Origin of the sequence: Acinetobacter sp. YH12249 (assembly GCF_013417475.1) — a bacterium.
In the GTDB taxonomy this organism is placed as follows: Bacteria; Pseudomonadota; Gammaproteobacteria; order Pseudomonadales; family Moraxellaceae; genus Acinetobacter.
The window spans coordinates 1-57,671 of sequence record NZ_VPDX01000010.1 but is presented as its reverse complement, the minus strand read 5'-3'; the positions used below and the strand labels follow the sequence as shown (position 1 = coordinate 57,671).

At 44.0% G+C, this 57,671-nt stretch carries 50 protein-coding genes, 7 tRNA genes and 2 pseudogenes (1 of these 59 running past the window's edge); 26 read left to right on the top strand and 33 right to left on the bottom strand.

All coding sequences use genetic code 11. From position 1 onward, the window contains the following. The 8 genes from FTV25_RS07700 to FTV25_RS07665 all read right to left on the bottom strand — a co-directional run. Nucleotides 1-269: the 5' end (the start) of a hypothetical protein gene (locus FTV25_RS07700; protein WP_180002735.1), read on the bottom strand. It extends 583 nt beyond the left edge of the window; the window shows 269 of its 852 coding nt (coding positions 1-269); its start codon is at nt 267-269; its stop codon lies off the left edge, out of view. Nucleotides 270-281: 12 nt separating this feature from the next. After that, nucleotides 282-1,361 carry a 3-dehydroquinate synthase gene (aroB, locus tag FTV25_RS07695; RefSeq protein ID WP_180002737.1) on the bottom strand — a complete coding sequence of 360 codons (1,080 nt, stop codon included), beginning with the start codon at nt 1,359-1,361 and terminating at the stop codon, nt 282-284. A gap of 28 nt (nt 1,362-1,389) precedes the next feature. Next, a complete protein-coding gene (aroK, locus tag FTV25_RS07690) occupies nt 1,390-1,926 on the bottom strand; it encodes a shikimate kinase AroK (protein ID WP_005233593.1) in 537 nt (178 codons plus the stop codon). Between the two features lie 36 nt (nt 1,927-1,962). Next, the gene (gene pilQ, locus FTV25_RS07685) at nt 1,963-4,083 is read right to left on the bottom strand and encodes a type IV pilus secretin PilQ family protein (protein ID WP_180002738.1); all 2,121 of its coding nucleotides are present in this window, start codon (nt 4,081-4,083) and stop codon (nt 1,963-1,965) included. Between the two features lie 61 nt (nt 4,084-4,144). Beyond that, on the bottom strand, nt 4,145-4,672 hold the full coding sequence (locus FTV25_RS07680; RefSeq protein WP_034169727.1) for a pilus assembly protein PilP: 528 nt from the start codon (nt 4,670-4,672) through the stop codon (nt 4,145-4,147). Continuing rightward, entirely contained in the window at nt 4,672-5,388 is a 717-nt protein-coding gene (locus tag FTV25_RS07675) for a type 4a pilus biogenesis protein PilO (protein WP_180002740.1), read from the bottom strand. The genes FTV25_RS07680 and FTV25_RS07675 overlap by 1 nt, the downstream gene beginning before the upstream one ends. Continuing rightward, the gene (locus FTV25_RS07670) at nt 5,385-6,023 is read right to left on the bottom strand and encodes a PilN domain-containing protein (RefSeq protein ID WP_179992180.1); all 639 of its coding nucleotides are present in this window, start codon (nt 6,021-6,023) and stop codon (nt 5,385-5,387) included. The genes FTV25_RS07675 and FTV25_RS07670 overlap by 4 nt, the downstream gene beginning before the upstream one ends. Continuing rightward, nucleotides 6,023-7,081 (bottom strand): pilus assembly protein PilM, encoded by a 1,059-nt coding sequence (locus FTV25_RS07665; protein ID WP_180002742.1) that lies wholly within the window; start codon nt 7,079-7,081, stop codon nt 6,023-6,025. Before FTV25_RS07665 ends, FTV25_RS07670 begins: the two co-directional genes overlap by 1 nt. A gap of 166 nt (nt 7,082-7,247) precedes the next feature. Here FTV25_RS07665 and ponA point away from each other — a divergent pair, with 166 nt between their 5' ends. Next, entirely contained in the window at nt 7,248-9,776 is a 2,529-nt protein-coding gene (ponA, locus tag FTV25_RS07660) for a penicillin-binding protein PBP1a (protein ID WP_180002744.1), read from the top strand. 58 nt (nt 9,777-9,834) lie between these two features. On the opposite strand, the gene FTV25_RS07655 is transcribed toward ponA, so the two are convergent. From FTV25_RS07655 to FTV25_RS07615, 9 genes are all read right to left on the bottom strand, one after another. After that, the gene (locus tag FTV25_RS07655; RefSeq protein ID WP_180002746.1) at nt 9,835-10,638 is read right to left on the bottom strand and encodes a putative RNA methyltransferase; all 804 of its coding nucleotides are present in this window, start codon (nt 10,636-10,638) and stop codon (nt 9,835-9,837) included. 58 nt (nt 10,639-10,696) lie between these two features. Continuing rightward, nucleotides 10,697-11,815: a phospho-N-acetylmuramoyl-pentapeptide-transferase gene (mraY, locus tag FTV25_RS07650; RefSeq protein WP_159122695.1), complete on the bottom strand. Its 1,119-nt coding sequence runs from the start codon at nt 11,813-11,815 to the stop codon at nt 10,697-10,699. Beyond that, a complete protein-coding gene (gene murF, locus FTV25_RS07645; protein ID WP_180002748.1) occupies nt 11,816-13,219 on the bottom strand; it encodes a UDP-N-acetylmuramoyl-tripeptide--D-alanyl-D-alanine ligase in 1,404 nt (467 codons plus the stop codon). Nucleotides 13,220-13,227: 8 nt separating this feature from the next. Continuing rightward, complete coding sequence (locus tag FTV25_RS07640) at nt 13,228-14,724, bottom strand: UDP-N-acetylmuramoyl-L-alanyl-D-glutamate--2,6-diaminopimelate ligase (RefSeq protein WP_180002750.1); 1,497 nt, start codon at nt 14,722-14,724, stop codon at nt 13,228-13,230. 11 nt (nt 14,725-14,735) lie between these two features. Next, on the bottom strand, nt 14,736-16,559 hold the full coding sequence (ftsI, locus tag FTV25_RS07635; RefSeq protein WP_180002752.1) for a penicillin-binding protein PBP3: 1,824 nt from the start codon (nt 16,557-16,559) through the stop codon (nt 14,736-14,738). A 15-nt stretch (nt 16,560-16,574) separates the two neighbouring features. Beyond that, nucleotides 16,575-16,907, bottom strand: a complete 333-nt coding sequence (gene ftsL, locus FTV25_RS07630; protein WP_004787146.1) for a cell division protein FtsL — start codon at nt 16,905-16,907, stop codon at nt 16,575-16,577. 10 nt (nt 16,908-16,917) lie between these two features. Continuing rightward, the gene (gene rsmH, locus FTV25_RS07625; RefSeq protein ID WP_034702209.1) at nt 16,918-17,829 is read right to left on the bottom strand and encodes a 16S rRNA (cytosine(1402)-N(4))-methyltransferase RsmH; all 912 of its coding nucleotides are present in this window, start codon (nt 17,827-17,829) and stop codon (nt 16,918-16,920) included. Nucleotides 17,830-18,019: 190 nt separating this feature from the next. Then, nucleotides 18,020-19,039 carry a sulfate ABC transporter substrate-binding protein gene (locus FTV25_RS07620; protein ID WP_004787154.1) on the bottom strand — a complete coding sequence of 340 codons (1,020 nt, stop codon included), beginning with the start codon at nt 19,037-19,039 and terminating at the stop codon, nt 18,020-18,022. A 242-nt stretch (nt 19,040-19,281) separates the two neighbouring features. After that, nucleotides 19,282-20,286 (bottom strand): sulfate ABC transporter substrate-binding protein, encoded by a 1,005-nt coding sequence (locus tag FTV25_RS07615; protein ID WP_180002754.1) that lies wholly within the window; start codon nt 20,284-20,286, stop codon nt 19,282-19,284. A gap of 390 nt (nt 20,287-20,676) precedes the next feature. Here FTV25_RS07615 and FTV25_RS07610 point away from each other — a divergent pair, with 390 nt between their 5' ends. The 6 genes from FTV25_RS07610 to FTV25_RS07585 all read left to right on the top strand — a co-directional run bounded on the left by FTV25_RS07610 (nt 20,677) and on the right by FTV25_RS07585 (nt 24,089). Then, nucleotides 20,677-20,982 carry a hypothetical protein gene (locus FTV25_RS07610; protein ID WP_159122701.1) on the top strand — a complete coding sequence of 102 codons (306 nt, stop codon included), beginning with the start codon at nt 20,677-20,679 and terminating at the stop codon, nt 20,980-20,982. 139 nt (nt 20,983-21,121) lie between these two features. Continuing rightward, nucleotides 21,122-22,630, top strand: coding sequence for a glutamate--tRNA ligase (gene gltX, locus FTV25_RS07605; RefSeq protein ID WP_180002756.1), 1,509 nt, complete (start codon nt 21,122-21,124; stop codon nt 22,628-22,630). Between the two features lie 57 nt (nt 22,631-22,687). Then, nucleotides 22,688-22,763, top strand: a tRNA-Ala gene (locus FTV25_RS07600). A gap of 36 nt (nt 22,764-22,799) precedes the next feature. Next, nucleotides 22,800-22,875: transfer RNA gene (locus FTV25_RS07595), tRNA-Glu, on the top strand. 143 nt (nt 22,876-23,018) lie between these two features. After that, complete coding sequence (locus tag FTV25_RS07590) at nt 23,019-23,360, top strand: hypothetical protein (RefSeq protein WP_004787163.1); 342 nt, start codon at nt 23,019-23,021, stop codon at nt 23,358-23,360. A gap of 318 nt (nt 23,361-23,678) precedes the next feature. Further along, nucleotides 23,679-24,089 carry an SEL1-like repeat protein gene (locus FTV25_RS07585; protein WP_180002758.1) on the top strand — a complete coding sequence of 137 codons (411 nt, stop codon included), beginning with the start codon at nt 23,679-23,681 and terminating at the stop codon, nt 24,087-24,089. A gap of 42 nt (nt 24,090-24,131) precedes the next feature. On the opposite strand, the gene ettA is transcribed toward FTV25_RS07585, so the two are convergent. After that, entirely contained in the window at nt 24,132-25,793 is a 1,662-nt protein-coding gene (gene ettA / locus FTV25_RS07580) for an energy-dependent translational throttle protein EttA (RefSeq protein ID WP_005233568.1), read from the bottom strand. 319 nt (nt 25,794-26,112) lie between these two features. Here ettA and FTV25_RS07575 point away from each other — a divergent pair, with 319 nt between their 5' ends. The 11 genes from FTV25_RS07575 to FTV25_RS07525 all read left to right on the top strand — a co-directional run bounded on the left by FTV25_RS07575 (nt 26,113) and on the right by FTV25_RS07525 (nt 39,180). Next, nucleotides 26,113-27,390: an O-acetylhomoserine aminocarboxypropyltransferase/cysteine synthase family protein gene (locus tag FTV25_RS07575; protein ID WP_180002760.1), complete on the top strand. Its 1,278-nt coding sequence runs from the start codon at nt 26,113-26,115 to the stop codon at nt 27,388-27,390. A 296-nt stretch (nt 27,391-27,686) separates the two neighbouring features. Further along, nucleotides 27,687-28,574: an SDR family NAD(P)-dependent oxidoreductase gene (locus tag FTV25_RS07570; protein WP_166136366.1), complete on the top strand. Its 888-nt coding sequence runs from the start codon at nt 27,687-27,689 to the stop codon at nt 28,572-28,574. A gap of 215 nt (nt 28,575-28,789) precedes the next feature. Next, on the top strand, nt 28,790-29,572 hold the full coding sequence (gene hisIE, locus FTV25_RS07565) for a bifunctional phosphoribosyl-AMP cyclohydrolase/phosphoribosyl-ATP diphosphatase HisIE (protein WP_180002762.1): 783 nt from the start codon (nt 28,790-28,792) through the stop codon (nt 29,570-29,572). 19 nt (nt 29,573-29,591) lie between these two features. Further along, nucleotides 29,592-31,094, top strand: a complete 1,503-nt coding sequence (locus FTV25_RS07560; protein ID WP_180002764.1) for an AAA family ATPase — start codon at nt 29,592-29,594, stop codon at nt 31,092-31,094. Between the two features lie 39 nt (nt 31,095-31,133). Then, nucleotides 31,134-32,528: an AAA family ATPase gene (locus FTV25_RS07555; RefSeq protein WP_180002766.1), complete on the top strand. Its 1,395-nt coding sequence runs from the start codon at nt 31,134-31,136 to the stop codon at nt 32,526-32,528. A gap of 437 nt (nt 32,529-32,965) precedes the next feature. After that, complete coding sequence (locus FTV25_RS07550) at nt 32,966-35,803, top strand: monovalent cation/H+ antiporter subunit A (protein WP_180002768.1); 2,838 nt, start codon at nt 32,966-32,968, stop codon at nt 35,801-35,803. Nucleotides 35,804-35,807: 4 nt separating this feature from the next. Next, on the top strand, nt 35,808-36,173 hold the full coding sequence (locus FTV25_RS07545) for a Na+/H+ antiporter subunit C (RefSeq protein WP_180002770.1): 366 nt from the start codon (nt 35,808-35,810) through the stop codon (nt 36,171-36,173). Further along, nucleotides 36,173-37,981 carry a monovalent cation/H+ antiporter subunit D gene (locus FTV25_RS07540; RefSeq protein ID WP_180002772.1) on the top strand — a complete coding sequence of 603 codons (1,809 nt, stop codon included), beginning with the start codon at nt 36,173-36,175 and terminating at the stop codon, nt 37,979-37,981. The genes FTV25_RS07545 and FTV25_RS07540 overlap by 1 nt, the downstream gene beginning before the upstream one ends. Beyond that, nucleotides 37,981-38,499: a Na+/H+ antiporter subunit E gene (locus FTV25_RS07535; protein WP_034169751.1), complete on the top strand. Its 519-nt coding sequence runs from the start codon at nt 37,981-37,983 to the stop codon at nt 38,497-38,499. The genes FTV25_RS07540 and FTV25_RS07535 overlap by 1 nt, the downstream gene beginning before the upstream one ends. Beyond that, nucleotides 38,496-38,771: a monovalent cation/H+ antiporter subunit F gene (locus FTV25_RS07530; protein ID WP_004787192.1), complete on the top strand. Its 276-nt coding sequence runs from the start codon at nt 38,496-38,498 to the stop codon at nt 38,769-38,771. Before FTV25_RS07535 ends, FTV25_RS07530 begins: the two co-directional genes overlap by 4 nt. Before the next feature lie 10 nt (nt 38,772-38,781). Next, the gene (locus FTV25_RS07525; protein ID WP_005233541.1) at nt 38,782-39,180 is read left to right on the top strand and encodes a Na+/H+ antiporter subunit G; all 399 of its coding nucleotides are present in this window, start codon (nt 38,782-38,784) and stop codon (nt 39,178-39,180) included. A 79-nt stretch (nt 39,181-39,259) separates the two neighbouring features. On the opposite strand, the gene FTV25_RS07520 is transcribed toward FTV25_RS07525, so the two are convergent. The 11 genes from FTV25_RS07520 to tpiA all read right to left on the bottom strand — a co-directional run bounded on the left by FTV25_RS07520 (nt 39,260) and on the right by tpiA (nt 46,528). Further along, on the bottom strand, nt 39,260-39,664 hold the full coding sequence (locus FTV25_RS07520) for a ribosome-binding factor A (RefSeq protein WP_004810065.1): 405 nt from the start codon (nt 39,662-39,664) through the stop codon (nt 39,260-39,262). After that, entirely contained in the window at nt 39,664-42,375 is a 2,712-nt protein-coding gene (gene infB, locus FTV25_RS07515; RefSeq protein WP_159122710.1) for a translation initiation factor IF-2, read from the bottom strand. The genes FTV25_RS07520 and infB overlap by 1 nt, the downstream gene beginning before the upstream one ends. Nucleotides 42,376-42,385: 10 nt before the next feature. Further along, nucleotides 42,386-43,870, bottom strand: a complete 1,485-nt coding sequence (gene nusA, locus FTV25_RS07510; protein ID WP_004787201.1) for a transcription termination factor NusA — start codon at nt 43,868-43,870, stop codon at nt 42,386-42,388. Between the two features lie 35 nt (nt 43,871-43,905). Next, a complete protein-coding gene (gene rimP, locus FTV25_RS07505) occupies nt 43,906-44,430 on the bottom strand; it encodes a ribosome maturation factor RimP (RefSeq protein WP_179992192.1) in 525 nt (174 codons plus the stop codon). 224 nt (nt 44,431-44,654) lie between these two features. Continuing rightward, nucleotides 44,655-44,731 (bottom strand) — tRNA-Met (locus FTV25_RS07500). An 88-nt stretch (nt 44,732-44,819) separates the two neighbouring features. Then, nucleotides 44,820-44,896: transfer RNA gene (locus FTV25_RS07495), tRNA-Met, on the bottom strand. Nucleotides 44,897-44,967: 71 nt separating this feature from the next. Continuing rightward, a tRNA-Met gene (locus FTV25_RS07490) sits at nt 44,968-45,044 on the bottom strand. A gap of 81 nt (nt 45,045-45,125) precedes the next feature. Continuing rightward, nucleotides 45,126-45,202 (bottom strand) — tRNA-Met (locus FTV25_RS07485). A gap of 53 nt (nt 45,203-45,255) precedes the next feature. Then, nucleotides 45,256-45,340: transfer RNA gene (locus tag FTV25_RS07480), tRNA-Leu, on the bottom strand. A 53-nt stretch (nt 45,341-45,393) separates the two neighbouring features. Beyond that, the gene (gene secG, locus FTV25_RS07475) at nt 45,394-45,723 is read right to left on the bottom strand and encodes a preprotein translocase subunit SecG (RefSeq protein ID WP_159122712.1); all 330 of its coding nucleotides are present in this window, start codon (nt 45,721-45,723) and stop codon (nt 45,394-45,396) included. A 13-nt stretch (nt 45,724-45,736) separates the two neighbouring features. Next, the gene (gene tpiA / locus FTV25_RS07470; protein ID WP_159122713.1) at nt 45,737-46,528 is read right to left on the bottom strand and encodes a triose-phosphate isomerase; all 792 of its coding nucleotides are present in this window, start codon (nt 46,526-46,528) and stop codon (nt 45,737-45,739) included. A 278-nt stretch (nt 46,529-46,806) separates the two neighbouring features. Between tpiA and pilB the strand changes: the two genes are divergently transcribed. Genes pilB through coaE form a run of 4 tightly spaced genes read left to right on the top strand, consistent with a single transcriptional unit; the run spans nt 46,807 to nt 51,243 of the window. Continuing rightward, entirely contained in the window at nt 46,807-48,516 is a 1,710-nt protein-coding gene (pilB, locus tag FTV25_RS07465; RefSeq protein WP_180002775.1) for a type IV-A pilus assembly ATPase PilB, read from the top strand. Nucleotides 48,517-48,546: 30 nt separating this feature from the next. Further along, a complete protein-coding gene (locus FTV25_RS07460) occupies nt 48,547-49,776 on the top strand; it encodes a type II secretion system F family protein (protein WP_004787210.1) in 1,230 nt (409 codons plus the stop codon). Beyond that, nucleotides 49,776-50,636, top strand: a complete 861-nt coding sequence (locus FTV25_RS07455; protein ID WP_180002777.1) for an A24 family peptidase — start codon at nt 49,776-49,778, stop codon at nt 50,634-50,636. The genes FTV25_RS07460 and FTV25_RS07455 overlap by 1 nt, the downstream gene beginning before the upstream one ends. A 1-nt stretch (nt 50,637) precedes the next feature. Further along, the gene (gene coaE, locus FTV25_RS07450) at nt 50,638-51,243 is read left to right on the top strand and encodes a dephospho-CoA kinase (RefSeq protein ID WP_180002779.1); all 606 of its coding nucleotides are present in this window, start codon (nt 50,638-50,640) and stop codon (nt 51,241-51,243) included. A gap of 38 nt (nt 51,244-51,281) precedes the next feature. Here the strand turns inward: coaE and FTV25_RS07445 are convergent, their stop codons facing one another. From FTV25_RS07445 to FTV25_RS07435, 3 genes are all read right to left on the bottom strand, one after another. Then, nucleotides 51,282-52,199 (bottom strand): DMT family transporter, encoded by a 918-nt coding sequence (locus tag FTV25_RS07445; RefSeq protein ID WP_180002781.1) that lies wholly within the window; start codon nt 52,197-52,199, stop codon nt 51,282-51,284. A 43-nt stretch (nt 52,200-52,242) separates the two neighbouring features. Beyond that, nucleotides 52,243-52,992: a 23S rRNA (guanosine(2251)-2'-O)-methyltransferase RlmB gene (gene rlmB / locus FTV25_RS07440; protein ID WP_005233526.1), complete on the bottom strand. Its 750-nt coding sequence runs from the start codon at nt 52,990-52,992 to the stop codon at nt 52,243-52,245. A 142-nt stretch (nt 52,993-53,134) separates the two neighbouring features. Beyond that, entirely contained in the window at nt 53,135-53,458 is a 324-nt protein-coding gene (locus tag FTV25_RS07435) for a pyrimidine/purine nucleoside phosphorylase (RefSeq protein ID WP_004787221.1), read from the bottom strand. A 437-nt stretch (nt 53,459-53,895) separates the two neighbouring features. Here FTV25_RS07435 and recN point away from each other — a divergent pair, with 437 nt between their 5' ends. From recN to ruvX, 4 genes and pseudogenes are all read left to right on the top strand, one after another. Further along, complete coding sequence (recN, locus tag FTV25_RS07430; RefSeq protein ID WP_180002783.1) at nt 53,896-55,557, top strand: DNA repair protein RecN; 1,662 nt, start codon at nt 53,896-53,898, stop codon at nt 55,555-55,557. A 217-nt stretch (nt 55,558-55,774) separates the two neighbouring features. Further along, a pseudogene (locus FTV25_RS07425) lies at nt 55,775-56,071 on the top strand (IS982 family transposase); the annotation flags it as partial. A gap of 415 nt (nt 56,072-56,486) precedes the next feature. Continuing rightward, a complete protein-coding gene (locus FTV25_RS07420) occupies nt 56,487-57,041 on the top strand; it encodes a YqgE/AlgH family protein (protein WP_004787233.1) in 555 nt (184 codons plus the stop codon). Continuing rightward, nucleotides 57,034-57,477 (top strand): Holliday junction resolvase RuvX, encoded by a 444-nt coding sequence (ruvX, locus tag FTV25_RS07415; protein WP_034705889.1) that lies wholly within the window; start codon nt 57,034-57,036, stop codon nt 57,475-57,477. Before FTV25_RS07420 ends, ruvX begins: the two co-directional genes overlap by 8 nt. A gap of 84 nt (nt 57,478-57,561) precedes the next feature. On the opposite strand, the pseudogene FTV25_RS07410 reads toward ruvX, so the two are convergent. Beyond that, a pseudogene (locus FTV25_RS07410) lies at nt 57,562-57,671 on the bottom strand (IS982 family transposase); the annotation flags it as partial.

Genomic DNA, 57,671 nt, shown 5'->3' with positions numbered 1-57,671 from the left:
TCAGGCTCATGACTAACATTGACAACAAGCCGAGTATTGAGAGCAAGAGGCTTAACCTCATCAGAAAGTGCACCAAGATGGGTCATTGAGGCCACTTTTTCTGGTTGAATCTGTAATTCAACTTCCGTTTCCGGCTTCTTCTCTACTTCTACAACTTCATCTGTATCGGTAATAGCCCAAAAAACCAAGGCAGCAAATAGACAGCATACGCCACAGACCAGCCAGAAATAATGCTGAATCTTTTGCCAAGGGGTACGTAATGCTGTCATAAAAATTTAAACCTATGCCTGATGAGCTAAAATCGCCTGTTGCATCAACTCGACATCAAAGTCTCGAGTAATGACCGCTTTTCCAAGTTGCTGCAATAATACAAGACGAAGCTGCCCATTTAAAACTTTCTTGTCGTGAGCCATATAAGCCAGGAAATCGTCAAGTGGGATTTTAGGACAAACAATAGGTAATTGCGCACGAGAAATGATTTTTTTTGTACGCTCAAGGTCTTCTAATGAAATCCAACCCATGCGATGGGATAAATCTGCTGCCATCACCATACCGGTTGCTACCGCTTCTCCATGCAGCCATTCACCGTAGCCCAGATAAGACTCGATCGCATGACCAAATGTATGACCGAGATTAAGTAAAGCACGCTCACCCTGCTCTTTTTCATCATTCGCTACAATACGGGCTTTATGCGCACAAGAACGATAAACCGCTTCGGCCAGCAATTGCTCATCACGGGCAATAAGACCTACCATATTGGCTTCTAGCCAGACCAGAAACTCTTCATCTCCGAGCAAAGCATATTTAATCACTTCAGCCAAACCGGCAGATAGCTCACGATCCGGCAAAGTTGCAAGTTGTGACATATCTGCCAGCACCACTTGTGGCTGCTGGAAAGCACCAATCATATTTTTACCCAGTGGATGATTAATGCCGGTTTTACCCCCCACACTGGAATCCACTTGAGAGAGTAACGTCGTTGGCACCTGAATAAAATATACTCCACGCTGGAAACAGGCAGAAGCAAAGCCGGCCATATCTCCAATAACACCACCACCGAGTGCCAGAACCGTACTGTCTCGGTTAAAGCCTGCCTCAAGCAATGCATCAAAAATTAGGTTTAGATGCTCAATATTTTTGTATTTCTCACCATCCGGCAAAATACAGGTCGCCACAGTTTTACCCAAATTTTCCAATGCAGCCTTATAGCGATCCAGATAGAGTGGTGCCACCGTATCATTACTGACAACCATCACCTGTTTGCCATGAATATAAGGCTCAAGCAATTCCTGAGGATTCAAGTTACTGCCAATAAAAATGGGATAACGACGTTCACCGAGTTCGACATATAAGGTTTTCATGAGAGGATAACCACTTTTTCAACTGAACTTATTTTTTTGGAAGGATGAGATTCAGAATACGCTGCGCCAGATCTCGTGCAGCTCCCTGATTGGTCTCAATAATGTAATGTGCGACTTCCCGGTATAACGGATCCCGCACTGCAAGCAGATCTCTGAGTTTCTGTTCAGGATTTTCGACTTGTAACAAGGGGCGGTTTTTGTCGCGATAGGTTCGCTGAAGCTGAATTTCAACTGGAGTATAAAGATAAACAACGATGCCTCGCTGCTTTAAATAATCTCGATTAGGAGCCTGAGTAATTGCGCCACCACCAGTCGCAAGTACCAGCTGTGGTCGTGAGGTTAACTCATCAATGACAACAGTTTCACGATGACGAAAACCCTTTTCACCCTCTTTTTCGAAGATCCAGGGAATCGTAGCCCCTGTTTTCCGCTCAATTTCATGATCGCTGTCCAGAAATTCTCGTCCTAACAGTTCTGCTAAATGTCGTCCTACTGTTGTTTTACCGGCCCCCATCGGCCCTACCAAATAGATATTTGGCAGGGTTTCAAACTCTTTGCTTGGCAAGGAGTCACCTATTCATTTTGTTAAATTCAAAATATATTAATGATTTCTTGAAACACTGTCATTAACAATTCGAGGTGTAACAAAAATCAGTAACTCACGCTTGTTATCCGCTTTTACATCTTTACGGAATAAACGACCTAAATAAGGTAAATCGCCCAAGAAAGGAACTTTAGTTTGTGCATTTCGAGTTTCTTGCTCAAAAATACCCCCTAACACTACTGTTTCACCATTATCAACCAGCACATTAGTATTAATCTGGTTTTTATTAATGGTTAACTGTCCAGTTGGGGTCGGATTTCCTGGTGAGTCACTGGTAATATTCAATTCCATCTGCACCTTACCATCTGGAGTAATACTTGGTGTAACGTCCAGACTTAAAGTTGCATCAATAAATGATGTAGTCGACACTGCATTAGCACCACCACCTTCTGCAGACTGATATGGAATTTGCGAACCGGAGGCAACGGTTGCTTTTTGTTTGTCAGCAGTGAGCACTTTTGGCGTAGAAATCACTTCACCATAACCATCTGCCTGTAGCGCAGAAAGTTCAAGATCCAGCATAAAATCAGAAAGGCTAATTAAGCCAAAAGCAATACGGCTTGCACCTTGACTGGTTACCCCTAAATCTACATTTAGGTTATCCGGACGCTGAATATCATAGGTAAATCCACCTAACTCATTTACTTCTGGCTCTCGGAGATCCCAAAGAGTCGTATCACTACCACCAACAAGAAGGTGATTATTATTGGTAATCCCTTGAGATAGGATTCCCCACTTCACTCCCATTTCTTTGGTAAAGTCAGTGGTTGCACGAACGATACGCGCCTCAACCATGACCTGCTTCACTTGGACATCAAGCAGATCCACCATATTGCGAATTTTATCAATGAAAGGCTGGGTATCATTCACAATAATGGTATTGGTACGAGCATCAATAGAGATAGAACCACGTGAACTTAGTAAACTTTCTCTATCATCACCGTTACTTGTGCTATTCGAGCTCCCTGATCCTGATGCACTCTTATTTTGAGTAATCAGTTTTTCAATATCTGCTGCTTTTGCATAACTGAGCTGCATATATTCAGTTTGAATTGGTGCAAGCTTAACACTCTGTGCTAGTGCTTTCGCTTCTTCTTCTTCGGCCTTAATTAGTTCTGCCACCGGTGCAATCCAGATCACATTACCATTACGGCGTTTATCCAGATTTTTAGTTTTTAACACAATATCTAAAGCCTGATCCCAAGGCACTTCTTTGAGGCGTAAGGTAATATTACCTTGTACGCTATCTGCAGCAACCATATTGATATCGGTAAAATCGGCTAATAACTGTAGAACTCGACGGACTTCAATATCTTGGAAATCGAGGGAAATTTTCTTGCCTGTATAAGCGACTGATTTAGGACGTAAAGGCCCTTTAACTTCTGGACGCTTCAAACTAATCGTCAGCTTATTATCAGTTTGAAAAGCCATATATTCATAGCTTTCCGCAGATTGAATGGTAATTACACCTGAGCCATTCTGATTGACTGCGTCTACACTCGAAACTGGTGTAGCAAAATCATTCACATTTAAGCGACGGGTCAAATGTGCCGGAATCTTGGAGCCCAGAGTCCGCACAATCACTTTGGTTCCCTGCTGCTGTACATCGACTGGTGTGTTCTGACCTGCCAGATCAATTACCACCAGTCCTTCACCTTGCGCACCCCGCTGGAAACCAATATTAGTAATCCCCTGAGCGACCTGTTGTTGTACAGGCTGAGCAATAGCGACTGGAGTAGCAGAATTAATTTTTAAAATAAAGGTATTGCCTTCCACACGCGTCGTAAATGCACCTGCATTAGCGAGATTCACCGTCAGTCGAGAACGCTGTGCATCTGAGCTAACATCCACTGAACTGGCTTCAGCAGTTGCGACTGGAATACTAGACTGTTTTAGATTTTGTTGGGCCTCATTAAAATCCAGAATCAGGCGTGATGGAGATTCAAGCTGATAAGCTTGAGGCTGAGGTGGCAAGCCATTAAACATCACCCGGATTTCAGTTCCCTGTCCAGGAATTTGCATTGGCACTACATTGGTCATTGAAACTTGCGCACTCGCTGCTTGCATCACAGCAATCGCGACAGCCCCCATAGAAAACTGACGAAACACATGATTCATTGTATTAGCATCCCCAAAAATAAATTCTTTAATACTCTTATTCATTTTTATTCCTTAAAACTTATGGCGCTGGCCCAATCAAAACCAGACTTCGTGGTCGTTCCACATATCCCTCACGGCCATCTGGAATAATCTCAATCAAGTCAATCTGTGTCGGCGTAATTCTCGTTACACGACCATGATTAAGTCCCATATAGCTGCCACGTTGTATCCGTTCAATTTCCCCATCAGGCGTTTGAATTAGAGCCAGAATCTGCCCCGCCTGATTCCGCATACTGCCTTTCATGCTTAAGGTCTCTAGTGGATAACTCTCTAAAGGCTGTAATTGGCGTGACAAGTTCGGATAAACTCGCTTACCTGCCATAATTTTCAATTCAGCCGCTAAAGAGCTCGGCAGAAAAGGACTTTTCAGCTGATGAGCTGCATAATTAAACATTTCTGTCGGAATAAAATCTGGTGCCGGCTCAATCGGTAATGGCGGTTGATTGCGAATATTGGCCATTTCCTGATTGACTGCATCAATTCTTGATTCGCAGCCCACCAATAAAAATCCGAGCGTTAAAGCTGAAGTAATTTTAATGATATTCATTACTGAGCTCCCTGCATATCAGTTGTAGCCGGAGTAGATGAAGCATCTGCATTACCTACATACCGATAGGTTTTTGCTTTTACCACATAATCAATGACAGGAATTTCAGATTTCTTTTCTTTATTTTCAGTTCCTGTAATGATGAAGTCATGCAGTGTAACGATGCGCGAAAGCCCTGCAATACTGCTCACAAAAGAACCAAAGGCATGATAATCCCCAGTGGCTTCAATCGCGATTGGCTGTTCAATAAAGAATTCCTGCTTGATTTCAGGTTCAAGACGAATATTCTTAAATTTCAGTCCAGAGTTCACTCCACTCAGGTTAATATCTTCCACCAGACCTGGAATTTCAGTTTCTTTCGGCAATTGTTCCAATTGCTGATTAAAACGTGCTTCCATCTCCTGCAACTGAATCTGATACTGCTGTAAATTACGCAGCTTGGATTCCTTTTCCCGGAATTCATTTAACAGGTTTTGTTCTTGAGCACTGGCTTGTGAAATTGCTTCTATCTTGCCGCGAATAAACCCGAAATACCCCAGCATAAAAACCAGAATAACAATAAAGATCCAGCAGGTAATTTTGACTGATAATGGCCAGCTACCATAATTATTTGGATCTAGTGTATTGAATTGTTGAAAGAATTTCTCAACTGTCATTTTTTTTCTAGGAACAGCCACTACGTCTTGGCTTAATTCATCGAATCCGTCATTACTCATGATGATGCCTCCGCTGTAGTTGTGGCTGGTGTTTGTCCTTCTTTAAGTGTTGGCTCAGCGATTTGATCCAGATCAACCGTGACCGTAAAGCTGCCATAAGATTCTTCTACTCGAGGAATCACTGAGGATGGCGCTTTATCTTTTGGCTCTTCAGCAACCAGAAAAGCATTCATAAATGCATTACGATACCAGGTGGAAGCTTCCAGATTACGTAGCAATTCAGCCACTGTATTCGGACTTTCTGCCTTACCTTCAATGGTGAATTTATCGCCGGTACGCTGAAATTTTGTAATGTACATATTGCCTGGTGTGACCCGTACAATTTCATCAATCAGGTGAACTGCAATCGGCCGTTGAGTCTGTAAACCCTGAATCAGCTTCATACGTTCAACAATTGCATTACGCTGGTCTTGTAAACCATCCAATGCTTTCAGCTGTACATCCAGATTCTGGTTAGTACTGACCACCAGCTGGTTGGCCTGTTCCTGATCCTGAAGTTTTTGATCGTAATAGAACCAGGTTGAACCTGCTGCTGCCAATCCTAGAAAAAGTGCCCCTGCGCAAATCGCTACAAATTCATTATTTCTTTTAATTCTTAGCTCATCGCGCCAAGGGAGTAAGTTAATCTTTGCCATTAATCAAAACTCCTCAATGCCAAACCACATGCAACCATGAGTGAGGACGCGTCATTTTCAATTTTTTTAATATCAATTTGAGGAGAAAAGCCCATTTGCAGGAATGGATTGGCAATCGTGACCCGGTAGCCGAGTTTTTGCTGTAATAGTTTTGCCAGACCTGGAATATTGGCATTCCCCCCTGCCAATAAAATATGGTCAATCTCGTTAAACTGAGATGAAGAGAAGAAGAACTGTAATGAACGCGCTGCCTGCTGCACGACTGCATCCAGGAAAGGTTCCAGCACTTCGATGTCATAATCATCCGGTAAGGCACGGGTTTTTTTAGCACGCCCTGCTTCCTCAAAAGACAATCCATAACGGTTCTGGATTTCCTGAGTCAGCTGTTTGCCACCAAAAACCTGCTCACGGGTATAAATGATCTTGTTATTTTGCATGACGGATAAGGTCGTCATACTATGACCAATATCCAGGATCCCGACAGTATTTACCCCCATCGGTAAGGTATCCGAAAACACCTTGAATGCATTTTCTAATGCAAAACTTTCGACATCTGCAATTTTTGGATTGAGGTTGGCAATTTGCAGTACTTCAGAACGCGCTTCAACATTTTCGATTCGGGTCGCTACCAACAGGACATTGACCCGGTTCGGATTGGTTAAACGGTCTGGCAGAACTTCAAAGTCCAGACTGGCTTCATCAAGTGGGAAAGGAATATATTGTTCGGCATCTTCACGAATCTGAATTTCACGTTCATCATCCGACATATCGGCATCCATTTCGATGATCTTGGTGATGACCATAGAAGTTGGAATCGCAAAGGCTGACTGACTGGACTGGGTATTGGCCAAATTAATCGCACGCCCCAACGCATCACCCACCGCTTCTGGATTTAAAATATTTTTTTCAACGACACTACTTTCTGGTAATGGGACCAAAGCATAACTTTCTACCCAGTACCGACCGTTCTTTACAGAGAGCTCTAAAACTTTAACAGAAGTCGAACTAATATCGACTCCTATTAACCCCTTATTTGGCTTACGATATAACCTGCGCACAATACAATTCCTATTATTTTTTTATCCCCAATAAAAACAAACTCACCAATCTGTGCCGGCCTATAATTTTATACAGATACAATAACTCATCTAACAATATGTATATCTAAAGGATATACTGACCGGTAATTAGTTTGCCATTAGCTCTTATTAAAACTTACTTGTTATGAAAAAGCTATCTTGTTCAGGCCTTGTTCATCCATTTTTTTTGATCATTATCATTATTTTGATCTCAATTCCGATGGGTTTCTATGGCATGTATCTCTATATTGCCCCATCTTTGCCTGAAATGTCTACGCTTAAAAAGGCACCTTTATTAAAGCCTTTACAAGTTTTTAGCTCAGATAATGAGCTCATTGCAGAGTATGGTGGCAAGCTTTCTGTTCCTGTGAATTATGAACAGATTCCGAAAGAATTTATTCACGCCTTCCTCGCTGCAGAAGATTCCAGTTTCTTCGAACACAGCGGGATCAGCTTTAAAGGCTTAGGACGTGCAGTCAGTGAAACTATTACCGGCTCTGATGTACAGACTGGTGGTTCGACCATTACCATGCAGGTCGCCAAAAACTACTATTTAAGTCCCGAACGTACTTTAAAGCGTAAGCTGACTGAAATTTTCCTGGCACGTAAAATAGAACAGAATTTAAGTAAAGAAGAAATTCTGACTTTATATGTCAATAAAATTTTCCTAGGGAAAAACGCTTATGGCATCGCGGCAGCAGCGAAAATCTATTACAACAAAAGTTTAGATGAGCTTTCGATTGCGCAAATGGCAATGATCGCCGGTCTTCCTAAAGCGCCTTCTCGTTATAATCCGGTGGCCAATCCTAAGCGTGCACTGGAACGCCGCAACTGGATTTTAGGTCGTATGCTGCAATTGGGGTATCTGAATCAAAGCCAATATCAGGAAGCCATTGCTGAACCGATTAACCTGGATATGCCTGACCGCAGTACGCGTAACAAATTTCCCTACGTCGGTGAAATGGTTCGCTCCGAACTAGTAGAAAATTTTGGTGAACAGGCCATAGATTCAGGTTATAAAGTCTACACGACGATCCATAGTGAACGTCAGGCTTATGCTGAACAGGCAGTACAGGATGGTTTAGAGGCCTATGATCGTCGTCATGGCTGGCGAGGTGCTGAGGCTCATGATCAGCCCCTGCAAAATTTCCGTGTCTATGCCAACACTTACCCTGCTGAAGTGACCAAGGTCAATAATAATAGCTTTGAAGCGTTGATGCAGGATGGTACAACCGTAACTGTGCCTTGGTCAGGCATGTCCTGGGCCCGTCCTTATCGTAGTGCAGATAGTGTAGGTGCTGCACCAAGCAGAGCATCACAGATTGTTAAAGTTAAAGATATTGTTCGTTTAAGACCTAATGAGAATAAAAGTTCCTGGGCACTGGTACAAACGCCTCAGGTACAGGGCCAATTAATTGCCTTGAACCCGAATAATGGTGCGATTGAAGCCATTGTCGGTGGTTATAATTTTTATCAATCTAAATTTAACCGCGCGACTCAAGGCTGGCGTCAGCCGGGTTCAACTATTAAACCCTTCGTTTACGCTCTGGCTTTAGAACGTGGTATGACTCCACACACCATGGTCAATGATGCACCGATTACTATTGGTAAATGGAGTCCGCGTAATTCGGATGGCCGTTATTTAGGGATGATTCCTTTACGTCGTGCTTTATATCTGTCACGTAACACGGTTTCAGTACGCCTATTACAAACTGTTGGTATTGAGCGTACACGTCAGTTATTTATGGATTTTGGCTTGCAGGATAACCAGATTCCACGGAACTATACCATTGCTCTAGGTACACCTCAGGTTTTACCAATCCAAATGGCTACTGGTTATGCTACGTTCGCCAATGGCGGTTATCGGATTCAGCCACATTTTATTACGCGGATCGAAGATGCCTATGGCAAGACCATTTTTGAGGCTAAGCCTGAATATGCCTGCATCTCGTGTATTAATGCTCAGGAAGAAAGTCCTCAACCAACAGGCGCACTCACTCCTGATGATGAAGCAATTGAAATCAATAACAAGACCCTAGCGCAAAAACCAGAGACACCAAAAATCTCGGCTGAAGACAGTAATTACCGTCAGGCAGAACGTATTTTAAAATCTAGTTCTGCTTATGATATGGCCAATATCCTGCGTGATGTGATTCAGCATGGTACGGGACGTGCTGCTTTAAGAATTGGTCGTAGCGATATTGGGGGTAAAACCGGTACCACCAATGATGCCAAAGATGCCTGGTTTGCAGGTTTTAATGGCAAACTGGTCACCGTTGCCTGGGTCGGTTTTGATCAGCCGAAGAGTTTAGGTCGACGTGAATACGGTGGCGTAGCAGCCTTGCCAATCTGGACCGACTTTATGGGGAATGCCTTAAAAGGCACACCAGAAGCTTGGGTTCGCCTGGATCGTAATGCTAAAGCACCAATTAACCGTAATAAGGTAGTGCAAGGTGAGCAGGAACAGCATGATCCGTCTTCTCCACCTTTAGCGACGCCTCTGTATCGCCCTGCCCCCGTTGTAGCACCTAAGCGACAAAGCAATGATTTTGAAGATTTGCCTGATCAGGAAATCCGCATACCGGATGATGAAAGAGTGGCGCCAAGAGACCAGCCACTACAACCAAATCGGGTGGTGGATCCTTTGGAAAACTTGATTGAAGAAATTGAATAATCTGAACCAATAAAAAATCCCTCAATAATGAGGGATTTTTTATTTCTAAATAACCGATTTACTTCTTCTGAAATACATAAATCTGGAATTGGGCCATTAAATCGAATTGATCCTGCTGCTCAAGTGCCAAACGGCGTTCAGGTTTGGCTTTATAAGCATAGGGAGTCATAGCAATCAGGTTTTTTAAATCCGCTTGAGGCAAAGTCATTGGCGCATCAATCACCTGTTCACTTACCAGATTAAATACATCCTGCAACTGCTCAACAAATTTCTGTGGCTCGTGTTCTTTCACTTCCTCAAATAAGGCTTCACGCATCGCGTACAAATGTTGTGGTGCAGGCGTCACTACCATCAAATAAGATTTTGGCTTTAATACCCGCAAGATTTCCTGTTTCGGAATCGGGCTAAATAAGCTGGTACAGAGATCAATGAATTGATCCAATACCGGCAAGGTTGCCCCTGTCCCTACCACCCAGGTAATTTCTTTATTCAGTTTAGCTGCAACCTGAACTGCATTTTTGGCAATATCTACGCCGACACATTGCATGACTTCAGCCTGCATGGCATTGGTGTAATAGCCTTCGCCACAACCAATATCGAGCAGATTTTCAATCCGCAGCTCACGGATTTTCTTGACCACAGCCTGTTGCAAAGGCGCATAATGGCCTGCACTCAGAAATGCACGGCGTGCCTGCACAGATTCAGGCGTATCGCCCGGATTTTTACTATGTTTATGCTGCACCACATGCAGGTTCACATAACCTTGCTTGGCCACATCATAGCTATGCTGATTGTCACAGCGCCATGTACGTTCATTTAAGCGCAACTGCTCACGACAAACAGGACACATCAGTAGGTTCATTTTTTAATTTCTCCAAAACAAAAAAGCCGGCATGCGCCGACTTTTTCAAATGCATTTCTTAGCGTAATTTTAAGGTCATTAGACCCAAAACTACCAGCATAATCGTAATAATCCAGAAACGGATGACGACTTGAGTTTCACGCCAACCTTTCTTTTCATAATGGTGATGCAAAGGTGCCATCAGGAATACCCGTTTATTACGCATTCTTAATGAACCGATTTGCAGGAAGACTGAAATTGCTTCCACCAGGAATACACCTGCCATAATCGCAAACACGATTTCCTGACGTACCATCACGGCAATCGTACCCAGCATTGCACCTAAAGATAATGCACCCACGTCACCCATAAACACTTGAGCTGGATGAGCGTTATACCAGAGGAATGCCAGACCGGCACCAATCATCGCAGCACAGATGACTACCAGTTCAGAAGAATATTTCACATAAGGAATATGTAAGTAGTTAGCGAAACGTACATCGCCTGCCAGATAAGCAAACACCCCTAAACCGGCTGCAACCAGGACAATTGGCATGATCGCCAGACCATCCAGACCATCGGTCAGGTTCACGGCATTGGATGCGCCATTAATCACGAAGTAAGTGAAAATAATGAAACCAATTCCCAGCGGAATCACAGACAATGGAATGGTGTGATCCTTAAAGAATGGAATTAACACATCCAGCATGTTGGCAGTCACAACTGGATTCGGTTGCTGCTGTGCGATCACATACAGTGCAATACCAGCACCGATTGAACCTACAGACGTCCAAAAGAATTTCTTGCGTGCAGGTAAACCGGCATTGTCCTTATAACGGATTTTAATCCAGTCATCCGCCCAGCCAACGGCGCCGAAAATCACCATTACCGAGAGCACAATCCAGACATAAGGATTCGTCAGGTCCGCCCACAGTAAGGTGGAGATCCCGATCGAGAGCAGGATTAATACCCCACCCATGGTCGGTGTACCCATTTTCTTGGCATGATTCTCAGGAGCAAACGAACTTACTGCCTGACCATATTTTAGTGCCTGCAATTTGCGGATCATGATCGGACCCAAGACCAAACCGATAGTCATTGCGGTCAAGACGCTGAGCAAAGCACGTAAAGTTAGATAACGAACCACCTGAAACGTGCTATCAAAGCCCGCCAGATGATCAAATAGCCATAACAGCATTTAAAGTTTCTCCATCAATGCAGCCATTAATGTTTCCATATGGGTAAAACGTGAACCCTTGAATAGGAAAGACATTGGCTGGGGATGATGTGTTTCAATCAAATCAATTAAAAATGGTAAAGCCTGCTCCTGATTGAGGAAAGCCTGCATCTTCTTACCATATTGCGTACTACGTGCACCTTCTTGTGCAGCTGGAGCAAATTCACCCACAGCCACCACAAAATTAATGCCTTTGACCGATACCAGATCCCGACCAAGTTTATAATGCTCGATCGCGGCAGATGAACCCAGTTCACCGATATCACCGGTCACCATCACTCGAATACCCTGCTGCTGCGCTAAAACTTCAGCCGCTGCACGCATCGAGCTTGGATTGGCATTGTAGGTATCATCAATAAATAAAAAATCTTTGTGCGGAATAAAGTTCAAACGACCTTTGGCACCAACAGCCTGTTCAAGGCCAGCCACGATATCATCCAGACTAATACCAATCGCCAAAGAGAAAGCCACTGCTGCAGTTGCGTTCTGCACATTGTGTTCACCAGCAAATGGCAGATTTACAGTTATAGTGCCTTGTGGTGTATTTAACGTGAAAGTCGCAGATTGCGGATGTAGTTCTACGTCAGTTGCATAGACATCACCGCCCTGACCAAAACTTAGAGTCTTCTCGGTTTTGACGGCTGCACGGATCTGCTCGGCATAATCATCCGCTGCAGGCACAATCGAAGTTTCAGAAATATGTGAATAGATTTCAGATTTAGCGCGACAAATCCCATCACGGCCACCAAACTCACCTAAGTGTGCAGTACCGATATTAATGATACCGGCCACATGCGGCTGTACCAGATTGGAAGTGTAATCAATTTCACCCTGATGGCTCGCACCCAGCTCCATCACCGCATACTGATGTTCAGCACGCAGTTCCAGCAACATCATTGGGACACCCAAATCATTATTCAGGTTACCGCGAGTGACTAAAGTCGGTGCCAGACGTGACAGGATACTGCCCAGCATTTCCTTGGTCGTGGTTTTACCGCTACTGCCAGTCAAAGCAATGACTTTGAGCTGTGGATTTTGCTGACGACGATATGCGCCAAGATGACCCAGCGCCAGGCGAGTATCTTCAACTACTAGCTGGCAAATCTCTGCGTCAACAGGTTGGCTGACAATCGCGATTCCACAGCCCTTCTCAGCCACTTGGGCGATAAAGTCATGCGCATCAAAACGCTCACCTTTAAGTGCCAAAAAAGCATCACCTGCTTCGGCATGACGGGAATCAGTTAAAATCCGCTTAATCTGGCCTTCAGGTTTTTTATCATTCAGCCAATAACCCTGAGTGGCTTGCTGTAACTGTTCAATTGTCCATGGCTCTAGAGGCACGGTACTTGTTGTTGAAGTATGCATGTAAAATCCTAATGCGCTGGAAATGCTAAATCACGGTTGTGATGCTGGGCATCAATCGCGGCCTGTACCTCGACCACATCATCAAACCAATGTCGCACCCCATCAATCTCCTGATAATTTTCGTGTCCCTTACCGGCAATCACCACAATGTCACCTGGCTGTGCCTGGTCGACTACAAAGCGGATTGCTTCACGACGGTCATGAGTTTCATGATAGGTTTTGCCTGAAAAATCGATACCCTGCTTCATGTCAGCGAAAATCTGGTTTGGATCTTCAGTACGTGGATTGTCCGAAGTCAGCACTGCAATATCAGCACCTTCGAGGGCCGCCTGAGTCATCAGCGGACGTTTGCCACGATCACGATCACCGCCACAACCAAAAGCAACCCAGAGTTTCTGACTGACATGGCGCTTCAGCGTAAGCAAGACCTGAGTCAGGGCATCTGGAGTATGCGCATAATCCACCACAAACAGGCGTTCATCATCACGAATCACCTGCATACGGCCTGGAGCACCTTTCAGCTCGGGCACAGTTGCAATTAAATCGGCTAATGCAAAACCGGCTTGCTCTGCCACAACCAGGCTCGCAACCAGATTTTCGATATTGAAATGACCCAGCAAAGGACTATGCACAGTAAATGTATCTTGTGCAGTGATCAATTTAAATTCAGCACCGGAAATACTGTACTGGATATCCTGAACCTGATAATCAGCTGCTTGTGACAAAGAATAAGTCAGAATTTTCGGCTGATTCGGATTGGCTTTTGCAGCATTCAGCATCACTTTTGCATGTGCGTCATCAATATTGATGACTGCAACTTTCAGAGATTCAAAGCTGAATAAACGCGATTTTGCTTCTGCATAAGCTTCCAGCGTACCGTGATAGTCGAGATGGTCACGACTTAAATTGCTATAAGCCGCAATTTCAATCGCACAACCATTCAGACGGCCCTGCTCCAGACCATGCGAACTCGCTTCAATTGAAGCAAATTCCGCGCCTGCCTGTGCATAGGCATGCAAGGCATTTTGCAATTGCAGGGCATCCAGTGTGGTATGAGAAGAGGCTTCCAGATTCGGCAAAACACCATTCCCTGTAGTCCCCATAACTGCACAGGCTTTGCCTTGCAGCATCAGCAACTCAGCAACCAGACGGGAAATTGTGGTTTTACCATTGGTACCAGTTACGGCCAGAATACGGGCAGCCTTGACTGGCTGAGTCGCTTGCAGATAGCGCTTTTGCCACTCGCCCATCAAGTGACGGACATTGGGTACTACCAAAGCTGGAGTAACACCTAGCTCTTGTTCTGAAATTACGGCCAGTGCACCCAATGACAGGGCTTTTTTGGCATATTCTGCGGTTTTTTCAGGTTGAGACAAGCTGGTCAGGGCAATAAAAATTTGCCCCAGTTTAACTTTGCGGCTGTCCAGTTCGAAACCCTGAAAGGATTGTCGCATCCATTCAGCAGGTTCTTGAACGGCGTAGAGATCTTGAAATGTAATGGACATTGATCACCTATTTACTGGACTTTGGGAGATTCTAAAGGTTTGTCCAACGGGACATTCAGCAAGCGTAAAGATTCCTGCATCACACGGGCAAAGACAGGTGCAGATACCATACCACCATAATAAGACCCTTGCGGATTTTCCACGACCACCACCATGGCAATACGCGGATCACTCACGGGTGCTACACCGGCAAATAAGGCACGGTATTCACTGGTTGAATAGCCTTTACGGTCGGCACGCAATTTATGCGCAGTACCGGTTTTACCTGCAACACGATAACCAGGTACGGTTGCACGGGTTGCTGTACCACCAGGCAGAGTTGCTGTTTCCATCATCAGCAGAACCTGTTCTGCGATTTGTGGATCAATCATCTGCTCGCCCTGTGGCTGTTCTTCTAATTTATACAGGCTTAAAGGCACTTTCACACCTTTGTTCGCCAGCATGGCATAGGCATCAGCCAATTGCAGCACAGTCGCATTCAGACCATAACCATAAGCCATAGTTGCTACTTCAGATACATTCCATTTACTTGGCGGCAGAATCAAACCGGAACTTTCACCCGGAAATTTCACTGCGGAACGCTGACCAAAACCAAGACGTTTATAGAAAGTCGGTAAAGTTTCATAAGGCAGTGACAGAGCTAATTTAGCTACCCCGACGTTTGATGATTTCTGGATAATCCCACCCAGTGTCAACTGACCATAGTTATGCGTATCACGAATAGTGTGGTTTCCGACCCGCATACTACCTGGACTCGTATTGATGACCGAATTGGCCGTATATTTCCCGCTCTCTAGAGCCATCGCCACAGTTAGCGGCTTCATGGTTGAACCCGGCTCGAAGGAATCGACAGCGCCACGATTACGCATTGCGTCTTTATTTAATAAGCCATTCTTGTCATTCGGGTTATAAGAGGGCCAAGAAGACATTGCCAGAATTTCACCGGTTTTAACATCGACTGCGATCGCCGTCGCTGAACGGGCATTATTGGCGACGCCTGCTGCAGTCAGTTCACGATACATAATGTACTGTAAACGTGAGTCGATACTCAGGGTAATGTTTTCACCTGGCTCAACTTCTTTAATCACTTCCGGTTCTTTAACGCGGTTGCCTTTTTTGTCACGGATAATCTGCTGTTCACCATCCTGACCGGCAAGACGGGTATTCAGCTGCATCTCCAGACCTTCGATCCCAATTCCCTCACTATTGGTCAGACCAATAATCTGGGAGTTTGGCTGGGGCTGAGGATAATAGCGCTTATAGTTTTTCTCGGTATACACACCTTGGAAATTACGCTTCATGATCAGTTCCGCCTGTTGTGGCGGCACTTCTTTTTTCAGGATCAGATAACGTGAACGTGGACGCTCTTCCATCTTTTTGCGCAATTCAGCACGATCCATGCCCACTGCATCAGCCAGCTCATCCAGATTCAGGTTTTTATCTGGGAGCTGGCGTTTTAGTTTACGGCTATTCGGCTCTTTCTGTAGTGCCAGCATGGTTTCATCATAGAGTTTTTTATTATCAAAATAGTCACGTGGGTCAATCACGATTTTCATAATCGGCGTACTGATCGCCAGCGGAATACCATTACGATCATAAATTACGCCACGCATGGCCTTGATGGTATTGGTTCGTAAAATATTGGCATTGGCTTTATTTTGCAGAAAGTCTTTATTGATAATCTGCACATAGAAAGCTCGGCCGATCAGTGTCACAAAACACAGCAGCACCACAGCCCACATGATGTAAAAACGGTTGATATAAACATTTAAGGCATTTTTCTCGGTGACGGACTGCTTTTTACGTACCGGTTGCTTCTTTCTCTTGTCTACCATGTTCGAGCGCTAGCCTTATTTTTTCTCATCTGAAGGTTGTGGTAAGGAAATCACGACACTCTGTGAAATCGGGGGTGAATACATCCTTAACTGAGTCACTGCACGGGTACCAATCTGCGCGGTCGCACCAAAGGTCTGCTGTTCAATCAGCAAACGTCCCCACTCTGCATTCAAATCATCCCGTTCACGCAGATAGGTGCTCAGTTTGCGGTTATCCTGACGGTATTCAAAGACTTGGAAGACGACAAATACCGCACTGATGAAGACCATCAACATTAATATGAGGTAAACAATGACTTTTTTCAGCCATAACTTTTCTGTTTTTTTATCAACCACTTCAGTTTTCATGATGTGCCTATTAAGCTAAACGTTCTGCCACGCGCAGCCATGCGCTACGTGAACGAGGATTGGCTTTAACTTCCTCATCACTTGCCTTGACCCGGGCGATTTTCTTTAAACGTCGCGTATCCTTTTGTTGTTGCGGCATTCCCCAGCCTGAATCTTCTTCAAGCGTTGATTCTTTTTGAATAAACTGTTTAATCAACCGGTCTTCTAATGAATGAAAGCTGATCACAGCCAAACGTCCCTCTGGTTTTAAAATTTCAACCGCTTGAGGGAGGAAAGTTTCAATATCTTCTAATTCTTTATTAATAGCAATACGAATTGCCTGGAAAGTTCGGGTGGCAGCATGTTTATTTTTTTCCCATTTTGGATGGGCAACTTTCACAATTTCCGCCAGTTTGGCTGTGGTATCAATATATCCGGCAGCCTTGATCGCTTTGGCTATACGACGACTATAACGCTCTTCCCCATACTGAAAAATCACATTGGCCAGTGCTTCTTCTTCAATATCCACCAGCCATTCTGCTGCAGTCGGACCTTGCGAGTTGTCCATACGCATATCCAGCGGGCCATCTTTCATAAAGCTGAAACCGCGTTCTGCCTGATCCAGCTGCGGTGAAGACACCCCTAAGTCAGCCATCACACCATCTACACTTTCAATACCCTGCTCAGCTAATGCCTGTTTTAAATCAGCGAAGCTGGCATGGATAATTTTAAAACGTGAATCTCCCTGTTCCAGTTCTGCGGCAACAGCCAATGCTTGCGGGTCTTTATCGAAAGCATAGACGCGTGCATTTTCATCTAATTTGGAAAGTAATAAACGTGTATGCCCACCGCGACCAAAGGTTCCATCCACATAAATTCCCGTATTGCGACCAGCCAGTAAGGCATCAATCGTTTCGTGAAGTAATACAGAAATATGTGACATAAAAACTCAATCAATAGGGCGAAAAATTTAACTGCACATTATCACTCTGTTTAGCTAAAGCTCCAAACGACTTTTTGTAGATAAATATTAATTTCTATAGAGAAAACCGTTTTTATTTTTCGACAGCCGATAAAAAAGCCTCCATCGAGGAAGCTTTTTTATATTTTAAATTTATTTTCTAATCAACAGATTAACGCTTCGAGTTATAGATCTGGTCGAAGATTGCGCCATTCACAAAGTGAGTTTTCTGTGCATTGGCCCAGCCACCGAATACTTCATCAATCGTAAAGGTTTTAATTTTTGGGAACTGTGATGAATATTTGGCTAATACTTTCTCATTACGTGGACGGTAGAAATGTCGTGCTGCCATGTCCTGACCAAGTGGAGAGTAAAGATAGTTGATATAACCTTTAGCTAACCATTTATTGCCATTTTTATCTACGGTACGATCTACGATGGCTACAGAGGGTTCAGTCAGAATGGTCAAAGATGGATAAACGATATCAAACTTATTTTTACCGAGAGTTTTTTGTGTTACTAGGGCTTCATTTTCCCAAGTTAACAACACATCACCAATATTACGTTCAGCAAATGTGGTCATCGATGCACGTGCAGCAGAGTCCATCACTTTTACGTTTTTATAAAGCTTGCCGACAAATTCTTGGGCTTTGGCTTTGCTACCACCCGGCTGTTTCTCTGCATAACCCCAAGCTGACAGATAGACCCAACGTGGCAAACCACCAGTTTTCGGATTTGGTGTAATAATTTCTACACCCGGTTTAGTCAGATCTTTCCAATCTTTAATTCCTTTAGGGTTACCCTTACGCACCATGAAGACAATCGTTGAAGTATAAGGTGCAGAATTGTGCGGGAACTCTTTTTGCCAGCCTGGCTGAATCTGACCAGATCTTACGATCTCTTCAATATCGTTTGCCAATGCCAAGGTCACTACATCACCTTTTAAACCGTCAACCACAGAACGGGCCTGTTTACCCGAACCGCCGTGTGACTGCTTAAAGTTCACATCAATACCGGTTCGTTTTTTCCAGTAGGCCCCAAAAGATTTGTTAAATTCATCATAGAATTCGCGAGTCGCATCATAAGAAACGTTCAGGAATTCACGATCCGCAGCTTGGCTTGCAGTTGCAGTAAATGTCAGACCTGTTGCCAATAAAGCAGCACTAACCAGTGATTTTAATTGAGTTTTCATAAGAGCATCGGGAGATTATCTTCATTAGATATAACTATATGAAATAAAATTATTTTTCGCAATTGAGCAAACAAAGTGCATACAGGGTAATATTTAGTTATTTTTTGTTTTAATTTCATGTTTTATATAATAAAAATATCTAGATTAAAGGCTTATTCTATTTTTATAGCATTTTATGCTTTAGATATAAAAAAAACGGATAATAAATTATCCGCTTTCTACTTATGGTTCAGTAATTAGAATTATTTACGGTTTTCCGCAGAGATTTGATCGTAGATGGCTCCATTCACAAAATGGGTTTTCTGCGCTTTTGCCCAGCCGCCAAAGACTTTATCAATAGTAAAAGTCTGGATTTTTGGGAATTGCGCCGCATATTTTGCTGCTGCTTTGGCATCACGTGGACGGAAGTAGTATTTCGCTGCCAGCTCCTGCCCTTTTGGTGAATATAAATAGTTTAAATAACCTTTAGCCAAATTGCGGTTGCCGTTTTTATCTACGGTCTTGTCGACAATCGCCACTGAAGGCTCAGCCAGAATAGAAATTGAAGGATAAACAATTTCATATTTATCTTTACCCAGACCTTGCGTAGCCAATAACGCTTCATTTTCCCAAGAGAGCAATACATCGCCGATTCCGCGTTCAGCAAAGGTCGTTAAGGAACCACGCGCACCTGAATCCAGTACTTTGACATTGGCATAGAGTTTTTTCACCAGTTCTTTGGCTTTGGCATCATTCCCACCCGGCTGTTTCAAGGCATAACCCCAAGCCGACAAATAAATCCAGCGCGGTGCACCCCCAGTTTTTGGGTTTGGCGTAATAATTTCAACGCCTGGTTTGGTTAGGTCATTCCAGTCTTTAATCTGTTTTGGATTGCCTTTACGAACCAGAAATACAATCGTAGAGGTATAAGGAGCCGAATTACTTGGGAACTCTTTCTGCCAGCCCTTTTCAATTAAGCCTGCATTGACAATTTCTTCGATGTCATTGGCCAGTGCCAAAGTGACTACATCGGCCTGCAAACCATCCACCACAGAGCGTGCCTGTTTGCCTGAACCGCCATGCGACTGTTTGAAATTGACCGCTTGCCCAGTTTTCTGTTTCCAAAACTTGCCAAACTCTTCGTTATATTCCTGATAGAATTCACGGGTCGGATCATAGGAAACATTGAGAAAGTCTTTAGCAGCATAGCCAGGAATGGCACTTCCGCCAAGTAATACTAAAATAGTAGAAGTTATTATCTTTTTCATGATGGGCACTCATTGCTAATTTACCCAGCACTATATAAACAAAAAAATTACTTAACAATCATGTGTTTATAATATTTTATCCAATCATATTCTATTTTTGATATATATGCTCACAATTCATTTCGGATACATTTTCCCCTAAAAATTTAATATCCTGCTACAATATAAGACAGTTCTTCACGATCTCTACACAGTTATCTGTTACAAATAGGCAACTTAAATGTGGAAATCCTGAGATTTAGTAATTTTCCACAGAGAAATATTAGTTTTTTGTAAAAAATGTGACTTGGTTCTACTTTTTCATATCTGAATGTGATTAGATTGTAGCCAGTATTATAACAACATTTTTAACAAAACAAGATTAACCAGAGCCAAGGAGGAAGTTTGGATATGAAATTTAAAATATTTACAGCTAGCATCCTAAGTCTTATCACGCTGTTCTCGATTCAACTTGGCCATGCCGTAGTTGTGAAAACAGAGCTACCTAAAGCCTCTGTAAGTGCAATTGAAGTGAAAACTTCACCAATTGAAAAAGCAATTCAGCAACATAAAGCTGATAAAAATGCTTTTCATACTGAGGATGAACTTAAAGCGCTAACTGCGTTCAAATCAAATCCGACTCAAAGCTTTTTTGCAGCTCAAAACTTGCGCTTTACCCGCTTTGTGCAAAGTATCTTTTCTCCGAGCAATTCATAAGACTTAGTTTTAGTTCTCCACATTCGTTATATTTTGCTCATCCTGAAAAGCCGCATCATTCAATGTTGAATAAAGCATTAAGTGATGTGGCTTTTTCGTTATAATAGCTGCAATTTTATATTTAAGATTAGATCCGGTTATGACTGTTCGTACTCGTATTGCACCTTCTCCTACTGGTTTCCCGCATGTGGGAACTGCCTATATTGCCCTGTTCAACCTGTGTTTTGCCAAACAGCACGGTGGTGAATTCATTCTTCGTATTGAAGATACGGATCAGCTGCGTTCTACTCCTGAATCTGAAAAAATGATTCTGGACTCACTACGCTGGTTAGGCCTGAACTGGTCAGAAGGCCCAGATGTCGGTGGTCCACATGCACCATACCGTCAGTCAGAACGGATGAGCATCTATAAAAAATACGCAGAAGAACTGGTAGATAAAGGTCATGCCTTCTACTGTTTCGCAACAGCGCAAGAACTGGATGAAATGCGTGCTGAACAGCAGGCGCGTGGCGAAACTCCACGCTACGATGGTCGCGGTCTAAAACTGTCTAAAGAAGAAGTGGCACGTCGTCTGGCAGCTAGTGAACCGCACGTGATCCGTATGAAAGTGCCGACTGAAGGGGTATGTACCTTTAATGACATGCTCCGTGGTGAAGTAGAAATTCCATGGGCGCAAGTCGACATGCAAATTCTACTGAAAACTGATGGTCTGCCAACTTACCATCTGGCAAACGTGGTTGATGACCACCTGATGCAAATTACGCATGTGATTCGTGGTGAAGAATGGATTCCATCTGCACCGAAACATCAGTTGCTGTACAAATACTTTGGTTGGGACATGCCAGTCCTGTGCCACATGCCTCTACTGCGTAACCCAGACAAATCAAAACTGTCTAAACGTAAGAATCCGACCTCAATTAACTACTACAAAGATATCGGCGTATTGCCAGAAGCATTGCTGAACTATCTAGGCCGTATGGGCTGGTCAATGCCAGATGAGCGTGAAAAATTCACTTTGGCTGAAATGATTGAACACTTTGACATTAACCGTGTCTCTCTGGGTGGCCCAATCTTTGATGTTGAGAAACTCAACTGGTTAAATGGCCAATGGATTAAAGCTCTCTCTCCTGCTGAACTGTTAGATACCTTACTGGCCTGGAAAGCAGACCGTGCCAAACTGGAAGAAATCGCTGCTGCAATTCAACCACGGATCAATCTGCTGTCTGAAGCAGTGAACTGGTCAGCGCATTATTTCAACCATTTCCCGACTTTGACTAAAGAACAGTTCGAAAGCAAAAAACTTTCTGAAGAACAAGTTCGTCAAAGCCTGCAATTTGCGATCTGGCGTCTGGAAAGTCTGTTCACCTGGAACAATGACACTGTTAGCCAAACGTTGATGGATCTGGCGAATCAGATGGGCATTAAATTACGTGACTTTATGCCAGCGTTCTTTATTGCGATTGCCGGTTCAACCGCTTCTACCCCAGTCATGCAGACCATGGTCACTATTGGTCCGGATCTAACTTTTGCCCGTCTGCGCCACGCGCTGGAAGTGGTCGGTGCTCCTAGCAAGAAAGAAGTAAAAGCTTGGGAAAAACTAAATGAGAGTCTGAAACTGCCGAAAAATGAAGCAGTTGATCAAGCTTAATTTATTTTTTAGTTGACGTCTAAGCGTTATATCCATAATATAGCGCTCACACAGACTGGGGTCATAGCTCAGTTGGTAGAGCGCTACAATGGCATTGTAGAGGTCAGGAGTTCGATCCTCCTTGACTCCACCAAATAAGTCTTGCTTTACCTGTGTATTTGCCTCATTTGTCCCTATCGTCTAGAGGCCTAGGACATCGCCCTTTCACGGCGGTAACCGGGGTTCGAATCCCCGTAGGGACGCCATATTCAAGATGGCAACATCTTAATAAAAAACCCAAGCATTGTGACTTGGGTTTTTTATTGTCTGTCTGTTTTATATTGGCGGTATTTCGGTTTTTGCGTATCTTCCGATAAAATAATCAGTAATTTAGAATTTTGGAGTAGTAATGCAATATCGTTGCCCTAAATGTCAAAGCCCAAAAATCATGCCCGTTGCTCAGCCAGGTCAACCGGCGGCGCGCCCAGTCGTGCCTAAAAGCCTGATCATGCTGGTGCCTGCCCTGTTTGTATTATTGCTGCTAGTCATCATTAGCATCGCGATGTGGATTTTTGGAGATGGTGCAGGTACGACTTTACAGACCGCTACTGTGATCGTGTTTATTATCTGTCTGATCGCAGGCTTCATGTTCTATAAAGATTTGCCTGATTTTAAAATTTCTATGCAGGCTTTCATGCAAAGCCAAAAGAAATGGAAATGCCGTGAATGCAATCATGAGTGGGAAATCTGATTTCTATACTTCACTCATTTTCAAAGCTAAAAATCTTGCATGCTTATGCAAGATTTTTTTTATTAGTAAAACTAAATTTTCTACCATCCAATATTAAAGTGTCGACTAGAGCAATAAATTCATATTTTTTCTAATTTACTTCACTTTTAAAATGAAGTTTTTTTATTTCTACTGCTTGTTTTTGCTCATTAAATACACAAAAATATCAACATGAGACTAAAAGCATGCAATTCATTACCATAATAAAACCGCTTTATATTGTAGTCTTTAGTGGATAGTTTAATTAATTGTTAATAATGGCAAAGTTGAGGAATAAAAATGCTTAAACTTAAAAAAGTCATACATTTTCTGTTTTCTCATGACGAGCCTACGGGTACAGAAGTGGAAAATTCTATTTCTGAAGCAGACACCTATTATCTGGAAGCTGTACAGTTTGAAAAGCTTTGCCATGTTTTAAAGCAACGCCAAGCTGAACATTTTCAAATTGCGCAGCTAGAGCAGCAAGAAAATTATCAACGCAATGCTTTCTGGAATTACTTAAGTGCAGCAACACGTGGTCACGCCGAAGCACAATATAGACTGGGTAAACACTTTCTTAAAGGTAGTCTGGGTTTAGATCAGAATTATTTTCATGCTGAAGAATGGCTGAATAAGGCTAAACAGCAAGGTCATTTAAAAGCTGCGCGGCTGTTATCAAATACTTATAGCCAAATGAGTGTCCAATATTAAATAAAAAACCAGCCCAAAGGCTGGTTTTTTTATGCGCTTTGATTAAGCACCAATTTTTCGGTATTTCTGACGCTTCGCTGCCAGATCATCGCCATATTTCTTACGGCGATACTCTTCAAACTCGGTATAGTTACCGGTGAAGAATTCTGGAGTCTCATCTTCAAATGACAAGATGTGAGTCGCAATACGGTCCAGGAACCAACGGTCATGCGATACCACCATCACACAGCCCGGGAAGACCAGAATTGCATCTTCTAACGCACGTAAAGTTTCTACGTCCAAGTCGTTTGATGGTTCATCGAGCAGGATTACGTTCGCACCTTGTTGCAGGATTTTCGCAAGTTGTAAACGGTTACGCTCACCACCTGACAATTCACCTACACGTTTTTGCTGATCTTGGCCTTTAAAGTTAAAGCGCCCAATATAAGCACGAGATGCAATTTCGTAATCGCCCACTTTCAGGATATCCAGACCGCCAGACACTTCTTCCCAAACGGTTTTATTGTCATCCAGGGTGTCACGAATCTGACCCACATAAGCAACTTTTACAGAATCACCCAAAGTCACTGTACCAGTATCGGGTTGCTGTTCGCCCGTCATCATACGGAACAATGTAGTTTTACCTGCACCGTTTGGACCTACGATACCGACAATCGCTGTTGGTGGTACTGTGAAAGACAAGTCTTTATACAGCAGTTTGTCACCAAACGATTTGCTAATCCCTTCAACTTCAACCACCTTGTTGCCCAGACGCGGACCAGGTGGAATATAGATTTCAGATGTTTCGTTACGTTGCTGGAATTCACGAGAGTTAAGCTCTTCGAAACGCTCCATACGTGCTTTGTTTTTCTTCTGCTGGCCTTTCGCATTTGAACGAACCCATTCAAGTTCTTTTTTCAATGCTTTAGCAAAAGATTCTTCCTGCTTGTTCTCTTGTTCTAAACGCGCATTTTTCTGTTCCAGCCAAGAAGAATAGTTACCTTGGTAAGGAATACCATGTCCACGGTCAAGCTCCAGAATCCACTCGGCCACGTTATCCAGGAAGTAACGGTCGTGCGTAATCGCCACGATAGTGCCCGGGAAGTCTTTCAGGAAGCGTTCCAGCCAAGATACAGATTCTGCATCCAAGTGGTTGGTTGGTTCGTCGAGAAGCAGCATGTCTGGTTTAGACAGCAGTAAACGGCACAATGCAACACGACGGCGTTCACCACCTGAAAGCATGGTTACATCTGCATCCCATGCAGGCAGATTTAATGCTGCTGCAGCCTGTTCCAGCTGGTTATTCAGGTTATGCGCATCCCAAGTCTGGATAATTGCTTCCAGTTTTTCCTGCTCTTTTGCTAGTGCATCGAAGTCTGCATCTGGATCTGCATAGTCTGCAAATACCTGATCAAGGCGCTCTAATGCATCAAGTGCTTCACGTACGCCGTCTTCAACGTTGCCACGAACGTCTTTGGTTGGATCAAGTGGTGGTTCTTGCTCGAGGTAACCAATTTTGATACCCGGTTGCGCACGTGCTTCACCAGAGAAATCTTTATCTACGCCCGCCATAATACGAAGCAAAGTAGATTTACCTGCACCGTTCAGACCAAGCACACCAATTTTTGCGCCTGGGAAAAATGATAAGGAGATATCCTTGAGGATTTCGCGCTTTGGCGGAACCATCTTGGACACTCGGTTCATCGTATAAATATATTGGGCCACGTAGGACTCCTCAATTGAAAAACCAAATGGGGGAAGAAACAAACTCCCCCTGCTCAATCATGAGCGAAAAAATAATCGGCTATTATACGCAGAAAGTCTTCAAAACATAAGCCATTCACGTGAAGTTAATGCCTTGTTACAAGTTTAATCCTGTTTATTTTTCAAACAGCATTTCTGACACCTAAACTTGCATTATTTTATTGATGCTATATCGTTAATTAAGATATTCATTTGAATAAATATGCACTTTTCTTCATATTTCAAGTGCTAATATTTGAGTAGTTTCATTACAGCTAAAAACACAAGAAGACCAACGATCATGACTCATAAAGCAGAAACTTTAGCGATTCACGCAGGCTATAGCCCGGAACCTACTACTAAAGCTGTGGCAGTGCCAATTTATCAAACCACCTCATATGCCTTTGACAATACTCAGCACGGTGCCGATCTGTTTGACCTGAAAGTTCAGGGCAATATTTATACCCGCATTATGAACCCTACCACAGCAGTGCTAGAACAACGTATTGCAGCTCTGGAAGGCGGGATTGGTGCGCTGGCATTGGCTTCGGGTATGGCTGCGATTACCTATGCGATTCAGACCATTGCTGAAGCGGGTGACAATATTGCTTCGGTGTCCACTTTATATGGTGGCACCTATAACCTGTTTGCGCATACGCTGCCTAAACAAGGAATCGAAGTTCGCTTCTTTGATTATCAAGACCCGGAAGCATTACGTGGCCTAATTGATGACAAGACCAAACTGGTTTTTGTGGAATCAATTGGTAACCCGCTGGGTAATATTATTGACCTCGAAGCGATTTCCAAAATTGCCCATGAATATGGCGTACCAGTCATCGTCGACAATACTGTAGCGACACCAGTCCTACAGAAATCTTTTGATTTCGGTGCCGACATCGTGGTGCATTCACTGACCAAATATATTGGTGGTCATGGGAATTCGATTGGCGGCATTATCGTGGATAGCGGTAAATTCCCATGGGGTCAACATGCCGAGCGTTTCCCTGCTCTGAATACACCTGATCCGAGTTATCACGGTGTTAATTATGTTGAAGCTTTAGGTGAAGCGGCGTATATCGCGCGTGCTCGTGTCGTACCTCTGCGTAATACCGGGGCAGCGATCAGCCCGCAAAATGTATTTTTAATTCTGCAAGGCTTGGAAACTTTGAGCCTGCGTATGGAACGTCATACCGAAAATGCGCTGAAGGTTGCAGAATATTTGCAACAACATCCAAAAGTAAAATGGGTCAATTATGCCGGTCTGAAAGATCACCCGCAGCATGCTTTGGCACAAAAATATGTGAAAGGTAAACCGTCTGCCATTCTGACTTTTGGTGTAGAAGGTGGTCGTGAAGGCGGTGCCCGTTTTATCGATGCCCTGCAACTGTTCACCCGTCTGGTCAATATTGGGGATGTCAAGAGTCTCGCCTGTCATCCTGCAACAACCACCCACCGCCAGCTCAATCCTGAAGAGCTTAAATCAGCAGGTGTGAGTGAAGATATGGTTCGCTTATCGATCGGAATTGAACATATTGATGATCTGATTGCGGATCTGGAACAGTCTCTTGCAGCAGTTTAAGCGCCATTTTAAAGCAAAAAACTCCAGCAAAAATGCTGGAGTTTTTTTATTTATTTTTTTGAATACAATCACTTGCTTTGTGATTGATTTTCATGATAAAAATCAATTGAAACGGCGAACACAAATAGAGCAATTACTCTAATTTTTATTTTATTTTCAATAGTTTAATGTATAGATTTTCTTAAATAATTAGTTATCATATTAGTACTCATCTTCGCTCTTATCTCTGTTAGAGCCATCTTTGATTTTTTAATAAAAATAATTTGAACGCAGTCTTCAAATTAGGGATAACAAACGTGAAAACTAGACTACAGAAACAATTGGAAAAACGTATTGCAGGTAAAACTGTTCTCATTACAGGCGCATCCAGTGGTATAGGTTTAACGACGGCACATCAGCTGGCAGATGCTGGCGCACATGTTTTACTGGTCGCGCGTACCAAAGACACCCTAGAACAAGTAAAAAAAGAAATTGAATCCAAAGGCGGTAAAGCTTCAGTATTTCCATGTGATCTCAACAATATGGAATCCATTGATGAAGTGTCCAAACAGATTATTGCTTCAGTCGACCATATCGATATCCTGATTAACAATGCGGGCCGCTCGATTCGCCGTGCGGTGCATGAATCAGTAGATCGTTTTCATGATTTTGAACGTACCATGCAGCTAAATTATTTTGGCGCTGTGCGCCTGGTGATGAATATCCTGCCGCAAATGATGATTCGTCGTGCAGGTCATATCATCAATATCAGCTCGATTGGGGTATTGGCGAATGCCACCCGCTTCTCGGCTTATGTCGCATCTAAAGCCGCACTGGATGCTTTCAGCCGCTGTCTGTCTGCAGAAGTCCATTCACATAAAATTGCGATCACTTCGATTTATATGCCTTTGGTTCGTACGCCAATGATTGCACCGACCAAGATCTATAAATATGTGCCTACCCTGTCTCCGGAACAGGCAGCCGAACTAATTGCTTATGCGATTGTGAAACGTCCGAAGAAAGTCGCAACCAATTTGGGACGTCTGGCTTCGATTACCTATGCGATTGCACCAGACATCAACAATGTCCTGATGTCGATCGGTTATAACCTGTTCCCAAGCTCTTCAGCATCAGTGGGTCAACCGCAAAAACTGAACTGGGTACAAAAGGCCTATGCACGGATCTTCCCGGGCGAGCACTGGTAATTTCTTCAAGAATATTTCGGCCGCCTAAGGGCGGCTATTTTATTTCTGCACTTTAGAGATTCAACCGCTCAGGTTTATAATTTGAATGTGCCTAACGACACATCCTGTCTTTTCAGGTACAGATTTTTGCCGCAAATGCGACGAGATCACGTACACTATGGACGGATATTTCCTATCCATCTTTTTATATTCTGATTCAATTAATGGAAACCCTTATGAACAACGTGCAATGGCTCGATGAAGTAAAATTTAACGAACAAGGTCTGATCCCTGCCATTGCCCAGCACCATCAAACTGGTCGTGTATTGATGGTCGCCTGGATGAACCGCGAAGCGCTGACTTTAACTGCTGAAAAAAATCAGGCGGTATATTTCTCCCGTTCGCGCAACAAGTTATGGCATAAGGGCGAAGAATCTGGTCATTTCCAGACTGTGCATGAAATCCGTCTGGACTGTGATGCTGACGTGATTATTTTACAGATTGAACAGCATGGTGGTATTGCCTGCCATACTGGTCGTGAATCATGTTTCTACCGTAAACTGACACCAAATGGCTGGGAAATTGTGGATGCACAAATCAAAGATCCTGCTGCGATTTACGGTGAAAAATCAACAAATCCGCATACGCTTGCCATGAATGCCTCAACCGCTCAGTCTGAACAGGTTGAAGTATTGTCATACTTGGGCGAGATGATGGCAGAGCGTAAGAAAGCTGATCTGGAATCTTCTTATGTGGCCAAGCTGTACCATAAAGGCCTCAACAAGATTCTGGAAAAAGTCGGTGAAGAAAGCTTTGAGACCGTGATCGCGGCTAAAGATTTCAAAACTGAAGCCTCTGAAGACAACAAGAATGACCTGATCTATGAAGTGGCTGATCTATGGTTCCATACCATTGTGATGCTCGGTTACTTCGACCTGGATCCGCAACTGGTCCTGAATGAACTGGCACGCCGTCAGGGTCTATCCGGTCTGGTTGAAAAAGCCAATCGCCAACATTAAATCGTGAATGAATCTACCTGTGTCTGATCTGCAAAAACCCAAAGCGACCTATGAGCAGGCAACTGCTATTGATAACGCACGCCTGGGAAAATCTTTTAAAGTCATTGCCTATGCGGGTACAGGTAAAACCACGACCCTGCAAATGATCAGTGATGCCATGCCGGAACGGCGCGGCATGTATCTGGCGTTTAATAAATCCATTGCCTCAGAAGCACAAAACAAGTTTCATCGTGGTGTCGACTGTCGTACTTTCCACTCCCTGGCTTTTCGCAGTGTTCCACGTGGAGTCACGGATAAACTACGCCTACCGCGTTTAAGTCCAAGCTTTATTGCCAAAGAATATCGCCTTGAACCGATGACCTTGCGCCGGATGATGGGCGGACGTTATGAAAAATATGTACTGATGCCTTCGCGTCTGGCCAGTCTGGTCGCGAATGCAGTTGGCTATTTCTGCTCAACCAGTTCGCAGTACCCTGCCCCGCGACATATTCAGGCACCGAGCTGGCTGCATCCAGATGATATTGAAGCACTACAAAAGAAACTCTATCCAGCAGTTGAACGGCGTTGGTTAGAGTCAATTGATCCCAATCATCAGGCCGGGATTGGGCATGATATTTACCTGAAACTTTGGGCATTGTCTGAGCCCAATATTCCTGCCGACTATGTGCTGTTTGATGAAGCACAGGATGCCGACCCACTGATGCTGGGAATTTTGCTGAAACAGCGTAGCACTCAGGTCATCTATGTCGGTGATGCACATCAGCAGATTTATGCCTGGCGTGGCGCAGTGAATGCCATGCAGCAGCTGCCGCTACCCGAATCTCGTCTGACCACTTCATTCCGTTTTGGGCCTGAAATTGCACTGAATGCCAATGCGATTTTAGGAGCATTGAATGAAACCGTGCCCCTACTCGGTAATCCGCATTTACATTCTAAAGTGGTCAATAAACCACATACCAAATTGCGCGATGCGATTCTATGCCGGACCAATGCGCGTGCTATGGAACTGTTACTCGCCGGCTTAGTACGTGGCGATAAAGTCAGCCTTCAAGCGGATCATGTCAAATTAAACCGTTTTGTTGATGCCGCTGCGATGCTGAAACAGGGCAAACGTGTGGTTGATGTACCTGAACTGGCCTGGTTTAATTCCTGGCATGATGTACACGAATACTGTGAGACCAATGAAGGCAGTGATATCAAGCCTTTAGTCAAACTGGTCGATGAACATGGTACTGATCCCCTGAAAACTGCTCTCGCCAAAATCACGCCGATTGGGCAAGCGGACTACATCATCTCTACCGCGCATAAGGCCAAAGGTCTGGAATGGGATCGTGTGCATATTGAAGATGACTACCAGTTCAAGCTGAATGAGAAAGACCATAAAATTAGTGACGAAGAGTTACGTCTGCTTTACGTGGCCTGTACTCGTGCTAAAGTAAGCTTAAATATTCATCACATTTATGACCTCATTCAACAACTGAAAATCAGGATGCCACAGTCACTGCGCCAAGCCGTCGGCTAAGGTAAAACATAGATGTAAAAATCACGCTACAGGTGATCCATGCACATCGAAAAAATACAACTCAAACATGCTCTGCACTTTTCCAATATCCAGCTCGATTTTGATCTGCAAAAATCACCTGTGACTTTAATTCTGGGTGATCAAGGTTCGGGTAAAACCACCTTGCTGCGCTTGAGTTATCAGGCTTTGACCTGGTTTTCTGCACGTTTTCGCGACTTGCGTACCGCAGGTTTAAGTATGCTAGATCAGGATATCCTGCAAAATCGTCTGCAATCCAAAATTGATATCCAGGTGTGTTTTCCTGATGATTTGGGATCATTACCTGAATCAGCACAGGGAGAAGCGACCTCTGTCCAATCCTGTTCCTGGCAGTTATATAAAACCTTAAATAGTCAGGGCATTGGCTTTGCCAAAGCGGAAACCCAGCAACTCGATGCCATGGTGAATCTCTATCAAAAGGCAAGGCAACATGACCCTTTGCTCGGTCTACCTATGATCGCCTACTATCCGGCTGAACGTTTCGTCAATGAAATCAATTTACTCAGCAAAAATAATCAGGCCATTTTTCAGACTGCGCATGCCTATGAAATTACCGCCATTCCCTTTACGACTTTTGCACGTTTCTTTGAATGGTTTCGTGAAGTTAGTGATATTGAAAATGCACAAAGTGCCAAGATCATTGACCAGATTCTAGATCAGGCGCTACAGCAATCGGATGATATACAGGCAGATCAGCTGGCCCAGCAAATTGAAAAAGCCAAAGCGCATATGCATACGCCAAGCCTGACTGCCTTGCGTAAGGCTTTATCCATTGTGCTGCCGGAACTTAGCCAGATTTATCTCGATTACCAGCCCAAGCTGCAATTCATGGTGCGTTATCAGGATCACACCTTTAGCTTTCAGCAGTTGTCGAGCAGTATCCGAAACTGGATTGCACTGGTGGGAGATGTTGTACGGCGCCTTTGTCTGCTTAATCCGCACAGTTTATTTCCCTGTCAGGAAGGTACTGGCATTTTGCTGATTGATGAAATTGACCATCAATTGGACCAGGACATGGCTGCCGTCATTTTACCGCGTCTGCATCAGGCATTTCCTAACTTGCAGATTACTGTGACTGGAAACCGGCCGGAATTGCTGGAACAGGCTCAGGATTTTCAGTGTCTAAAATTGGAAAATAAACAATTGCATCCCATCCATCTGAATCCAATGCAGGTTCAGTATGATCATCTCTATGCAGAGTTGCCACTTGAGATTAGCCAGAATCATTCAGATATAGAAAAAGTTGAAGATGCACTTCAGGAACCAGAAACAGTCAACCTGACGGCTCAGTCTGTTCTGCAACTGATTCAGGATCAGTTAAGCACAGAACAGCAGCAAGAACTTTTACAACTGTTGAGTCAGGATAATTCACAAAGCCTGCCTCAATCTTCTTAAATAGTGCTGAAACGATAATGCAATTTAAAAATTAAAATCAGGATGCAAGAATAGGTTTTGATTTTCTGCATTCCTGATCAAGAAGTTATAAATTTTTATCAATAAATGCAGGGAGTTTGATCTTTATTTTCGGTCAAATTTGTACGAGATGTTCAAGCATGCACCCCATATCAAAACCAAGCTTACGTATAATCTACAAGTTCTACATAAAAACATTGATGTTGTGGTTATCCTGTAATATGATCGGTTTTACTTGCAATTTTCGTTGTAAAATCGGAATTTGCTATCGTTTATAAGTTGCGCAATACAACTGTTTTATTCTGTTTGAATATCATTCTGGCTTTCAAGATCGAGAAGTTTTGGGTCGCTCTTTGCGGTCCTGTAATCCTTGAAAGATAAAGATTCACCCTAGGTTGACCTTAACCTATATCACGACAATGGATACGAGTGTGCTGCCAATTATTATATTGTTACCGTTAGTATTAGGCACAACCCTTGTCTCGTGGCTGAAGCAATTTTCACGCGGGGTAACGGCTTTAGGAGCAATTGCCGTCAGCCTCAGCAGTTTCTTATTACTGTTGAGTCAGGCGCCTGCTGTATTTAATGGAACGGTAATTACCCAGACCTGGTCCTGGCTACCCCAGCTTGGAATCGATTTCAGTTTCCGGCTGGATGCTTTGGGCATGCTGTTTGCTCTGCTGATTAGTGGTATTGGCACCCTGATTTATATCTATGCCTATTACTATCTCAGCCCTAAAAACTCCCTGAGTAAACTGTATTTCCTGCTGATGCTGTTTATGGCAGCGATGCTCGGCATTTCATTGTCTAATAATCTTCTGATTCTCCTGATCTTTTGGGAACTCACCAGTATTTCTTCCTTTCTGCTGGTTGGTTACTGGAGCAATTACGAAGCGGCCCAACGCGGCTCACGCATGGCTCTAACCATTACCGGGATGGGCGGCTTATCTATGCTGGGTGGCTTTATTCTGCTCGGACAGATGACGGGTACCTATCAGATTGACCAGATTCTGATGATGGGCGAACAGATTCAGGCGCATGCCCTATTTGTACCGACATTATTATTAATTTTACTCGGTGCTTTTACCAAAAGTGCGCAGTTCCCGTTTCACTTCTGGTTACCAAATGCCATGGCAGCACCGACGCCGGTGTCTGCCTATCTGCACTCTGCCACCATGGTCAAAGCGGGCCTGTTTTTAGTCGCACGTTTATTGCCGATTTTTGCAGGCGCGGCACTGTTCCATAATATTGTTACTTTTATCGGGTTATTTACCCTGTGTGTGGCAGCGTTCTTTGCCATCTTTAAAGAAGATCTGAAAGGTCTGCTGGCCTATTCAACTATTAGCCACTTGGGCCTGATCATGTGTTTGCTGGGTATTGGCTCACCACTGGCTGTGGCAGCAGCAATTTTCCATATCATTAACCATGCAACCTTTAAAGCTGCCTTGTTCATGATTGCCGGGATCATTGACCATGAATCCGGTACTCGTGATCTGCGAAAATTGTCTGGTCTTTGGCAAATGCTGCCTTTTACCGCAACACTGACTATGATCACCGCCGCCTCCATGGCTGGTATTCCATTAACCAATGGTTTCTTGTCCAAGGAAATGTTCTTTACCGAACTGGTCGCAAACTTAAGTGGCCCAGTCATGGTCGGTGCTGCTATTGCAGGAACACTAGCCGGGATTTTCGCTGTCGCCTATTCGATTCGCCTGGTACATGGCGTGTTTTTTGATGGTCCGTTAGGCCAGCAAGTCCCAAATAAAGATGCGCATGAGCCGCCATTTGGTATGCGTGCACCGGCTATCTTACTGGCTTTTCTGTGTATTGCAGTTGGTCTGTTACCAGGATTGCTGGTCGAAAAGATTGTAAATAGCACCACACAAGCGTCAACCCAGAATTTCGCCTTTGAAGGAACTCACCTCGCCCTCTGGCACGGTATTAATCTACCTCTGGTGATGAGTATTATTGCGATATTCGGCGGTGCAATTTTCTATTTTGCACTGGCCAAAGGCGGTGCGATCCGGGAAATTGATCTGGATCCAAAACTGGGCAAACTGCAAGGCCGTGTATTGTTTGATCTGTTCCTAAAAAATCTGTTAATAAATTCAAGACGTTTCCGCCGTGCGACTGAAAATGGCAAACTGCAAAGTTATATTTTGTGGATTGTACTGTTTACGATTGGTCTGGTGGGTTATCCACTCGTCGTCAATGGGATCGACACCGGTAGCCGTGAACTCACCCATGCACCAGTGCTTGCCATTGTACTGTGGTTATTGCTGTTCTCGGCCTGCTGGATGATGCTGTGGTTCCATCATGAACGGATTAAAGCCATCCTGATCAGCGGTGCGGTCGGTCTGGTCGTCACCATGGTTTTCATTGGTTTCTCGGCACCCGATCTGGCTTTGACCCAGATTACAGTCGATGTAGTAACGACGGTTCTGCTACTAATGAGCCTGTCACTCCTGCCACAACTCACACCTTATGAATCCAGCCCGACCCGACGCTGGCGAGATGCAGTGATTGCGGTCTGCGGGGGTCTAGGAATTGCAACGGTTGCTTGGCTGGTTATGACGCGCGACCATAATTCAATTTCCTGGTTCTTCATCCAACAATCGATTCCGCTTGGTGGCGGTACAAACGTCGTCAACGTAATTCTGGTCGATTTCCGTGGTTTCGATACCTTTGGCGAGATTACCGTACTCGGGATTGCCGCAATCGGTGTACTGAGTCTAATGGACGGTATGCGTGCTCATGGCACCACTATTACCCAAGGCCTGACTTACCGTTTTAACCCCTCCCCTTTGATGCTACGAATTACTGCATCATGGATTTTACCGGTAGCACTGGTGGTAAGTCTGTATATCTTTATGCGCGGCCATAATCTTCCAGGTGGCGGTTTTATTGCCGGTCTGGTCACCTCATTGGCCTTGATCATTCAATACGTTGCCATTGGTCAGGATCATGCAGAAAAAATGCTGGGAGCTAAATCTGGACGTCTCTATGAAATCTGGATTGGCATCGGCCTGACTATTGCAGGCCTAACCGGTATCGCAGCCTGGTTCTGGTCACGTCCTTTCCTGACCAGTGCCCATATTCATGTTCATCCACCATTACTTGGCGATATGCATTTGGCTTCTGCCGCGCTATTTGATGTCGGTGTCTATGTCACCGTAGTCGGTGCGACCATGCTGATGATTTCCGTTCTGGGTGACTCCCGTCACTCCAGTATGACTGGCCCAGTACCAAGAGGATAATAGAATGATTAGTTTAGAACTTTTATTAGCCTCAGCAATTGGCCTACTCACTGCCACCGGGATCTATCTGATTCTGCGGGCACGTACCTTTCCGGTGGTCCTCGGACTGGCCATGATTGGTTATGCAGTGAACCTGTTTTTATTTGCCATGGGCCGTATTCAGATGAATTCACCTGCAGTACTCACCGAAGCCACGCAGGTCACCGATCCTTTACCTCAGGCCTTGGTTTTAACCGCAATTGTAATCGGTTTTGCCACCACCGCCTTTATTGTACAGCTGGCCTTACGTAGCCGTTATGAATCAGGAACAGATCACGTTGATTCCAAAGAAGATATACCACAACATGACCCACGTGAGGATGAGCCATAATGACTGATCTTCTCAACTTCTTGAATCAACACACCCCTATTTTCAGTATTCTTTTACCGGCTTTTACTGCCTTTATTTTAGTACTATTAGGTAACCCAGGTTCCGGCTCTCTGATTACCGACTGGCGTCAGCCGTGGCGTCGTGGCGTGAGTCATATTTCGACCCTATTGGGTCTGATTATGGCGATTGGCTATCTGATCAATAGCAGCCAAGGACAGATCAGTGTCTACACTTTAAGTGAATGGGCTGCCCCTTTTGGTATTGTGCTGGTCCTGGACCAACTATCTGCCTTGATGCTGGTATTGACCTATACACTCGCTTTGCCCATCGTTTGGTATGCCAGCAAAGAATGGGATATTCGCGGGCGTTATTTCCATGCCATGGTCCATTTTCTATTAATGGGGCTTAGTGGTGCCTTCCTGACCGGTGACTTGTTTAACCTGTTCGTGTTCTTCGAGATCCTGTTAATGGCATCCTATGTCCTACTTTTGCATGGGCAAGGCAAGGCACGCTTTCAGCTCGGTGTGCATTATGTGGCTATTAACCTGCTTGCTTCTGCCATGTTCCTGATCGGACTCGGGATGATTTATGGCAGTGTCGGCAGCCTGAATATGGCTGATGTTGCTCGTCTGATGCCAACTTTGGCAGGCGATGAACATAAGCTGGCCGTTGCAGGCGGATTGATGCTATTTGTGGTGTTCGGGATCAAGGCAGCCATGTTACCGGTAGGCCTGTGGCTTCCTAAAACGTATGCTGTTGCCACTACTCCAGTGGCTGCCCTGTTTACCATCATGACCAAAGTCGGGATCTACGCGATTATCCGCGTCAATGGCACCGTATTTGATGATGAATACAGCCATCAGATCCTGATGAACTGTCTGCTGGCCATTGGTGTGATTACATCACTCTATGGTGCATTCGGTGCCATTGGGACTGAACGTCTACGCCGTTTTGTCGGCTTTATGATCCTGTCTTCAGTCGGCACCATTCTGATTGCGATTGCCATGAACAGTACCCAAGCCTGGGCAGGTGCCTTGTACTATATGGTGCACAGTACCCTGATTGGCGCAGCGTTTTATATCCTGTGTGGCTGGATTACTTCACAACGCGGTGAATTTAAAGATCACTTTAAAATTGCCCCACAGATGAAACAGAATAAGCTGGTTTCTATTGTGTATTTCATCATTGCCTTGATGATGGCCGGCTTGCCACCTTTCAGTGGCTTCTTCGGTAAAGTGTTTATCCTGCAAGCTTCAGGACAGTCTGAGCATCAAATGCTGATTATCTTTACGGTTCTACTGGTCAGCTTACTGAGTATTCTAGCTTTTACCCGGGTCGGTTTTATTCTGTTCTGGCGTTCAAGCCGACCGGAACAGGATGAAAATTCTGAAGAATTTAGCAAGTATGAAGCCTTACCAAGCAAGGCACCAGCAAGAAATGACAGGGTTATTTATCTGTTATTGCTCAGTCTGACAGCCTACGTGGTTTTTGCTGCACCGATTTATCAATATAATTATCAGACCGCAGCACAGATTAAAACCAATCCGATTTATGAAGCAGCACTGTTAAAACGTGATGCTGAAGGCAAGTTCATCAGTGTTCAGCCATTTGATCCGGGTTATTTACCAGAAACCAAATACGGTGGTGAAACGCCTGATCCAAATGCGCACCTGATTCCTTATGTCATTTCAGAAAATACCTTAAATGGCGATCATATTTCTGAATTTAAACAGCGTCAGATTGATAAGCAGTATATTGAACAGAACAAATACGACGACAATCAACTTAAACCGGCGGAGGGACTTTAATGGCTGAATCATTACTTCAACGCTGGTTCCCACATCCTTTCGTTTCGGTCATTGTGGCGATGAGCTGGATCATGCTGGCCCATAATATGGAAGCCGGCACACTCCTTATGTCAATATTTCTGGCGATCTTGATTCCGAGAATGGTCGCCCCTTTTATTGATTACACACCGAATATCCGGTGGGTGCCAGCGATGCGCCTGTTTTGGGTCGTTGTTTGGGACATCATTGTCGCTAATATTAAAGTCGCGATTTTAGTACTGGGACCGACCAAAAATCTGCATCCCAAATGGTTTCGTGTTCCTCTGGATACCGAACATGAAGAAGTGAATACGTTGCTGGCAATGATTATTACCACGACACCAGGTACAGTCTCTGCGGGGATTGATCAGGACCGGGGCGATATTCTGGTCCATGCCTTAAGCACGGATGATGAAGAGGCTGAAATTGAAACCATCAAACAGCGCTATGAACAACCTTTGATTAAAATTTTTAGCGCACAATCAGGAGCTGAAGCATGACCATTCTGCCATATGCATTGCTGATTTGTCTGGGTGCTGTCACGATCTCCATGTTGTTGTGTCTGATCCGGCTGGTTATGGGCCCATCAATCGTCGACCGTTTGCTGGCACTGGACACCCTATTTTTAAATGCAACCTGTCTGGTGGTGATTCTGGGAATCTACTGGAGCAGCACTTTCATGTTTGAAGGTGCCCTACTGGTGGCCATGCTGGGCTTTGTTTCTACCGCTGCCCTTGCCCGCTATTTCACCACTGGACATGTCATCGACTAGGAGTTTTTAAATGCCTTTAATTTTAGAAATACTAGTTTCGATTTTTTTATTGATTGGCGCGTTTTTTATGCTGGTGGGTGGCATTGGGATGATACGTCTACCCGACCTTTTTATGCGTCTGCATGCACCGACTAAATCCAGTACCTTAGGCCTGGGAAGCTTTCTGATCGCTTCTATTATTTTTTCGGCTATCTATGGTCGTTTAGGTTTTGCTGAAGTACTGATTACCCTGTTTGCCTTCATTACTGCACCGGTATCTGCCAACCTGATGGCGCAAGCGGCCTTGCATTTACGTTTGCGCTCGATGAGTGGTGAAGTGCCAGAAACACTAGAACGTCCATTGCCTTGGCAGAAAACCCGCCGTCGTGCATTTTATGAAAAGAAAATGAATGACCAGGATTCAAAGTAATAGTTAGCCAGTTCTACTTAAAAGTTCAACAATAAAAAAGCCACCCTAGGGTGGCTTTTTTATTGCGCTTTATAAAAGCTTATTCTTCATCTTTCTTGTCTTCAGCAGGAGGTAAATCCTTCACTGCTTCAGCAATCAGACCAAACATATAGTTACCATATGCATTGGTTTTGTCGTAATGGAAACGTAGACGAGGTGTAATACGTGTCTTGATCCGACGGCTCAGTTCATGACGCAAGAACCCGGATGCCTTATTCAGGACATCGAGTGTTTCTTTATTTGCCGCTTCACTTTGCTCATCACCAAGTTCACGACCCATTACTGTGACATAAACTTCTGCATATCCTAAGTCTGGGCTCACCTTCACGGCTGAGATGGTCACCAGACCACCCAGACGTGGATCTTTCAGCTCCTGACGAATCAGTTCAGACAACTCGCGTTGTACCGTATCCGCCATACGCTTCAGACGTTGACTACCCGCCATTAAAGACTCCGTTTAATCAATTGCACATCATACACTTCGATTTTATCGAGAGGTTTGATGTCTTTATAGCCTTTCACCGCAAGACCACATTCCATACCGGCACGAACTTCTTCCACCACTTCTTTATAGCGACGAAGAGATTCTAGCTCGCCTTGGAAGATCACCACGTCATCACGTAATACGCGAATCGGTTTGTTACGGTGTAATACGCCTTCAAGCACCATACAGCCTGCTGCAGCACCGAATTTGCTTGAGTGGAACACTTCACGCACTTGAGCAACACCCAAGATTGTTTCACGGTGTTCAGGAGCAAGCTTACCGCTCATCGCTGCTTTCACGTCATCAATCAATTGATAGATCACTGAGTAGTAACGAATGTCGATACTGTCTGCATCTGCTTTCTGACGTGCAGTATTGTCGGCACGTACGTTAAAGCCAAGAAGAACCGCTTCTGAAGATTCAGCAAGTGTGACGTCAGATTCAGTAATCGCACCTACACCCGAACCGATGATACGTACTTTTACTTCATCCGTTGAAAGCTCAGCCAATGCAACATGCAGTGCTTCCAATGTACCGCGTACATCAGTTTTTAATACCACATTGACGATTGGCACATCTTTTTTGCCCATAGACGCCATGATGTTCTCAAGACGCATTGCAGATTGACGCTCAAGACGCTTTTGACGTTCACGATCCATACGCGCATCGGCAACTTCACGTGCTTTCTTCTCGTCATTCACAACAAGAACTTCGTCACCTGCCATCGGTGCTTCTGGCAGACCCAGAATTTCGACTGGAATCGAAGGACCTGCCGACTTAATACGTTTACCGTTTTCATCAGTCATGGCACGAACGCGGCCATAAGATGAACCAGCAAGTACCAGGTCACCCACTTTCAGCGTACCGTTCTGTACAAGAATAGAAGTTACTGCACCGCGGCCTTTATCAACACGCGCTTCAATCACAACACCTTGCGCCGCACCTTCTTCAGACGCTTTCAATTCAAGCAATTCAGACTGAATTAAAATCAGGTCAAGAAGTTCGTCAATACCCGCACCAGTATGTGCAGATACTTTCGCTACAGGAACGTCACCGCCCCATTCTTCAGGTACGATTTCTTTGGTAGTCAATTCGTTCAATACGCGATCTGGATCAGCAGAGTCTTTATCCATCTTGTTGATTGCAACAATGATTGGCGTACCTGCTGCACGTGCGTGATCGATTGCTTCTGCAGTTTGTGGCATCACACCATCATCTGCTGCAACAACCAGGACTACGATATCAGTCGCTTTGGCACCGCGTGAACGCATTGCAGTAAACGCTGCGTGTCCCGGAGTATCCAAGAAGGTGATAATACCTTTATCAGTTGTTACATGATAAGCACCGATATGCTGGGTAATACCCCCTGCTTCGCCTTGCGCCACTTTGGCACGACGAATACGGTCTAGAAGCGATGTTTTACCATGGTCAACGTGACCCATGATCGTAACAACTGGCGCACGAGTGGTTTGCGCACCACGAGCTTCTTCAGCCTGTTCAAGCAGGTTATCTTCAACTGCAGTTTCAGAAACCAGTACCGGGTTATGGCCCATTTCTTCAACCACAAGAGCCGCGATTTCCTGATCGATCGCCTGGTTTTGAGTAACCAGTTCACCCATTTTCATCAGTGACTTGATCACTTCACGAACCTTAACTGCCATTTTCGCAGCCAGGTCAGCAACGACAATCGTTTCACCGATTTCAACGTCATAAACCTGTTTTTTCACTGGCTTTTCAAAACCATGCTTGTTCGCTTGGCTAGATTTCAAACCACGTTTGTGTGAGTTATCACGGAAAGACTGCTCTTCACCACGACGACCACCTTTTTTCGGTGAACGTGTATTTGAAGTGTTAGTACCACGTTTAATTTCGCGGTCTTCTTTCGCAAATGAGTCTTCATATGCCTGGCCAACCAGACCAGCAGCAAGTGGAGAATCATCAATCACACGAATAGTTGCAGTGGTATCTTCAGAAGAATACTTCGACGCCATCTTGCGCATTTGCTCAAGGGTGCGTTGTTGTGCTTCTTCAGCTGCCTTGCGACGTGCTGCTTCTTCAGCTGCTTTTAATTGAGCTGCTTGAGCTTCACGCGCTTTTTTCTGTTCTGCTGTTTCAACTTGTTTAACCGCTGCTTTCACAATCGGTTTATTAGTTGATTTGCGTTTTACCACAACAGCGGCTTTAGGTGTTTCCTGTTTCTCAGTTTCTTGTTTCTGAGCTGCACGCATTGCTTCTAGTGCTTTGCTTGCATTGTTTGTACCTGATTTAGGTGCATCAGCAGGTTTTTTAGCTGGTGCTGGCTTCTGTTCAGCTTCTGCTTTCGCTTGCTGTTCAGCTTGAGCCTTCGCTAAAGCTTCTGCTTTAATTTGTTCCGGGTCTGGCTTAACGAATGTATGTTTCTTGCGAACTTCTACATTAATCGTTTTCGCCTTACCTGAAGTACTTGCCACTTTAGCAGTACTGGTCGTTTTACGTTTCAACGTGATTTGTCCTGCATGGCCATCAGAACCTTGTGTCTTTTTCACATGATTCATTAAGCGATCTTGTTGTTCGGTGGTAATAATATCGTCAGCTTTACGCTGTGGTAAACCTGCCTCACGAACCTGCTCTAGGAGCTTATCAACATGGCGACCCACGCTGAGTGCTAACTCTTTAATCGACTTGTCCGTCATATACTACCTCCTAGTTAAACCATGATTCGCGCGCTTTCATAATAAGTTGACCGGCTTTCTCAGCACCGAGACCTTCGATATCTTCGATATCATCAGTCGCTTGGTCAGCTAAGTCATCTACGGTTACCACACCACGAGCTGCGAGAGCTTGCGCGATCTCTGCTGTCATGCCTTCCATTGCAACAAGTTCTTCACTTGGCGCTTGTACGTTTTCTTGCTGTTGTAATGCATCAGCAAGTGCAATTTCTTTCGCACGGCTTTGCAGTAGTTCAACCAGTTCCGCATCCAGTTCGATTTCATCAAACGTTTCTGGCGGTACGTAAGCAATTTCTTCAAGCGAGGTGAAGCCCATTTCTACTAACGCCATCGCCAAATCTTCAGCAATATCCAGACGTGTAACAAACATGTCCAGATATTTTTGTGCTTCGCTTTGCTGACGTGCGTAGTACTCTTCTTCCAGCATCATGTCCAGCTTATAGCCAGTCAGTTCAGATGCCAGACGAACGTTTTGACCTTGTGAACCAATTGCGCGAGCTAGCTGATCACTAGTCGCGAAAATGATGTCTGCAGTACGTGCATCTTCATCGATGACAATACTAGATACATCTGCTGGTTCTAATGCACTTGCGATATATTGCGCAGGATCATCCGACCAAACCACCACATCAATACGCTCGCCATTGAGCTCTTGCTGTACAGCCTGGATACGTGTACCACGCATACCAATACAAGCACCCACCGGGTCAATACGGTGGTCGTTGGTTTTCACTGCAATTTTAGCACGAACACCCGGTTGACGAGCTGCGGCCTTAATTTCAATGATTTCTTCAGAAATTTCAGGAATTTCTTTTTTCATCAATGCAATCAGCATTTCCGGTTTAGCACGTGACAACAACAATTGTGCACCACGGCCTTCACGGTTAACGCTATATAGAATCGCATTTACGCGTTGTTTCGGACGAAGGATTTCCTTCGGAATCATCTCTTCGCGTGCTAGATACGCTTCTGCGTTGTCACCCAAGTCAATGATAAAACCATCTTTGGTTTGTTTTTTCACTTCACCGTAGATCAGCTCACCGACTTTAGATTCATAAGCATCGGCAACCAGTGCACGTTCTGCTTCACGGATCTTCTGTACAATTACCTGTTTTGCGATCTGGGCAGCAATACGACCGAAATCGATTGATTCTACTTCCAGTTCACGGATATCGCCAATCGACCATTGTGCCGGATCAACATCAGAGATCGCATCCTGACAGGCAGGCATTTCATGATCTTCATCAGCCACTACTTCCCATTGACGGAAAGTACGATAATCACCAGTTTTACGGTCAATTTCTACACGAAGACGAGCTTCTTCCGAGTGAGTCCCCTCGTAGAATTTCTTCTTAGTCGCTGCAACCAAAGCTTGTTCTAGCGCTTCAAAAATTGCTTCACGACTTACACCTTTTTCGTTACTAACCGTTTCAACGACGGTAAGAATTTCACGTGCCATAAGTCACCTATTCGTTCAGATTCTTATTAATTGAATTAATCTTGATAGACCAAGTTTGCTTTATCGATATTGTGACTGTCGATATCCAAAATCTGTTGCTTTTCTACTTCAACTTGAATCATTTCATTTTCAAGGTCGACTGCAACCAGTTTTGCCTGGAATTTACGACGGTTATCGACGGCACTGATCAAACGCAGCGCAACCGTTTGTCCGATATAATGAGCCATCTGCTCCAGCTGGAAGAATGGACGATCCCAACCTGGTGAAGACACTTCAAGCGAATATTCACCTGAGATTGGATCATGTACATCCAGGATCGCGCCGACTTGCTGTGTGACACGTACACAGTCCTGAACCCCAATACCACGACCCTGCTCTTCTTCGCCATCTTCATTGACAACAGGTGCTGCATTTTCATCGACCGGTTTGTCGATATAGATCCGTAATAATGAACGTTTGCCTTGTGGCAGGAATTCAATCCCCCACAGATTTACATCACAGGCTTCAACTGCTGGTGCAATCAAGTCCTGAAGTGCTTGAGTTTTATTTGATAGCTTCATTTACTCTCGTCATCTGGTGCGATTTTATGATCTATTTGACCACTACAAACCAATACAAACTATAGTAGTAGTGAAACATGGAGATTTGACCAAATATTGTCGACACTACACGATAGCCAATAAAAAAGGGCGTAAATCGCCCCAATTAATGCACAATTTGAACTTTTTTCAAATCCCACTGTGCAAAAAGGCCCACCATAGTTGTGAGCCTCTTTTAAGAAACTTGGTAGCGGGAGCTGGATTTGAACCAACGACCTTCGGGTTATGAGCCCGACGAGCTACCAGACTGCTCCATCCCGCATCAACGTGCAAAAATTATATACAAAAGATGCGAACTTTTCAATCACAACCACATCATTCTGCATATTTGTTATCTGTTACTGAAAAATTGGTAGCGGGAGCTGGATTTGAACCAACGACCTTCGGGTTATGAGCCCGACGAGCTACCAGACTGCTCCATCCCGCATCAGCATACAAATAACATTCAGCTTAATATTTTACACTAAACTGCCTTTAAAGTTTGCAGCTTTAAAGGATTGGTAGCGGGGGCTGGATTTGAACCAACGACCTTCGGGTTATGAGCCCGACGAGCTACCAGACTGCTCCACCCCGCAACAACATGCAAATAATTCTTCTCAACTTAAATCAGATTTAAGCTGCCTTTTAAAAGTTTGCGTCTTTAAAAAAGGATTGATTGGTAGCGGGAGCTGGATTTGAACCAACGACCTTCGGGTTATGAGCCCGACGAGCTACCAGACTGCTCCATCCCGCATCAACAGAAGTTTTTTTAGCTGCATACACCAACTTATATTCTGGATTATAAGTTGGTGCGGAAGGGGGGACTTGAACCCCCACGCCCGAAAGCACTACCACCTCAAGGTAGCGTGTCTACCAATTCCACCACCACCGCAGCTGTGACGCATTCTAGTCGCATCACTGAAAAAAAGAAAGGTTTAATTAAAATTATTCGGTCGTTTGTGGTGCAGTTGGTGAAGTTTCAACCGGTTGCGCAGGCGCAGTTGGTGCTGATTGAATTGACGATAAACTGTACGCATTCGTGGTTTGTTTCTTGGCAAGAATCGCCAAAGTAATACTGGTCACAAAGAACAATGCGGTAAAAACTGCCGTCAAACGGGTCATGAAATTACCCGAACCTGAGGCACCAAAGATCGTTGCCGCACCGCCGCCGCCAAATGATGCACCTGCATCCGCACCTTTACCATGCTGAACTAAAATCAAGACAATCATCAAAATCGCTAAGATAATATGTACTACCAGCACAAAAGTTTGCATGCTGAACTCCTAATTATTGTGTATTTGCAAATGCTTGAGCAATTTGATGGAACGACTCAGCATTGAGTGATGCACCACCCACCAATGCCCCGTTAATGTCAGGGCAGGCTGCTAACTCTACTGCATTTTCCGGTTTTACACTACCACCATATAAAATCGCCATAGTCGCAGCATAACCTGTAATCTGGCTCAAACCCTGACGGATCTGGGCATGCATGGCCTGCGCATCTTCTGGAGAAGCTGTTTTACCGGTACCAATGGCCCAGATTGGCTCATAAGCAATCACAATATTTTTCCACTGTTCATCTTCTACCACAGTCGCGATATCGCAAATCTGTTGGAGAACCACCGCTTCTGCCTGCCCTGCTTCACGCTGTTCCAGACTTTCGCCCACACAGTAAATTACGGTTAAACCGGCATTTAAGGCATTCTTGATTTTAGTATTTAAAATCTGTGAACTTTCAGCAAAAATTTCACGACGTTCAGAGTGCCCAATCAATACATAGTGAATCTGGCTATCAGCCAATAATTCAGCACTCACTTCCCCGGTATAAGCGCCTGTCCCTGCAATACGTGATACATCTTGTGCTACGGTATATACAGGGCGATTAGCAGAAGCAAATGCAGTTTGAATTTGAGTTAAGGCAAGGGTTGTCGGCGCCACACCCAAATGACATTTCTCTGTTGAAACTGGTGCAGACTCAAGCAAGTCTTTTAAATTCTGAACCAAAGCTTGGGCATCTGCCTGCATTGGATTCATTTTCCAGTTGCCCACCACCCAAGGGGTAATCGTCGAAACCGACATAAATAACCTATTTCACTGACATATCTTGAATTGGGCACATTCTACACGGAATTGTAAAATTTAAAGAATAGTTTTATTCATCCTATTTCTCAGTTTAGACTATTCAAAATGGTTATTTTTTGTTATCACTGAAAAAAATGCCCGGTTCTTCCGACCAGTTCAAGCTTTTACTGAATATCACGAAGATTGCAGCATTCTCAGCTATGGTATTTTTGTATAACAAACGTATAATTTTAGAATAGCAAATTAAAAAAATTGAATTGATAGGCATTTGAAGCATGACAGCATTGCAGGGGTCACCAAGATTTACGGGGTTTATTCGTCGCCTGGTCGATGAAGGGGTATTATCAGCTGAAGATATGCGGACTGCTTTAGCCAATGCCAAACAGGAAAAAACAGATATCGTGGCCTATTTGGTCAGTCATCATAATCTTTCCCCTACTACCATTGCTGAAACGATCTCAGTAGAATTTGGTGAGCCTCTATTTGATATTGGTGCTTATGATCCGGGACAAATCCTGCGTGAAGATATTGATGAAAAGCTGATTACCAAGCATCGTATTCTGCCAATTTATAAAAACGCCAATATTCTTTATGTCGCCACGAGCAATCCGACCAATATCGAAGCAACGGATGCCATCCGCTTTGCAACCAAACTGAATATTGAAACTGTTATTGTTGAACACAATAAACTCGAAAAACTGATTGAGCAAAACTTTACTGAAGAAAGTACTTTTGATTTTGATGATGATTTCGATCTGGATGTAAATGTCGATACAGCCGATCCGACTCAAGAAGAAGACGAAAAAGACAAGGGTGAAGAAGCCCCTATTGTTAAATATATTAATAAGTTACTGATTGATGCTATTCGTATGGGCGCTTCGGATCTACATTTTGAACCTTATGAAAAAATGTATCGGGTGCGCTATCGTGTCGATGGGGTTTTACGTCAGATTGCAACCCCGCCCCTACAACTGGCAAACCGTTTGGCGTCGCGTTTGAAAGTCATGTCGCAGATGGACATTTCTGAGAAACGCGTGCCTCAAGACGGCCGTATTAAATTAAAGCTCTCAAAAAACAAAGCCATCGACTTCCGTGTTAACTCGCTCCCTACCCTGTTTGGCGAAAAACTGGTTCTACGTATTCTAGATCCGTCCAGTGCCATGCTGGGAATTGATGCTTTAGGTTATGAACCTGAGCAGAAGGAACTATTTATGGAAGCCTTAGATAAACCGCAAGGGATGTTACTGATTACCGGTCCTACTGGTTCCGGTAAAACCGTATCCCTTTATACGGGCTTAAACATCTTAAATCGTGAAGATACCAATATTTCTACTGCGGAAGACCCAGTCGAGATTAACCTGCAAGGGATTAATCAGGTGAACGTCAACCCTAAAGTAGGCCTAACGTTTGCAGCTGCTTTAAAATCCTTTCTGCGTCAGGATCCTGATATTGTCATGGTCGGTGAGATCCGTGATCTGGAAACAGCTGAAATTGCAATCAAGGCAGCGCAAACAGGTCATATGGTGATGTCAACTCTGCACACCAACAGTGCTCCAGAAACCTTGACCCGTTTACGTAATATGGGCGTCCCTTCTTTCAATATCGCGACCTCGGTCAATCTAGTGATTGCGCAGCGTCTGGCCCGTCGCTTGTGTTCACAATGTAAAAAAACAGCTGACATTCCAAAGCAAAGCTTACTGGAGATGGGCTTTACCGAAGCAGATTTACAAAGCCCTGAATTTCAGATTTATGAGCCAGTCGGCTGTAATGAATGTCGTGAAGGTTATAAGGGCCGGGTCGGTATTTATGAAGTTATGAAAGTCACACCTGAGATTTCAAGAATTATTATGGAAGATGGCAATGCCATTGAAATTGCTGAAGCTTCCGCACGTGCAGGATTTAACAATTTACGCCGATCAGGGTTAGTGAAGGTTATGCAGGGGGTGACTTCTTTACAGGAAGTCAATCGTGTAACCAGCGAATGATCGTGCTGAATATAAAATAAGGATAAAGCTATGGCAGCAGTAAAAAAAGGCCAGATGACACCGATCTTCAGTTATGAAGGGGTTGACCGCAAAGGCGCAAAGATCAAGGGGGAATTGCCGGCACGAAATATGGCCTTGGCAAAAGTGAACTTGCGCAAACAAGGCATTACGATCAAAACCATCCGGGAAAAGAAAAAAAATATTCTCGAAGGTTTAATGAAGAAAAAAGTTTCCACACTGGATATCACCATCTTCACCCGTCAGCTCGCCACTATGATGAAAGCCGGGGTGCCTTTAGTACAAGGCTTTGAAATTGTTGCAGAAGGTTTAGAAAATCCATCTATGCGCGAGGTTGTGCTTGGAATTAAAGGCGAAGTTGAAGGGGGAAATACTTTTGCGGGAGCATTACGAAAATACCCACAATATTTCGATAATCTATTCTGCTCTTTGGTCGAATCTGGCGAGCAATCTGGTGCTCTGGAAACCATGCTGGATCGTGTCGCGATTTATAAAGAAAAAAGTGAGCTGTTAAAGCAAAAAATTAAAAAAGCCATGAAATACCCAGCTACAGTAATTGTAGTAGCTGTGATCGTCACAATTATCCTGATGGTGAAAGTAGTTCCTGTATTCCAGGACTTATTCTCTTCATTCGGTGCAGACTTACCTGCATTTACTAAAATGGTAGTCAATATGTCCGAATGGATGCAAAAATATTGGTTCCTTTTGATTATTGGAATTGGCGTAGTGATTACTGCTTTCCTTGAAGCGAAAAAGCGTAGCAAAAAATTCCGTGATTTACTGGATAAGGCCGCGCTCAAAGCACCCATCTTTGGTGATCTGGTCTATAAAGCGATCATTGCCCGTTATAGCCGCACTCTCGCCACCACTTTTGCTGCCGGTGTGCCATTAATTGATGCGCTTGAATCGACTGCTGGTGCAACCAATAACGTGGTCTATGAGGAGGCGGTATTAAAAATCAAGGAAGATGTTGCGACAGGTCAACAGCTTCAATTTGCCATGCGTGTCACCGATAAATTCCCCTCTATGGCCGTACAAATGGTTGCAATTGGTGAAGAATCAGGTGCATTGGATGCCATGCTGGATAAAGTCGCAACCCATTATGAAAATGAAGTCGACAATGCGGTTGATGGTTTAACTTCCATGATGGAGCCCTTGATTATGGCAATTCTTGGTGTCCTTGTTGGTGGCCTTGTTATCGCAATGTACCTTCCAATTTTCCAAATGGGTTCCGTGGTTTAATGCAAGATTTTATTTTATATTTCAGTCAAAACCCAACTGCGCTTTATCTCGCAGTTGGGCTTTTTAGTCTCTGTATTGGTAGCTTTTTAAACGTTGTCATTTACCGTACCCCTAAAATGATGGAACAGGAATGGCGTACAGATTGCCAGCTGTTCTTGCATCCAGATCAGCCCATTATTGATGAAAGCAAAATTACTTTAAGCAAACCAGCTTCAACCTGCCCGAAATGTCAGACTCCTATTCGCTGGTATCAGAATATTCCGGTGATTAGCTGGATCTTATTACGTGGTAAATGTGGTAACTGTCAAAATCCTATCAGTATCCGCTATCCATTTATTGAGCTTTTGACAGCTGCTTGTGCACTGATAGTGGTGGCAGTATTTGGGCCTACCATACAGATGCTGTTTGGTCTGGTTTTTACCTATGTCCTGATTGCCCTCACCTTTATTGATTTCGATACCCAGTTATTACCCGATCGCTATACCCTGCCGCTGGCTGCACTCGGCCTGGGCATTAATAGTTATGCGATTTATACTACCCCTGATTCTGCCATCTGGGGCTATATCATTGGCTTCTTATGCTTGTGGGTGGTGTACTATCTGTTTAAGCTGGTGACCGGCAAGGAAGGTATGGGCTATGGAGATTTCAAATTACTAGCTGCCTTAGGTGCCTGGATGGGGCCTATGCTCCTACCACTCATTGTATTATTGTCATCATTGGTGGGCGCGATTATTGGGATTATCCTGCTTAAAGTCCGTAAAGAAAATCAGCCCTTTGCCTTTGGCCCTTATATTGCCATTGCCGGCTGGATTGCCTTTTTATGGGGTGAGCAGATCATGAAAATCTATTTAGGTCAGTAAAGTGAAATTTGTACTCGGTTTAACTGGTGGAATTGGTAGTGGCAAGTCTGCTGCCAGCCAATGGTTTGAAGCTCAAGGGATTGCTGTCGTAGATGCGGATATTGTCGCCCGTGAAGTCGTTGATATCGGTCAACCAGCCCTACAGCAGATTCAGCAAGCTTTCGGCGATTGGGTTTTACTCAAGGATGGTTCATTGAATCGCCGTGTTTTGCGCGAACATATTTTCCAGTCTCCAGAAGCACGAAAAACGCTGGAAAATATCACCCACCCTGCTATTCGCACTTCAATTATTCAACAGTTGCATGCAGCGCAAAGTCCTTATGCGATTTTAGTTTCTCCTTTATTGTTTGAAACCAATCAGCATGAACTGACACAACATACGTTATTAATTGATGCTGCTATTGAACTGCAAATTCAACGAGCTTCGCAGCGCGATGGGCAAAATGTAGAGCAAATTCAGAAGATCATTGCCGCACAAATGCCGCGTGAACAAAAACGCGCTATGGCTGATGATATTGTACTGAATGATGGTGAACTGGAACATCTTTATGCCCATCTCACGCCTTTACATGAAAAGTATCTTCAGATGACTGCTCAAAATCATTAACCCGAACTCAGTCAGAGTTAAAATAAAAAGCAGCCCTGTTAGGACTGCTTTTTTTGTTGTTCCAGTTTTTGGCTGAGACTGTCTTGATGCATCAGCCAGCGCCAAGGCTGTATGGCACCGATTGCCATACCCACTAAGCCAGAGACAATCGCGAGACTTAGAGGTTCATCTAGAAGCGGCACAGCCAGTATGGCAGCAATAAATGGTGCGAGAGTCACAATACTGCCCGCTTTAAAAGCACCTAAACGTTTAATTGCTTCCACATAAGTTAGTGTCGCTACAATCACCACAAAAATACCGTGAAAGAGCACTTGAGAAGCCATTTGCCAGGGTTCAGCAGCATCCAGATGTTTGGGGAAGAATATTAGATAAATTGGCACATAAACGATGGCTGACCAGATCGCCACACTGGCCATAGAATGCCAGGCAGAGAGTTTCCATTGACGTAGCAGTACAGTAAACACCCCCCACCACATCGCACTGATGAAAAACAGCAGATCGCCTAGTCCCAAGGCCACACCGGACTCCCGGAACATTAGCCAGCTCATACTGCCAATCGCAAGTAGCATAATCGCCATACTGATCCAGGTATGTCGGTCAAATCCCTGTTTAAATAATACAAAAGCAGCCACTGCGGTACAAAGTGGAATACAACCATTCAGAAATACGGCGGCATGAGCTGCAGGTGCATAATGGAAAGCCGTATAGGCAGTCAGGCAATACCCCACCCCGCCAATCATGGCTAAGAGAAAGGATTCCTTACTCCACAAAAAGGCTGTGTCCTTTTTATAAATCAGGACTGGCATCAGAATCAGAAAAGCCAATAGAAAACGTAATCCAACCAGATCCCAGGCACTAATCCCCCACTGGGCACTTAAGCGCGTGCTTAAGGTAAAACCTCCCCAAATACACATGGTAATTAAGACAAAGGCATAACCTTGCGTTCGGGGAGACATAGACTTCTTCTTTAACAGTATTTAGGTAAATAATAAAAAGGACTTAGGCTTGACGCTGACGACAGGCTTCATAAAGAGCCATCCCTGTTGCCACACTCACATTCAGACTTTGCAGATTGCCTGCCATCGGAATATAAACCGTCTGATCACATTGGCTTTGGGTAATTGGTCGTAAACCGGTATCTTCCGCACCCATCACCACGCATACACCTGTACCAGTAAAATCAAATTTCTGGATAGGTAAAGCTTTCTCATCCAGCATGGTACCAACCACACGTACATTAAATTCATCTTTGATTTGCCCCAAAGTACGCGCCAGATTGGTCACCTGAATAAACTTCACTTTTTCTGCACCACCCGCTGCTACTTTACGTGCAGTCGGTGTCAGGCTTGCTGAACGGTCACGCGGCACAATCACAGCCGCTACACCCATCGCTGCGGCAGTACGAATACAAGCACCCAGGTTATGCGGATCAGTTACCTGATCGAGCGCTAATAGAAGTACTTGAGAATCTTGCTTCAATAGATCTTCCAGATCCTTTTCATTTAAGGTTGGATGCGGACGAACTGCCGCCACAACGCCTTGGTGAAAAGGCAAACCAGCCAGTTTTTCTAACTTGTCACGACTAGCCTGCTGGACACTAATGCCGAAAGGTTCAGCCAACTCCAGCACACGTTTCAGGCGCTGATCATCACGGCCTTTCAGGGTAAAAAGAGTCAAGACACGTTCAGGCTCAAGCTCCAGCAGTGATTCTACTGAATGGACGCCATAATAATACTCAGGTTTAGCCATGAACGACCTCGAAAATAAATTAGGAAATAGGCAGCAAAAGAAAAATCCTGCAAAGCCAACTTCACAGGATTCTGTATCAAGCTTAGTTTAACCGATTCAGAACAAAATTTCTTGATCGGTTACAGCTCATCTGTAGGTCTGTTTAGCCTTCAAAATGGCAAACATAGTCCAGCACGTCATCAGTTTCGATTTTGAAACGGCTATTGCCTGGCACATAGAACGACTGACCCGCACGGAACAGTTCTTTCTCTTCACTGTCAGCGATTTGTACACGGCATTCACCTGAGATGATTTCCATACGCTCAGGCACATGTGTTTCAAAAGTTAATGCATTTTCTGAAGGTAAAATTACCCCTAAGGTTTTTTTAGTGCCATCTTCAAATTGCACCACATGGCTGATGCATAACCCGCCAAAATACACATTCGATTTTTTAAGTACTGATACATGATCAAACTGAGCTGACATGCCATTTCTCCAGATAAAGCATTTTGTAATATTTTGATTGCTGTAGTTTAAATGTGCACCCGCAACTAATCAATCGAAGTTTATCGGACTTGAATGAAATTATTGGGTGCCCCTGCTTGCCTTGATTCCAGCCTGTTTGAGTGATTTCGGCAGATCCTGGAAAATGCCGTGATTTTTCTCGCCATTTATAAGCAAAATATATTCCGACCTGATTTAATTTAAATTTCAAGCATGTCAGAAAAATGAAAATATCTTTTGTAACTTCAGTGGCCTAATCTTGGTTCTTGTGACACAACATTCAAATAAGCGTGTATTAATCCATGAAATTTAAGATAGAATGAAATCGATTTATCCTGATTTATAATAACAGCCGCGTTGCTAGACTGAAGCAACTGACATGCTATTTCATTCAAACTTTTCGCAGCCCGGATGCGTTTATGCTGACACATTTAACTCTGATCAATTTTGCTTTGGCCGAGCATCTTGCTATTGATATTGATAAAGGTTTTAACGTTCTTACTGGTGAAACCGGTGCAGGTAAATCCCTGTTACTGGATGCTCTGTCTGCCTGTCTGGGGGAGCGAACCGATACCAATTATGTGCGTTATGGCACCGAAAAAGCGGATGTAACAGCAACCTTTAGTTATCAGGAAGACAGCCCTGAAGCGAGCTGGTTAAAAGAGCATGAACTGGATGATGAGTCGGGGGAGATTCATTTACGCCGGGTGATCTTTGCCACTGGCCGCAGTAAGGCCTGGATCAATGGCCGCCCAAGCAGCCTGTCAGAACTTAAAGAAATTGGTCGCTTACTGGTTCAGCTGTATAGCCAGCATAGTCAGCAACAACTTCTAGAACCGCCTTATCCCAAACACTGGCTAGATCGTTATAGCAATTTTTATGCACCAGCTCAGGAAGTACGTGATGCTTATAGCACTTGGCATAAAAATATTCGCCAACATCAGGCCGCGCTGGATGCACAAGCAACTCGTAAGCAACGTATGGAAACTCTGGAGCTGCAACTTGAAGAACTGGAAGAAGTCGTCCAAACGGATTATCAGGAAATTGAGCAGGAATTTGACCGCCTTTCACATCATGAAGCCATCATGCAGGATTGTGTCTATAGCCTGAATGGCCTGGATGAAGGTGAACAGAATATTTCGCAGGAACTGGCTTCAATTTTACGCCGTATGGAATCGCATGCCGGTCGTAGCGAGCAGCTTTCCCAGATTTATACCTCTTTACTGAATGCCCAAAGCGAACTCGAAGATGCGACGGCGACCTTACGCCAGTTTATGGATCGGCAAAGCTTTGATCCGGAACGTATGGAAGAACTGAATTCCAAACTGGAAGTGTTTCACCGTTTAGCACGCAAATACCGCACCCAGCCAGAATTGCTGAAAGAAGAATATGAGGCCTGGCAGACTGAACTTGAACAATTGCATCAGCTGGAAGACCCAGAAACTCTGGCTGAACAGGTCGAGGTCTCTTATCAGGAGTTTCTAAGCAAAGCTCAACATCTGGACCAGATTCGCCGTGATGCAGCCGAACCGCTGGCGAAAAAACTGACCGAACAGGTGAAACAGCTTGCCCTACCTGAAGCGCATTTTGAATTTAAATTTGAGCCTTTGGAACATCCATCAAGTGAAGGTTTGAGTTTTATTCAGCTTCTGTTTACTGCCAACAAGGGCATACCAGCACAACCTCTGGCACGCGTGGCTTCAGGCGGTGAATTATCCCGTATCGCCTTGGTGATGCAGGTGATGAATGCAGAAAAAACCGAAGCTGAAGTATTGGTCTTTGATGAAATCGACGTCGGGATCAGTGGCGGAACTGCGGAAATCGTGGGTCGCTTATTGGCTGATCTGGCACAGCATGTACAAATTCTTTGTATTACCCATCAGGCGCAGGTGGCTGCACAGTCCGACCAGCATTTATTAGTGAAAAAACGCCAGACTGATCCGGCCAGCAGTACCATTATTAATTTGGAAGAAAGTGAAATTGTACAGGAACTTGCACGTATGACGGGTGGCGTGGAAATTAATGAAACCACCTTGCAGCATGCACGTCAGTTAAGACAGTTAAAGTTTCAGCAAGCATAAATCATGCTTAATAAAAATCCCTGACTATTGCAGGGATTTTTTTATGAACAGCTTTTAGTTTAAAACAACTTATAAAAAATAAAGCACTCCGCTTTAAATATAAAATTTAATATTTTCTTCTATTTAACTCGAATCGCGGATAAAAAATTGACTTAAAAAATAAGAGGACTAGAGCCATCAGTTGAGTTACCACACAAAACTTAAAACTCTAGTCCCGATGTTTAATAGTACCGAATTATTTTGCGTAATTGATGATTTCTTTCTTAAATTTGAAGCAACCTACTGGAATTTCCTTAAACAAAGTCGTCGTTTCTCCAGAGTCCGAACCGCTCACTTGAGTATCTCAGAAATCACTTTTATCGCGATCTGGTATAAATGTTCTCATTTCACTAATTTCAAAGCATTTTTCACATGGTTGAAACAGGATAAAAATCATTTATTTAAAAGCTTACCCTGTTACCAACGGATGATTCATCTGATTAATAGACATCAATTAGCTCTACACGCTTTACATTGTGTGCATATCAACTGATCCATAAAAATAAGCCAACAATTCAAATTATGAAGTCATCGGCTTAAGCAGGATTCGGGTTATTTAATTATTTAGTTTGATTATTAAACAATTAAAAATATATAAACTTATTCCTTCTTAAATTTATTTTATATTCTTAGTCGATAATAAATAAGCCCGAGAATTTACCATTCAATAAAATAAAACTAATTTTATTGATTTATTGAAAAAATAAAAAAAATACCTATTTGTAGTTTTTTTATACCCAGTATCTACAAAGCTAAGTTGTCAGTGATACATTTTTGTGGGATAAGTAAATAAAGGAATAGACAATTTGCAAATTGAAAATCCAGTCTTTTGCCCTGATAAATCATCTACCACGATCACAAACGATATAGACTTTTGGAGAGCCGCTCAGGTGACTAAACAATATCTGACTCATCGTTGTCTGATTGCGCCACCCCATGCAAGTGACGATTTTTTTGCGCATACGGTCATTTATTTGGCCCGTCATGATGAAGATGGTGCTCAAGGGATCATTATTAACCGCCCTGCTGGTATTCAAATTAAAGAATTGCTGAATGATCTGGATATTGAGGCGGATAATGTCAATCCCCATGAAGTGTTGCAAGGTGGACCTTTGCGACCTGAGGCTGGTTTTGTTCTGCATACCGGTCAGCCGACCTGGCATTCCTCTATTGCTGTGGGTGAAAATGTTTGTATTACCACATCTAAAGATATTCTGGATGCGATTGCGCATAATGAAGGTGTAGGCCGCTATCAGATCGCATTGGGTTATGCGAGCTGGGGCAAACATCAGCTTGAAGAAGAGATTGCCCGGGGTGACTGGCTAATCTGTGAATCCGATATGGACCTGATTTTTAACTTACCTTATAACGACCGCTGGGATGCTGCCTATAAAAAAATGGGCGTAGACCGAACCTGGTTATCTTCCGAGATTGGACATGCCTGATGTAAACGCGCCAAACACTATTATGGCGTTTGATTTTGGTACACAGAAAATGGGAATGGCAGTCGGCCAATCCCTGATTGAAAGTGCCAATCCCCTCCCTTTATTCCCCATGAAAGATGGGATCCCGAACTGGGATGAGTTACTGAAAATCGTAAAAAGCCATCAGCCAGGCTTATTTTTAGTGGGACTGCCACTGAATATGGATGATAGTGAATCTGAACTGTCGACACGGGCACGTAAATTTGCCCGCCGTTTACGTCATCAGACCAATATTGAAACCTTGATGGTGGATGAACGCCTGACCACTCGTGAAGCACGGGATGAACTAGATCATTATCAGGCACAAGGTCGTGGCAAAAAATTGTCTGCGGATAGTATTGCTGCTGCCCTCTTGATTGAAAGCTGGTATCGGCATCCGGCTGGACTGCAACCTTAACTTTCTTTTAAATATCAGTAATAGCATCTTTCGAGATGCTATTTTTTTTGAATTAAAGAATCTCTTTTTTAACCCGAATCCTGCTTAAGCCGATGACTTCATAATTTGAATTGTTGGCTTATTTTTATGGATCAGTTGATATGCACACAAGGACGCGTAAATCCCTCCTAGAAATCCATGAACACTACGTGCTT

Coding starts and splice junctions, on each gene's coding strand:
- rlmB (WP_005233526.1), bottom strand. CDS start 52,992: ATGGCTAAACCTGAGTATTATTATGGCGTCCATTCAGTAGAATCACTG.
- FTV25_RS07520 (WP_004810065.1), bottom strand. CDS start 39,664: ATGGCGGGTAGTCAACGTCTGAAGCGTATGGCGGATACGGTACAACGC.
- tpiA (WP_159122713.1), bottom strand. CDS start 46,528: ATGTCGGTTTCGACGATTACCCCTTGGGTGGTGGGCAACTGGAAAATG.
- FTV25_RS07535 (WP_034169751.1), top strand. CDS start 37,981: ATGGCTGAATCATTACTTCAACGCTGGTTCCCACATCCTTTCGTTTCG.
- rimP (WP_179992192.1), bottom strand. CDS start 44,430: ATGAAGCTATCAAATAAAACTCAAGCACTTCAGGACTTGATTGCACCA.
- FTV25_RS07435 (WP_004787221.1), bottom strand. CDS start 53,458: ATGTCAGCTCAGTTTGATCATGTATCAGTACTTAAAAAATCGAATGTG.
- gltX (WP_180002756.1), top strand. CDS start 21,122: ATGACTGTTCGTACTCGTATTGCACCTTCTCCTACTGGTTTCCCGCAT.
- FTV25_RS07590 (WP_004787163.1), top strand. CDS start 23,019: ATGCAATATCGTTGCCCTAAATGTCAAAGCCCAAAAATCATGCCCGTT.
- FTV25_RS07655 (WP_180002746.1), bottom strand. CDS start 10,638: ATGAACCTACTGATGTGTCCTGTTTGTCGTGAGCAGTTGCGCTTAAAT.
- FTV25_RS07640 (WP_180002750.1), bottom strand. CDS start 14,724: ATGTCCATTACATTTCAAGATCTCTACGCCGTTCAAGAACCTGCTGAA.
- FTV25_RS07530 (WP_004787192.1), top strand. CDS start 38,496: ATGACCATTCTGCCATATGCATTGCTGATTTGTCTGGGTGCTGTCACG.
- FTV25_RS07675 (WP_180002740.1), bottom strand. CDS start 5,388: ATGAGTAATGACGGATTCGATGAATTAAGCCAAGACGTAGTGGCTGTT.
- ftsL (WP_004787146.1), bottom strand. CDS start 16,907: ATGAAAACTGAAGTGGTTGATAAAAAAACAGAAAAGTTATGGCTGAAA.
- rsmH (WP_034702209.1), bottom strand. CDS start 17,829: ATGTCACATATTTCTGTATTACTTCACGAAACGATTGATGCCTTACTG.
- FTV25_RS07575 (WP_180002760.1), top strand. CDS start 26,113: ATGACTCATAAAGCAGAAACTTTAGCGATTCACGCAGGCTATAGCCCG.
- FTV25_RS07545 (WP_180002770.1), top strand. CDS start 35,808: ATGATTAGTTTAGAACTTTTATTAGCCTCAGCAATTGGCCTACTCACT.
- FTV25_RS07445 (WP_180002781.1), bottom strand. CDS start 52,199: ATGTCTCCCCGAACGCAAGGTTATGCCTTTGTCTTAATTACCATGTGT.
- infB (WP_159122710.1), bottom strand. CDS start 42,375: ATGACGGACAAGTCGATTAAAGAGTTAGCACTCAGCGTGGGTCGCCAT.
- FTV25_RS07615 (WP_180002754.1), bottom strand. CDS start 20,286: ATGAAAAAGATAATAACTTCTACTATTTTAGTATTACTTGGCGGAAGT.
- FTV25_RS07540 (WP_180002772.1), top strand. CDS start 36,173: ATGACTGATCTTCTCAACTTCTTGAATCAACACACCCCTATTTTCAGT.
- FTV25_RS07455 (WP_180002777.1), top strand. CDS start 49,776: ATGCAAGATTTTATTTTATATTTCAGTCAAAACCCAACTGCGCTTTAT.
- nusA (WP_004787201.1), bottom strand. CDS start 43,870: ATGGCACGTGAAATTCTTACCGTCGTTGAAACGGTTAGTAACGAAAAA.
- aroB (WP_180002737.1), bottom strand. CDS start 1,361: ATGAAAACCTTATATGTCGAACTCGGTGAACGTCGTTATCCCATTTTT.
- pilB (WP_180002775.1), top strand. CDS start 46,807: ATGACAGCATTGCAGGGGTCACCAAGATTTACGGGGTTTATTCGTCGC.
- ponA (WP_180002744.1), top strand. CDS start 7,248: ATGAAAAAGCTATCTTGTTCAGGCCTTGTTCATCCATTTTTTTTGATC.
- FTV25_RS07585 (WP_180002758.1), top strand. CDS start 23,679: ATGCTTAAACTTAAAAAAGTCATACATTTTCTGTTTTCTCATGACGAG.
- FTV25_RS07680 (WP_034169727.1), bottom strand. CDS start 4,672: ATGAATATCATTAAAATTACTTCAGCTTTAACGCTCGGATTTTTATTG.
- FTV25_RS07555 (WP_180002766.1), top strand. CDS start 31,134: ATGCACATCGAAAAAATACAACTCAAACATGCTCTGCACTTTTCCAAT.
- mraY (WP_159122695.1), bottom strand. CDS start 11,815: ATGCTGTTATGGCTATTTGATCATCTGGCGGGCTTTGATAGCACGTTT.
- murF (WP_180002748.1), bottom strand. CDS start 13,219: ATGCATACTTCAACAACAAGTACCGTGCCTCTAGAGCCATGGACAATT.
- FTV25_RS07460 (WP_004787210.1), top strand. CDS start 48,547: ATGGCAGCAGTAAAAAAAGGCCAGATGACACCGATCTTCAGTTATGAA.
- FTV25_RS07620 (WP_004787154.1), bottom strand. CDS start 19,039: ATGAAAACTCAATTAAAATCACTGGTTAGTGCTGCTTTATTGGCAACA.
- secG (WP_159122712.1), bottom strand. CDS start 45,723: ATGCAAACTTTTGTGCTGGTAGTACATATTATCTTAGCGATTTTGATG.
- FTV25_RS07525 (WP_005233541.1), top strand. CDS start 38,782: ATGCCTTTAATTTTAGAAATACTAGTTTCGATTTTTTTATTGATTGGC.
- recN (WP_180002783.1), top strand. CDS start 53,896: ATGCTGACACATTTAACTCTGATCAATTTTGCTTTGGCCGAGCATCTT.
- FTV25_RS07670 (WP_179992180.1), bottom strand. CDS start 6,023: ATGGCAAAGATTAACTTACTCCCTTGGCGCGATGAGCTAAGAATTAAA.
- ftsI (WP_180002752.1), bottom strand. CDS start 16,559: ATGGTAGACAAGAGAAAGAAGCAACCGGTACGTAAAAAGCAGTCCGTC.
- FTV25_RS07610 (WP_159122701.1), top strand. CDS start 20,677: ATGAAATTTAAAATATTTACAGCTAGCATCCTAAGTCTTATCACGCTG.
- hisIE (WP_180002762.1), top strand. CDS start 28,790: ATGAACAACGTGCAATGGCTCGATGAAGTAAAATTTAACGAACAAGGT.
- ruvX (WP_034705889.1), top strand. CDS start 57,034: ATGCCTGATGTAAACGCGCCAAACACTATTATGGCGTTTGATTTTGGT.
- FTV25_RS07550 (WP_180002768.1), top strand. CDS start 32,966: ATGGATACGAGTGTGCTGCCAATTATTATATTGTTACCGTTAGTATTA.
- pilQ (WP_180002738.1), bottom strand. CDS start 4,083: ATGAATCATGTGTTTCGTCAGTTTTCTATGGGGGCTGTCGCGATTGCT.